This window comes from Undibacterium sp. FT79W, assembly GCF_014284215.1.
In the GTDB taxonomy this organism is placed as follows: domain Bacteria; phylum Pseudomonadota; class Gammaproteobacteria; order Burkholderiales; family Burkholderiaceae_D; genus Undibacterium; species Undibacterium aquatile.
Genome location: NZ_JACOGB010000001.1, coordinates 572603 through 630273 on the forward strand (window position 1 = coordinate 572603; position 57671 = coordinate 630273).

The window sequence follows — 57671 nt, forward strand, 5'->3', positions numbered from 1 at the left end:
CATCCTTGATGGGCGTGCCGACGATGTTACCGTGCGCATTCGCGGCGACCTCGCGCATTTCCCATTTTCAGCCAGTGAGCCTCATTCCAAAAACAAAGGTGAATTTCTGGTCAGGGGTAATCTGACTGGCGGCAAACTGGATTTCACTGCCGGTGAGCTGGCGGAAGGCGGCAAAGCGCCTTTATGGCCAGTGATAGACGATATCAAAGGGAATTTCATCTTTGAGCGCGCCAGAATGGAAATTAACGGCGATACGGCGAAAACCCTGGGCGCTGATCTGCGTAAAGTCAAAGCGGTGATTCCCGATTTATTAAGTGCGGGATCTGTCCTGAATATCGATGGCAACGCCAGCGGTCAATTGCAAACCATGCTGGCTTACGTCAGCGCCAGTCCTGTCGATGGCTGGCTCGGGCATTTTCTGGCGGAATCGAAAGCCAGCGCGGCGGCTGGTCTGACTTTAAAGCTGCAATTGCCGTTGCGACATATGATCGACGCAAAAGTCAACGGTGTGCTGCAGTTTGCCAATAATGACGTAGTGCTGCAACCCGGCATTCCGCTGGTGACCGGCGTCAACGGCAAGCTGGAATTTAATGAGCGCGGCGTTAATCTCGGAACGCTGAAGGGAACTGCGCTGGGTGGACCAATTGTGATTAGCGGTGGCTCGCAAAAAGATAACAGTATCCGCGTCCGGCTTGATGGCAGCGTCACTGGTGATGGTTTGCGGCAGATGCTGCCAGCAGCAAATCGCGAGCAAATCAAGATTGACGGTACCAGCCGCTACATCGCAACGATCGCCGTGAAAAAGCAATTACCGGAAATCGTGATTGAATCCAACTTACAGGGAATGGCGCTCAATTTTCCTGCACCGTTGAAAAAAGGCGCGACTGAAGCAATGCCCTTGCGCATCGAACTGGTGCCGCAGATAAACACTGACAGCAGTGTTCTGCAGGATGAATTGCGCATTCATCTTGGCAATGCAGTGCATGCAAAATACGTACGTCAGAAAAACGCAGATAAGCAGGCGAGCTGGCAGCTTCTGCGTGGCGGCATCGGTGTGAATGTGCCTGCGCCTGAGCCTTTGCGCGGAGTGGCGGTCAATATTGAATCGAATGTACTGCATGTCGATGAGTGGCGCAGCGTCTTGAACACAAGTTCTGCTGGCGCGGCAATGGCGAATAACAATACGGCGACTTCTGCGCTGAACGGCGCTGCTGGCAAAGTGGTGCAGGGTGTCACCGCTTTAAATATTGCACCGTACCTGGATGTCAGCACCCTGGCATTAAAAACCGGTCAGTTGCATATCATGGGTAAGCAACTGGATCATGTCGTGATGGGAGTTTCTCATCATAATGATCTCTGGCAGGCGAATATCGATGCCAATCAGATTTCCGGTCATATCAGCTGGAATGACGGCAGCGCAAAAGCTGGCGCTGCGGTAGCCGGACCGGGCAGCGTGACGGCCCGTTTAAGCAAGCTGATTATCCAGCAATCGGCGGCAAGCGATGCTGGTGATTTGTTCGATGAAAAACGTAGCAGTACCCAGATACCGGGGCTCGATATCGTTGCGGATAATGTTGAGTTATTCAACAAGAAGCTGGGCAGATTAGAGTTGCAAGCCAGTAATCAGATGAGTGGCGCTTCCAGTGAATGGCTGCTCAGTAAGGTACTGTTGAAAAATCCGGATGCGGAGCTCAGGGCGACTGGACGCTGGGGGAGTCGCACTGGGAATAGCACCGGGAATAGCGTGACCCAACTCAATTACATGCTTGATATTGCGAACGCCGGTCAATTGCTGGACAGACTTGGGTTTGCCAATGTCGTACGCGGTGGACGTGGACGACTGGATGGCGATGTGAAATGGAATGGCTTGCCATATGCGATGGACATTCCCAGCATGAGCGGCAAGGTGCAGCTCGATCTGGCCGCCGGGCAGTTTTTAAAAGTCGATCCAGGCGCTGCGAAGTTACTCGGTGTGCTGAGTATGCAGTCGTTGCCGCGACGCCTGACTCTGGATTTCCGGGATATATTTTCTGAAGGATTCGCTTTTGATGCGATTACCGGCAGCGCACAAATTCTGCAGGGTGTGGCACGTACCGATAATCTGAAAATGCGCGGAGTGAATGCGACCGTGGTGATGGCTGGCAACGCTGATATCGTGAATGAATCTCAGCAATTGCATGTTCTGGTTATTCCTGTTATCAATGCGGGTGCGGCATCGGTTGTGTATGGGCTGGCGGTCAATCCCGTTATCGGCTTAGGTACTTTCCTGGCGCAATTATTCTTACGTGAACCGCTGGCAAAGGCTTTCACCTTCGAATATATGGTGAGCGGCCCGTGGAAAGATCCTCTGGTGAAAAAAATTGAACGTCAGGAAAATCAGGACGTTGCAGGTGAGCATCGCGTGCAAGATGCCAAGAAAGGTGAATGATGAAAGTTGCAGCTATACAGATGGTTTCTTCCAATGTGTTGGCCGACAATATGGCAACGGCAAAACGCCTGTTGATCGCAGCGGCAGGCGAGGGGGCCGGATTATTGTTGTTACCGGAATACTGGCCTTTAATGGGTTTGCAGGATACCGACAAACTGGCGATCGCCGAACCGGCCGGTCGCGGCATTATGCAGGAATTTTTAGCGGAGATGGCGCGTTCGTTGAGGGTCTGGATCATCGGCGGCACAATTCCGTTGCAGTCGGCTGAAGCTGGCAAAGTCATGAATACGACACTGGTATTTGACCCGCAGGGCGTGCAGCGCGTCCGCTACGACAAAATCCACTTATTTGGTTTTTCTAAAGGCGAGGAGTCTTACGAAGAGGCGCGTACCATTACTGCCGGCGAACAGGTAACCACCTTTGAAACTGAGGCCGGCCGGGTAGGCCTGTCTATTTGCTATGACTTACGCTTTCCGGAATTATTCCGCGCGATGGGGCCTTGTTCCCTGATCGTTGTTCCTGCTGCTTTTACTTACACCACAGGTCAGGCGCACTGGGAAATTCTGTTGCGAGCCAGAGCGATAGAGAATCAGTGTTATGTTCTGGCATCGGGGCAGGGCGGCAAACATCTGAACGGGCGCCGCACCTGGGGACATAGTATGCTGATTGACCCCTGGGGGAAGATCGTCGCAGAATTGCCCGAAGGTGAGGGCTTTGTCAGCGGCGAAATAGATGCTGAACTGTTACAGCAGATCCGCACCAGCCTGCCTGCGTTGCAACATCGGAAATTATAGTTGCCCTCCAGCTTACCTCTCAGGGCGATTCAACTTCAAGTGTAAGTTATCAGCATACTGTTGTCGTCGCTGAGTTGTTTTACAATGCATATATTGCATTCTTTTGTATTGGTTAATCTACTTTATGAGTTCTTCAAATTCAGCCTTGAACCACCTTGCTATTGCTCGCGACATTTTATTGACGCCATTTGGTCTGGACGACCATAAATTGTCGAAAGTGCTTGGTTCTATGTTCACTCACCGTGTGGACTATGCTGATCTGTATTTTCAGTTCACTCGCAGCGAAGGCTGGAGTCTTGAGGAAGGTATAGTCAAAACCGGCAGTTTTTCGATTGATCAGGGTGTTGGTGTTCGCGCTGTTTCAGGTGATAAGACCGCCTTTGCTTACTCCGATGAAATTTCTGAAAAAGCTTTGTCTGATGCTGCCAAAGCAACCAGAACGATTGCAGTTCAGGGCGCTGGCAAAATTAAAGTGGCTTCCGCTTTACACGGAATTCTGGGGCGGGATTTATATTTGCGTGATGATCCTCTGCATTCTCTGGATGCCAACGAGAAAGTGCGTTTGCTTGAGCGTATAGAAAAAATTGCGCGGGCAAAAGATCCGCGCATCGTACAGGTGATGGCATCGCTGGCTGGCGAGTATGACGTTATTCTGGTTGCCCGCAGTGATGGTGCGCTGGCGGCAGATATACGCCCTCTGGTACGCGTTTCTCTGACCGTGATTGCTGAGCAGAATGGTCGTCGTGAGATGGGTTCCAGCGGTGGCGGTGGTCGTTATGATTACTCTTATTTTTCCGATGTATTGCTTGAACAGTATGCAGATGAAGCCGTGAAATCGGCTCTGGTGAATCTGGATGCCCGCCCTGCACCAGCGGGACCGATGACGGTCGTACTTGGGCCAGGCTGGCCTGGTGTGCTGCTGCACGAAGCGATAGGGCACGGTCTGGAAGGTGACTTCAATCGCAAAGGATCCAGTACGTTTTCTGGCCGTATCGGTGAACGTGTTGCGGCAAAAGGTGTGACTGTCGTTGATGACGGCACGATGCAACATCGCCGCGGTTCGCTCAATATTGACGATGAAGGTAATCCTACTCAATGCAGTACGCTGATTGAAGATGGCATACTGAAGGGATACATGCAGGACACGATGAACGCGCGTCTGATGAAAATGGCCGTCACTGGTAATGCCCGGCGTGAATCGTTCGCGCATTTACCTATGCCGCGCATGACCAACACCTATATGCTGGCCGGAGATAAAGATCCGGCGGAGATTCTCGCTTCTGTGAAAAACGGCTTATATGCAGTGAATTTTGGCGGTGGTCAGGTTGATATCACCAATGGCAAATTTGTGTTCTCTGCCAGCGAAGCCTACATGATAGAAAACGGTAAGCTTAGTTATCCGGTCAAAGGCGCAACCCTGATCGGTAACGGACCTGAAGTACTTAACCATGTGTCTATGATAGGTAATGATTTACGCCTAGATTCCGGTATTGGTGTTTGCGGCAAGGAAGGACAGAGTTTGCCGGTTGGTGTTGGTCAGCCGAGTCTGCGTATTGATGGCCTGACCGTCGGTGGGACTGCGTAATTTTGCGATCGGTTTTCTGGTTTTGATTGAGGACAACGCCCCATGTTTGTGATTGCTGTCGTGTCAGCAAAAGGTGGCGTAGGAAAGACTACGCTGTCAGCCAACCTTGCGGTTGGTATTGCGCAGCGTGGTCACCCCACTCTGGTGGTTGATCTCGATCCGCAGAATGCGCTGCAATGGCATCTCGGCGGGCTGGATCAGAACGAATGCAAGGGGATCAGTGCATTGACCGGTACACGCACCAGACTTGCAGGTGTGACACATGCCAGCCCTTATCATGTTTATTTTTCTCCTTATGGACGTGGCGGAGAGGTGCAGCGTCAGCGTTTTGAGAGCATTTTGGAAAAACAAGATGATTGGCTACGCGGTAAGTTACAAAAAGCGAATTTGTCAGAAAACGCGATTGTGTTGTTGGATACCCCACCTGGGCCTTCTGTATATCTGAAGCAGGCAATTCATGCCGCAGATTATGTTCTTGCCGTGGTGCTGGCTGACGCGGCGTCGTACTCGACCTTGCCAGAAATGGAAGAACTGATCTCTGCGTATGGGCCACCAAGCGCGCAGGTGACAGGATCCGCCTATGTGATTAATCAATCGGCAAAGCGGCAATTGGCGCAAGATGTATTGGCACTGTTTCACACACAATTAGGTGAGCGTATGGTGCCTTGGGTCATACCGGAAGACGCTGAGGTTGAAGAGGCTTTGGCCTACGAGTGTCCACTACTGCATTATCGCCCGGATAATCCGGCCACAAAGAAAATACAGTCTGTCGTCGATTGGCTGCTTTTGCATGCCCCAAAATCTCATTGAATGAAAAAATTTCCTCCTCTTTTTTCCTCTGCTTGAGTTGACGGTTGGGCGACCTCCGCCCTGTATCTGTAGATCTGCCCCACGAAAAACCTTTTGCGTTTGCCAGCTTATATGGATAGTTACTCCATATAAGCGAGCTATCAGAAAATAAAAATCAATTAATTGCTAATGTAATAATGTTTTTTATCATGTGTCATGGTCAAATGTCGGGTAATTGTAAGCAAATGAAATGACTATTTACTTCTGATGGATTCTGATCTAACGCAAACTAATGTTTTTGCTTTGAAACTTATTGAGAAAAAATGACTCTGCATTGATGTCTGGATATTCCTAATTATAAATTGTTGACATTTGTTTACTGTGTATCGCTAGACGATCAATTCTGCAGGGTGTTAAAGTTTCAGGCGATGAATCTGGCTTTGTTGCAGACGCCGGGTGCAGAAAGAACAGCAAAATAATGAATGGAAGTGTTTAGTATGTTGAAGAAAAATCTGCAGTATTACGAGTCTCAACAGTGCTCGAATCAATGGAGAACATTTCTTGCTGCGTTTTCTGCTGAGTTTGCATCTAAAGGCGAGGTGTCTGATTTGCGGGCGTTTATGTATCAGATGGGGCGGACCATGGCAGCCGCTTTTCCGGCGCTCAACGGCAGTAGTTTGCAAGTACTTGAGGATGGTATTAATTCTCACTGGTCGCAAATCGATTGGGGCTGGGTGGAACTGATAGAGCAAGCAGAGAGTCTCGTTGTTGAGCACCATGCTTCTCCGTTGAAAGTGGCTTTTGGTGAGGATGCGCTGGTATGGTCGTCCGCGCTACTCGAAGGTGTTTATGCACAATTGTTTGATAATCTTGGAATGGACAAATCACTTTGCTTAACGCAGCGCGGTGATGCTTTGGAAGATGGTCAGTTGTTTGTTTTTGAACTAAAGAAACAGCTCAATGAGCCGACATATTTCACGCGTCGTTGATTGTCGGATAAAGATGTATTAAGTATTGAAAAGGGCTGTAAAGATTATGGATGATGACGTTAAAAATCTTTTTCAAAAGTTTGGGCAACCAGCGACAGCATACCAAGAGATAAATCGAGACGTTGAGAGTGAGCAGGCTAAAAAGCGCTGGCCGCTTTTACGTGATGTCAGGGTGCATGCAATTCCTGACAACTCGATGCCCGAAGACATGGAACCGCTCCCGGTGCCGCAAGCCTCGCCATCAATAAGGCCAGAAATTATGCCCGGAATTGATCGTAAGCCAGTGTTAAAAGAAAGTATTGGTAGCAGTTCTCATGGAGCGAATGATATTTTCGGCAGAAAACAAGACCTTACATCGACAGAGTCGGTCGTTGCTGTTCCTGAAAAGATCAATGGCTCTGCAAGCTTATTCAGATCTGAGCCTCAGCAAAAAGCCACTTTATTCCAGACGGATGAGCAACTGCAACAAAACAGCAGTTTGTTTCGCCGTTTGCCTGCGGATGCAGTGAGCGCGCAAGGGAACGGGTCGGGCTCTCAGGAAAAAGTAGCAGTTTTACCTGTTCATGCAGATAAACATCAAGCTGTCTCTGACATTTTTAAACGACTGGCTAAGCAGCCGGAGCCAGCTAAAACCGTCGATACGCCAGTGAATTCCTTTTTCAAAAAAATCTTCAAATCATGAGGATAGTTGCAGTCATTTCTCCCAAAGGAGGGGTAGGAAAGACAACGGTCACGGCGAACCTCGCGGCATCGCTTGCGCGCATGGGCGCTAAGGTAGTTGTGTTAGATTTGGATCCGCAGAATGCGCTGAGATTGCATTTCGGAATACCTTACGAGGATGCTTCCGGAATCGCGATCCGTAATCTGGCAGATGATCGCTGGTCGCACGTGTTGTACCAAAGTACTTATGGCGTTGACTTCTTACCATATGGAACGGTGGAAGAAGATCAGCGGGCGATATTTGAAGATGCGGTCAGGGAAAATCCGGATTGGTTGCTTTCTCATTTGCAGAATTTATTTCTGGAACCGGAGACCGTCGTTTTAATTGATACGCCGCCGGGTCCAAGCATTTATTTGCAGCAAGTGCTCAGTGTCGCGCATATCGGGCTGGTTGTGTTGAAGCCTGACGCTGCTTCATATTCGACTATCCCTTCGATTGAGTCCTTGATTCAATATTACACCGCAGGAAGAAAAGACTTTCTCGGCTACTGTTACGTCTTGAATCAAATGGATGCCTCAAGACAATTATGCCGTGATGTCCATGGCATGCTGCGGACAACGCTGGGAGACAAATTTGTTCCTTCCACGATACATAAGGATGAAGCCGTGAGCGAGGCGCTGGCGTGCCAGATGCCGGTTTCTTACTACGCACAACACAGTTCAGCGACACATGATGTGCAGCAACTTGCTGTATGGTTGCAGGAAAATTTTGGACTGATTGATTAATGCGCTCAATACTGAACTCCAGATATTTATACGGCCGGCTCAATGAGTTTGGGCGATTGATGGTTAATTGGTCCGGGTGGAATTCGAAGTTGCCCCGCGTGTTGGCGTTGATTGTTGCCGCCGTGCTGTTCTGGATTTCGATCAGTATTCCAATGGAATTGCCGTATCAGACTTTTTTCTCGGCAGTGATATTTTCTACCGCGATGTATTTACGCCGGTACACAGGAACGCTGATTTCACTGATCATGGTGATGTTTTCGGTTAGCGCAACCAGCCGTTATATTTACTGGAGGGTCAATTACACGATAGATACTGAAAATCTGGTCGATTTGTTTTTTGCGCTGGTACTGATTCTGGCAGAAATTTACGCGTGGCTGGTGTTGCTGTTGGGATATCTGCAAACTGCCTGGCCTCTGAGGCGTAAACCTGTCATCTTACCGACCGATACATCAAGCTGGCCGGTTGTCGATCTGTTTATTCCGACATATAACGAAGATTTGGCTGTCGTCAAACCGACCGTCATGGCGGCGATGGGCATAGACTGGCCAAAAGATAAATTGAATATCATTATTCTGGACGATGGGCGGCGTCCGGAATTTGCTGAGTTCGCTGAGACGATTGGTGTCCAGTGTTTTACGCGCTCCGATAATAACCACGCCAAAGCAGGCAACATTAACGCCGCTCTGAAGCGCACCACGGGTGAATTTGTCGCGATTTTTGACTGCGATCACATGCCGACCCGTTCGTTTTTGCAATACACGATGGGATGGTTTCTGGTCGATCCGAAACTGGCGATGATACAGACGCCCCATCATTTTTTGTCACCCGACCCGTTCGAGAGAAATCTGCATACGTTCCGACATGTACCCAACGAAGGCGAGCTGTTTTACGGCTTGATTCAGGATGGAAATGATTTATGGAACGCGACTTTCTTTTGTGGTTCGTGCGCAATTTTGCGGCGTACTTATCTGGAAGAGATTGGTGGTATCGCCGTTGAAACCGTGACTGAAGATGCGCACACTGCATTAAAAATGCAGCGGCTTGGATATAACACGGCGTATCTGGCACTGCCACAAGCGGCGGGGCTGGCAACCGAAAGTTTGTCTGCACACGTCGGACAGCGTATCCGCTGGGCGCGTGGAATGGCGCAGATTTTCAGGGTCGACAATCCTTTGTTCGGCAAGGGGCTGACTTTTGGTCAGCGACTTTGCTACAGCAATGCGATGCTACATTTCTTTTACGGTCTGCCGCGCATGGTTTTCCTGTTGGCTCCCATCTCGTATCTGTTTTTTGAAGTTCACATCATCAAGGCATCAGCGATTTCTATTGCAGCATATTCGTTGCCACATTTGCTGCACGCCAACTTGACCAACTCCCGTATTCAGGGCGCTCACCGGCATTCATTCTGGGCTGAGGTCTATGAGGCAACGCTTGCCTGGTATATTTTCCGGCCAACGATGGTGGCGCTGATTAATCCGAAATTAGGTAAGTTCAACGTAACCGCCAAAGGTGGTTTAGTTGAAGAGGAACACTTTGACTGGGTGATTTCCAAACCCTATCTGGTGATGCTAGCCTTGAATATTTTAGGTTTCATCGTCGGTATCGGACGGGCTATCTGGTGGAATAGCTATGAGCTCGACACAGTTTTGCTGAACATGTTATGGACGATTTATAACCTGATTATCCTTGGCGCGACTCTCGCTGTGGCAACCGAGTCCAAGCAAGTCCGCCGATCTCATCGTGTGCGAGCAGTATTGAGCGCCACATTGCGTTTGCCAAACGGACACTCCTTTGTCTGTCAGACTGAAGATTTCTCTATGGGCGGTATGTCGCTCAAAGTACCCGAAGGCTTCAAAATGGAGAAAGGCGAAGAGGCGATGATTTCGCTGTATGGCACGAATGGCGAATGTTTGTTTCCATCGAAAGTCATTTTTGCAAAAGAGAATTTGCTGAGTCTGCAATTTCTGAATCTGAACTTGCAGCAACAGATGGATCTGATCAGTTGCACCATCGGCAGGGCAGACGTCTGGTTGAATTGGTCTGAGGAGCGAGATCTGGATCATCCGCTGAATGGCTTAAAAGAAATTGCCTTTCATAGCTTCCGCGGGTTTATCCAGTTTGGAGCCGGGTTGAAACAGTATTTCGGAAAAAAAAGCGCTTAGCACATGAATACACTTACTGAAGCGAACATTGTGAAAAACATGAAATCAACATTGCCTTGGAAAAAAACTGTCAAAACCACGCTTGCCCTGGCAATTGCATTTGGCATGAGTGTGACGGCGCACGATGACGTTTTTGCGAAATCGAAGCGCGCAAAATCTGCTGAAGCGCAAACGGAAGAAACGGAAAAAACACTGACAAGTGATGCCTCTGCCGTTGCGTCAACACCAGTTCCTGGCCAAAAAGTGTATACCATCAGCCTCAAGCAGATGGGGCAGGGCTCGAATATCGAATTGCGTGGTGTTGAAGGTGAGCGTACTTTTCCTTTCACAGTCCGCAGCGACGAAGTGATAACTTCGGCAAAAATACGTTATGGCATTGCGTATTCGCCAGCGCTGTTGCCGGATTTATCCCATATCAAAGTTTCGGTTAACAATGAGCTGGTCAGCGTTGTGCCCCTGCCGAAAGATAATCCTAAGGGGATCGTCCGCGAAGATAATATCGATCCACGTTTTTTTGCAGACTTTAATCAGCTCAGTTTCAAACTGATAGGGCATTACACCAGAGAATGTGAAGACCCATATCATTCCAGTTTGTGGGCGAAAATCAGTAATACGACGCAATTGGAGCTGACCGTCAGCACAATCGATCTGGCGAATGATCTGGCGCTGTTGCCTGGGCCATTCTTTGACAAGCGCGATTCCAAATTGCTGGAGTTGCCGTTTGTGTTGCCCAATGGGGCATCATTGGAATTGTTGCGCAATGCCGGTGTTGTGGCTTCCTGGTTTGGTCAGTTGGCGTCCTATCGCGGTGCTCGTTTTCCGGTCGCTGATGGCATGCCTAAATCGCATGCGATCGTATTTGCAACGACAAAGGAAGCACCTGCCGGTGTGCAACTACCTGTGATCAATGGTCCGACCTTGATGGTGGTACCAAATCCGCAAAACCCGAAAACAAAGTTGTTGTTAGTTTTAGGACGTGACAATGCGGAGCTGAAAATTGCGACGCAAGCGTTGACACTGGGACAAACGGCATTGGCAGGTCAGACGGCGATTATCCGTAATTTCAAAGAGCCGGCAATTCGCAAAGCTTATGATGCACCTAAATGGCTGCCAACTTCGCGGCCGGTTAAATTCGGCGAGCTGACCCCGCTGCAAAGTTTGCAGGTGAATGGCCTGACGCCCGATCTGATCCGGATTAACATGCGAGTGGCACCTGACTTGTTCACCTGGCAGACCGAGGGCGTTCCTATGGATCTGCGCTATCGCTTCACACCCAGACCAACGATAGACAAGTCGACGTTAAATATCGGTATTAATGATGGTTTTGTCCGCGCATTGTCTTTGTCTGGTACAGAACCGGAAAAAGGCAAGATCAAAGAATCTGTGATGCTTTTCTTTAAGTCGGGCTTACGTTACGCTCAGGAGGAGATACAAGTACCGACATTCAGAATCGGCGCTGAAAACCAACTGCAATTTCATTTCTTCTATGACTATCCTAAGCAAGGTGCTTGTAAAGATGTGTATCTGGATAACGTGCGGTCTACGATAGACCCAGATTCGACCATAGATTTTTCACACATGCCGCATTACGCGACATACCCCAACCTTGCTTACATTGCGAATGCCGGCTTCCCGTTTACCAAATTGGCAGATTTATCTGAAACGGCTGTCATTCTCCCTGAGCGCGCCAGTAATCAGGAGCTGGAAGTCTTTTTCAATCTGATGGGGCGTATGGGGGAATCAACCGGCTATCCGGTCACTAACAATACCGTGATCTACGGTAGCGATGTCGAAAAACACAGCAATAAAGATTTGCTCGTGATTGCAACTAACGGTAACCAGCCTCTGCTGAAACAATGGTCAAAATATATGCCACTGACCATTGATGAAACAGGGAATCGTTTGCAATTGCCGACCGGATTTTTGCGTGTTCTGGCGCGCTGGGCTGGTAAAGATCTGGATGAACTCGAGCGTAAATCCGGCGAAATGTTAGCCAGCACCGGAAGTGCATTTGGCACCGTTATGCAGTTTGAATCGCCATTGTCTGGCGGTCACAGCGTCGTCGTCGTGACTTCTGGCAGTCCCCGTGGCTTACTGGATGTGACAGATGGTTTGAATAAAGCCGATCTTCGCAGCCAATTCCAGGGCGATCTGGTGTTGATTAAAGGTGATAAGGTCATCAATGCATTGATCGGTAACACCTATTATTCCGGTCATCTGCCTTTATGGACCTGGCTGAAGTGGAATCTCTCAACAAAACCTGTCTTGCTGATTGCTTTCCTGATGTTGGCGTCATTGATTGCCGCCGCTTTACTGTTCCGTTATTTACGGAAAAAGGCAGCCCAGCGCTTGAAGGCGAATGAGCCCAAAGATCAACATTGATACATCAAAAATAACTGAATAAAAGAGTAAATTTACGCAGGCAGACCACATTGTTGTGGTCTGCCTGTTTATAATTTAATGCCAGTTTTAAAGCAGATTTCAAAATCTCCAATTGAGGTAGAGATCGCTTCATCAAAGTGTTGAATAGGGGATGGTAATGGTTTTCAAAAGAAAAGCGATGGCGTTGGCGCTTTTAGCGATGTGTGTCGAATGCAGCACTGCTTTTGCAAACTCTCCTCTGACCCAGAAATTAGTTGAGCAGGCACATTTTTGGGAGCAGCGCGGTCGTGACGATAATGCGGCGGATGCCTGGCGTAAGGTGCTGAAAGTCGATGCGAATAATATTGAGGCATTGGTCGCGCTGGGTATATTCGACGCTCACAGCGGCAATGCTGATTTAGCGAAAAATCACCTTGATAAGCTAAAAGAAATCAAAGCAGGCAGTGCGCAAATTCGTCTGGTAGAAAAAGCGATCAGTCTCGGTACTGCCGGGGGCAAGTCTCAGCTTGAAAATGCCAGAAGACTGGCGCAGCAAGGCGATACCGAAGCCGCGGCGGACAGTTATCGCATGATCGGCGATGCGTCCCGCCTGAAAGGTGATGCGGCGCTTGAATATTATCAGGTGCTGGCCGGTACTAAATCTGGTTATGCCGAGGCAAAACGCGGCCTTGAAAAACTGGCGAAAGAAAATCCCTCCAACCATAAATATGCTTTGGCTTATGCGCAAACGCTGACATACCGCGATGCCAGCAGACCGGAAGGCCTAGCCTTGCTGGAGAGTCTGACCAGTAAAGCTGACGTATCCAGGCAGGCGGAAGAGGCATGGCGTCAGGCATTAACCTGGATGGGGCTGCAAAGCAGCAACAGTAAATATTTCCGGAACTATCTGGAAAAACACCCGCAGGATAAAACCATACAAGACAAACTTGCGAGCGTGAATCGTCCGGTCAGGAATGATGCGCCGGAAGAGCGCCGTCCCGTGAATAAGCCCAAGCCTGAGAGTCCTTTAGCAAAAGGATCTGCAATCGGCTTTAAAGCACTGGATGCCAATGATGTGCCGACGGCAGAGAAAGAATTCCAGTCACTGATCAAATCTCATCCTAAAGATCCTGTTGGTTATGGTGGCATGGGGCTGGTCAAAATGCGTCAGGAAGAATTTATTGAAGCACGTAAATTCCTGCAAAAAGCTTTGGATCTTTCATCCGCAAAAGCGAAATCGAATTGGAAGCAAGCATTTGATGGTGCCAATTATTGGGCACTGATCGAAGATGCACGCACTGCTTTTGAAGATGCTGACAGCGTAAAAGGGATCGCCTTATTGCGTAAAGCGGTTGAGATCAATGGCACCGAGCCATCCGGACTTTTACAACTCGCCGATGCGTTGCAGGCTGAAAATGATATGGCTGGCGCAGAAGAAAACTTTAAGCGTGTTTTTAATGCAGATAAAAAAGAAATGCGCGCGCTCGATGGCCTGATCGGGATTTATGTTTTGCAGAAGCGGCTCAGTGATCTGGAGGCGCTCGGCGAATATTTATTGCCTCGTCACCTCGCGATCGTCGCGAATCTGAAGTCTGAACAAATGGCGGCTCAGGCCAAGCAACTTGAAGCAGCAGGCGATATCGTCGGCGCGCAAAGGGTGTTGGAAGACGCGATTCTGATCAAGCCGGAAGATGCCTGGTTAAGAATGTCGCTGGCCAAAATTTATCTGAAACGGAACATGGCACCGCAGGCGCAGGCATTGTTAGATGCGCTGACCAATGTTGAAAAGCCCGATGCAGAGGCGCTTTATGTCAGCGCCTTGCTCAGTCAGATGCAGCAGCTCTGGTGGGAGGGTTTGCAAACATTGGAGCGAGTCCCTGCCAACGCGCGCAAACCAGAAATGTTTGCCTTGCAAAAGCAATTATGGATACGCGTCCAGCTTGACCGTATCGATCTTCTGAACAAACGTGGGTATGTCGATCAGGTCAGGGAAATCCTGGCACAGATTGAAGCTGCCGCAGGAACAGATAACGAGTACATCGGCACTCTTGCGGCCTTGTACATCAAGTTAGGCGATACCGAACGCGGTTTTGCCATGATACGGCAGGCGGTACAAAATACGCAGCAACCTTCCGCCAGCCTTTTGCTGCAATACGCCAGCACCTTGATGCAGGCGAATCAGGAAGCCGAGCTGGAAGCCGTCATGCGTAAGGTGGCAGCGATGCCGAAATTGCAGGAGGATGAAATTAAATCCTTTAAGCAATTACAAAAGGCATTGTCCATGCGTTACTCCGAGCGCGCCAGAGAAGCAAAAGACTACGCGGCGGCTTACGCTTATATCCAGCCTTATCTGATAGAGACGCCGGACGATAATTTATTGCTGCTGACCCTGGCGCGTATTTATTCGTCTGCCGGTGACAGCGAACCGGCAAAAGAGTTGTACACCAAAGTACTGGAAACGGATCCGGATAATCCTGAGGTCTTACAAGGACTGGTCTTTGCGGCGATACAGATCAAAGATTTCAGTGGCGCTGAAAATTACCTTGATAAATTAATGCGCATGCAGCCAGAGAATCCGCGCTTTATTGCGCTGGCGGGGAATGTCGCACGGGCACAGGGGCATAACGGCAAAGCCTTAGGCTATTTCAAAAAAGCACTGGCACTGGAACAGGCACAGCGCCCATTGTCCGGCGCAGGTGTCGATGGTTTGCGTCTGGTCACACCAGGTTCGGTTGCTAACAACCTCAACAATTTCAAAGTCAATCCTTTTGCTGAACGTAAGGCTGACGCTGTTCCGGCGGTGACGCAAGTCGCAGCACCTGCGTCAGTGAGTGCGCCAGCGACGCCCACGCCACCGGTATTGAAAGAGGTGCCACAACTTGCACCGCAATATGCTGCCGCGGCGAAGCCTGCAAGCACGACATCCGCAGCGGTCGCGCCAGTCTCTGCAACACCGCTGGTTACGAATGGAGTTACCCCTGGTTCGACAAGTACATCAGGTACAACAAATACGACAGCTATACCCGCCGCTGTCAGTAACTCAACTGGCGTGGCTGTTGCTGGCAATGCCGGCAGCAAAACAGTGAACGCGCCAGCATTGCTCAGCGTGCCTGTTGCGCCACCAGTATCTCAGGGTTCTGCTGTGATTCGCAGTAACCCTTTACCACTAGCGAAGCCTGTAGCAGGAAATGCAGTCAGCGGAGCCGAGGTAAAAAAAGTCTCACCGCTATCATCTGCCAAGTCAACGGCACCTGTCAGCGCGGAAGAGGCCGCACTGATCAAAGAGATTGATGCGCTCAATGAATTAAATCGCTCCGAAGTCACCGCCGGATTTGCTGCCCGCGCACGCAGCGGACAAAGCGGTTTATCGCAGTTGAAGGATCTGGAAACACCGATAGAAGCACATATCACTACCTTGGGTTATGGCCAGTTTGGCCTGAAGGTGATTCCGGTTGTGATTGATGCCGGTACTTTACAGTTGAACGATGCGAATATCGCAGGTCAGTTCGGGCGTAATACGATACTCAATGAACAAGCTAAATTTGCCAAAGTCGCTTTTTCAACGCAGGCCAGAACGCGCGGCTTATCAGAGGCGTCTTCGATAGAGCAGGTGGCGAGAGGAGTTGCGCTGAATCTGAGTTATGAATTAGCCGGCGTGAAGCTCGATGTCGGTTCCAGTCCGTTGAACTTCCCTATCCAGAATGTTGTCGGCGGGCTGCGCTGGAGCACGCAGTCGGACGGTCTGAATTTCAGTGCAGAAGTGTCCCGTCGTTCTGTGACGGATAGTTATCTGTCGTATGCGGGAGCAAAAGACAGTTTGTATGGGCTGAACTGGGGTGGCGTCACCAGAAACGGCTTGCGTCTGGATGCGTCCTACGATGGCGAGGATGGAGGTGTTTACGGAGCGCTTGGCCTGTATGGCATCAATGGTAAAAACGTCGTTAAAAACACGATGGTCGATGCGGGTGCCGGTATTTACTGGCGCGCTTACAAGACCAAAGATACCACAGTCACAACGGGGCTCGGCCTGAATTCGAGTTTCTATAAAAAGAATCTGCGTTACTTCACTTACGGTCACGGCGGGTATTTCAGCCCGCAATCTTACGTCGCTCTGAATGTGCCGCTGGAAATCAGCGGACGTTATGGCAAGTTGTCGTATCAGGCCGGTGCTTCGGTTGGTGTCCAGCATTTCCGCGAAGATGCGGCGCCGTACTACCCGCTGATCAGCGCAGACCAGACCGAACTGGAATTATTTGCTGCTGCAAATCCTGCGTTGAATATTGCCAGCAGCTATGCCGGGCAGTCGCATACCGGATTGCAATACAAAATTTCAGGCGCATTAGAGTATTTGCTGTCGCCGCATTTCACTTTGGGAGGCAGGTTGTCTGCGGATAATTCCGGCGACTTTACCGACGCCAGCGGCATGCTGTATATCCGTTACACGTTCGAGCCACGGCGAGGCCAGGTCTCGTTCCCGCCGATTGCACCTAAGCCTTACTATCTGGGAAATTGACCGATGAAAACTATCATGAATACCTTGATCGTCGCGTCGGCAACGCTGCTGTTATCAACCCAGGTAAGCGCTGCGGATTTACAGGCAGAAGGGCGGGTACATCTGGCGGAAGGGGATGCCGCTGCAGCCAGTAAAAAATTTGCTGAAGCGGCGAAAGTAAATCCATTTGATGCATCCGCATTAAATAATCAGGCGGTGTCTCTTGCTGCGCAAGGCGATTATGAAAACGCGCTGAATTTGCTGGAGCGCGCCGTCCGGCTTAATCCTGAGCGTCGTGATATTGCGACCAATCTGACCAGCATGCGGCAATGGATGGGGCGCAACGTACCGCAAGTGAAATTGAAAGAGCAGAGCAAACCCATCATGAATGTGTATCCTGAAGGTGATATTCCACCGGAACCACCAGCGCTCTGGAAAAAATAAATACGAATTGGCGGGATTTGGCTTGCCAATTGCTGATTTTTGATGCAATATCAATGCCGAACTTTTTAAGTTTTATCAAAATTTAATATAGCGATTCAAGCTAAACGCCTAATTTATGAAACTTGCGCACTTCTTTTTCTTTTTTTACTTTAGCTATTCCAAGCCACAGGCGGTCGGAAGAAGGTAAGCGCACAAAGAAAAAAAGCTCAACCAGATTTCTGAAAAAACCGCCAGTCATGGCGGTTTTTTTTTGCCACGAATTCAACCATTTGCACTTATTTATACTTGAAAGACACAGGAGAGAACATGCACCGTACCGATGATTTACGCATACGCGAAATGAAAGAACTGGTTCCACCTTCACATTTGATCCGTGAGTTTGCCTGTTCTGTCAAAGCCTCTGAAACTGCTGCGCACGCACGCACCGCCTTGCACGATATTCTGCATGGCAAAGATGATCGCCTGATGGTGGTGATAGGTCCTTGCTCGATTCACGATACCAAAGCTGCGATGGAATACGCACGTCGTCTGGCGGAACAGCGCACGCGTTTTGCCGGTGAGTTAGAAATTGTCATGCGCGTGTATTTCGAAAAACCGCGCACCACCGTCGGCTGGAAGGGCTTGATTAACGATCCCTACATGGATAACAGCTTCCGTATCAATGACGGCCTGCGTATCGCGCGTGAACTGCTACTGAACATCAATGAACTCGGCTTGCCTGCCGGTACTGAATTTCTCGATGTGATCAGCCCGCAGTATATTGCTGACCTGATCAGTTGGGGGGCCATCGGCGCCCGCACCACAGAATCGCAAGTTCACCGTGAACTGGCGTCTGGCTTGTCTTGCCCGGTCGGCTTTAAGAATGGCACCGATGGTAATGTAAAAATTGCGGTCGATGCGATCAAGGCCTCATCGCAGTCACATCACTTTTTATCCGTGACAAAAGGCGGTCATTCAGCGATTGTTTCGACCAATGGTAACGAAGATTGTCACATTATTCTGCGTGGCGGAAAAACGCCGAATTACGATGCAGCGAGTGTCGATGCGGCCTGCAAGGATATTGCGAAAGCCGGTCTGGCTGCGCGCCTGATGATCGATGCATCGCACGCCAACAGCTCGAAAAATCCGGCGAACCAGATTCCGGTCTGTGCGGATATCGGCGCTCAGCTTGCTGCTGGTGACACCCGTATTGTCGGCGTGATGGTTGAGTCACATCTGGTGGCCGGACGTCAGGATCTGGTTCCGGGTCAGGAGCTGGTGTATGGTCAGTCTGTGACCGACGGTTGTATCGACTGGGATTCCAGTGTCAAGGTATTGGAGGGTCTGGCAGCGGCGGTCAGACAGCGTCGCGTCGTTGAGGCGCAACCAGCGTAAGTGCTGCCTTATTGGTGTCTGTGACCCTGATCAGAAACGTTTGCTCAGGGTCATCTGATCGCCTTCGCGACGCATTTCCATGCGGTTCAGAAACGACATGCCCAGCAAAGGCATCGTCAGGCCTGCTTCGATGACGGACGCATCCACCTGATGTAATTCGATGTCACCGATCTTGATCGTATCGAGCTTGATCAGATACGTATTGACGACGCCACCAGCCGTATTGGCCCGTCCCATGCGACCCGCTTTGTAATTCAGACCGATGCGCGTTGCATCGGCGGCTGGCAAGGCGATCAGGCTGGCACCGGTATCGACCATCATATTCACACTGACGCCGTTGATCATGGCGGGGGCCATAAAATGCCCGCGATCACCCGCTTTCAGAACCACGCTGTTACCGCTGCTGGCGGCCGAGCGGTGCACGGTTTGCCCCATCACCAGCACGTAGCGTTTGCCGTTGCTGACGATGGTGGCGGATTCGCGATCTGCATCGACCAGTTTGGTGTCGCTGCTCAGCGCGCTGCCTACCGCATAAGCCTTGGGCGGCGCGCCATCGACAACCAGTATCGCCTTACCCGGGAATAAACCGACCACGCCGACATCCGTAGCGAAGGACGTCAGTGAACACAATAAAAGAGGCAGCAGGGCAAAGCGTTTCATGGTGACTTTCGGTGTGAGGTCGGAAGACGGAACGAAGCGGATATCATGGGGCATCGTGCAATATGGCTCAAGATTGCGCGATATTGCACAATAGCCGCAGCACAAATCAGTCGCGGAAATTATTAAATTCCAGCGGCAAATCTTTGATGTCCTTGCGCAGCAAAGCCATTGCTGCTTGCAGATCATCGCGCTTCGCGCCCTGAACACGCACCGCATCGCCTTGTATGCTGGCTTGCACTTTCATTTTGCTGTCTTTCAGCACTTTGACGATTTTCTTTGCGTCTTCGGTCTCAATGCCATTTTTGACCTTGATGACTTGCTTGACCTTGTCGCCGCCGATTTTTTCAACTTTACCGAAATCCAGGAAACGCACATCGACTTTACGTTTTCCCATGGTTTGCGTCAGCTCAGTAATAATCTGATCCAGATGGAATTCTGTATCGCCAAAAATCACGACTTCGCGCTCTTTATCTTTGAGTTCGATTTTGGCGCTGGTGCCTTTCATGTCGAAGCGATTGGTGATGACTTTGTTCGATTGCGTGACCGCATTCTTCACTTCTTCCATGTTTGCTTCAGAGACGGTATCAAATGAGGGCATAGTGCTTCCTTGGTGAAATAAATAAACGTGCGCCATTTTATCAAATGCGCGGCTGTCACAAAGCGCAGCAGCTATAATTTGCACCCTATGACGACGAATCTCTCTTTTTCCCGCGATGTTTCGCTGCAACCGTACAATACTTTTGGTATTGCGGCGCAGGCGAATTACTTTTTATCCGTGACCGATATAGACCAGTTAAAGGCGTTGCGCGACGACCCTGTGCTCACTGCAATGCCGCGTCTGATCTTAGGTGGCGGCAGTAATCTGGTGTTGTCGGATCAGGTTGATGCGCTGGTGCTGAAGATGGATTTACTCGGCAAATCCATCGTCGGTGAAGATGCTGAATTTGTTTATGTGCAGGCGCAGGCCGGTGAAAACTGGCACGCTTTCGTGCAATGGACGCTGGCGCTGGGCCTGGGCGGGCTGGAAAATTTATCCCTGATTCCCGGCACGGTTGGCGCGGCACCGATACAGAATATCGGCGCGTATGGCATGGAAGTGCAGGATGCTTTGTTTCAGCTAGAAGCATTTGATTTTGCCACTGGCGAGATGCTGGTGCTGGATAAGGCTGCGTGCCAGTTTGCCTACCGCGACAGTATTTTCAAACATGCGCTGAAAGACCGCGTGGCGATTACCAGCGTGCAGTTTGCGTTGCCCAAGCAATGGCAGCCTAAACTTGGTTACGCCGATGTCGCCAGATATCTGCAATTGCAAGCGATCAGCGCGCCTTCGCCACGCGCAATCAGCGATGCGATTATCGCGATACGTCAGGCGAAATTGCCCGATCCGCAGGTGATTGGCAATGCCGGCAGTTTTTTCAAAAATCCGCTGGTGAGCGCGGCACAGCGCGATGCGCTATTGCTGAACTATCCTGATCTGGTCAGTTATCCGCAAGCGTCAGGCGAGTACAAACTGGCGGCAGGCTGGCTGATAGAGCGTTGCGGCTGGAAAGGAAAAAATCTGGGACGTGCCGGTGTCTATGAAAAGCAGGCCTTGGTGCTGGTGAACCGGGGCGGTGCAAGCGGTGCAGAAGTGCGCGCGCTGGCACAGGCGTTGCAGGCGGATGTGCTGGCGAAGTTTGCGGTCACGCTGGAAATTGAGCCGGTGTTTGTCTGATTTCTGTCTGACGGCAGCAGCACAGAACGGTGTCGGCTAAGCTCAAGATGCCGTTCATTTCCGCACCGGTTTCAGCACACCTTTCAACGCGGATTTCAACATCCATTTCAGCGCAGATCAAGCAGGCTGAAAATCTGATGCATTCGCCGTATTTTTTGTCGAAATACGGATACTCCCCCTCTTTTTTAATGAAATCGCCTTTATCTCAGCATAAATAAAGGGCTTCAAAATATACTGGGGGGAGAATATTTAAGGCCTTTTGGAGCATCTTTGGCCGTATTTTGGCACTATCGGGCAAATTCAAAACCATGCTGACCGCAAAGTCTCATGTGCTGACACGGTTCAACGATCGCAACCCATGCTTTTTAAATCCTTGTCGGCGTTGCCCGCATTGCCGGCCTGACGCAGGCTGACCAGCGCTTCACGTACCTTATCGCACATCGCTTTTTTACGCGCCGCTTCGCCATTGTCAGGCGCACTTGCAGGTGCGGCTTTTTCGTTGGCAGCAGGTGCCGAGGCCGACGTTGGTGTCGCTGGCGCTGCAGGTTTGGCGGCATTCATTGCACGCTGTTTTTCATCCATGCATTCTTTTTCAACCGCCGCCCGTACATCCGCAGCATTGCCACGTTGCGCGTAAATTTCATTGATCAGTTTCTTGCGCTCTTCGGTGCCGGCTTCAGACAAAACACGCTCTTGCGTCGCACCGGCTTCACGCATCCAGATAATTTTTTTAGCATCTTCACCACGCAAGCGACACGACGCATCGACCACCGGTTTATTCGTATTGTCTGTGGTGGCGAGCTTGCCTAAGATCTGCTCTTTCTGGCCTTTGTCGCAGGGTTTGTCCTGATATGAATTGCCGCAGCGATACAGGGTTTGCGCCTGCGCACCCGTTGTCATACTGAGAACCAGCAGCAAGCTGCCGAGCACGGTTGAGGCTGAGAATAGTTCGCGTCGTGTCTTCATAGTGACTCCTGTAGTCCAAATGCAGAGAGGTGCCATCCGTGCACCTCTCTTTGCTTTACTGCGGTTGGATTCAGCCTTTACTTCTGGCTTCGATGGTTTCCCATTTATCCAGCGCTGTCAGCAATTCCTCATCGATCTCGGCAAAACGCGCATTCAATTTATTTGCTTCGTCCGGTCCATTTTTATACAAGTCAGCATCGGCGAGTTGCGCGGTAATCGCGGCTTGCTCTGCTTCCAGTTGCGCGATCAGCTTAGGTAATTCTTCTAACTCGCGTTGCTCTTTGTAGCTGAGCTTTTTGGCTTTCGCGGCGGCGGGTACATTTGCGGTCGCTGCTGTATTGGCGACATTGGCGGTTGGTTTGCTGTCCGCTTTCGCCGCGGATTTGGCGACGGAATTGCTGTAACGTTCCCAGTCGCTGTAACCGCCGATATATTCGCGCCACTGGCCTTCACCTTCAGAAACGATCACTTGCGTGACGACGTTGTCGAGGAAAGTCCGGTCATGGCTGACCAGGAACACGGTGCCGGTATATTCTTCGAGCAATTCTTCGAGCAATTCCAGCGTGTCGATATCAAGATCATTCGTCGGTTCATCGAGCACCAGCACGTTCGCTGGTTTGGCGAACAGACGTGCCAGCAACAGGCGGTTGCGTTCGCCGCCGGATAAAGATTTGACCGGTGAACGGGCGCGTTCCGGTGCAAACAGGAAATCGCCCAGATATGACATCACATGCTTGCGCTGGCCGTTGATTTCAACAAAATCACTGCCCGGCGCAATCGTTTCTGCCAGGCTCATTTCATCGTTTAACTGCGCGCGCATCTGATCGAAATACGCGATCTGCAATTTGCTGCCTTGCTTGATGGTGCCGCTATCCGGTGTTTCCTGACCGAGTATCAGTTTCAGCAAGGTGGTTTTACCGGCGCCGTTCTGACCGATCAGACCGATCTTATCGCCGCGCATGATGATGCTGGAAAAATCTCTGACGATGACTTTCTCGCCAAACGATTTGCTGACGTTTTCCAGCTCGGCGACGATCTTGCCGGAACGCTCGCCCGTGGTGACATCGAGCTTGACCTGGCCTTGCAATTCACGTCGCGCGCTGCGTGCCAGACGCAATTGTTCCAGACGTTTGACGCGACCTTCATCGCGCACGCGGCGCGCTTTCACACCTTTGCGTATCCAGATTTCTTCCTGCGCTAAAAATTTATCAAACTTGGCATTTTCGACTTCTTCATTTTCCAGCTGCTCTGCTTTGCGGGTCTGATAAGTGGTGAAATTGCCGGGATATGAAGTCAGCTTGCCGCGATCGAGTTCAACGATGCGGGTCGCCACGTTGTCAAGGAAACTACGGTCATGCGTGATGAACAGCACGCTGCCTTTGAAATCTTTCAGCAAACCTTCGAGCCACTGAATCGAGGAAAAATCCAGATGATTGGTCGGTTCATCGAGCAACAATACATCCGGCGCACTGACCAGCGCGCAGGCCAGCGCCACCCGCTTTTTCATCCCGCCTGACAATGTACCCATAATCGCGTCTTTACCGAGATTGAGTTTATCCAGCGTGGTTTCGACTTTATTGCCGAGGCTCCAGGCATCGGCGGCATCCAGCTTGACCTGGATATCATGCATGCGCTCCATCAGCGCGTCATCATTATCGCCACCGAATTGGCCGGTCAGGCTTTCATATTCTTGCAACAGCGCAGGCAATTCACCGAGGCCGGATGCCACTGCGTCAAACACGCTGATGTTCTGGTCAAATTGCGGTTCCTGTTCCACATACGCGATTTTCAGACCTTGTTGCTGCACCAGCAGGCCATCATCGATTTTTGAAGTGCGGGCGATAATTTTCAGCAAAGAAGATTTGCCGGTGCCGTTACGGCCGATCAGACCGACGCGCTCGCCGGTTTCAAGAGAAAACTCTGCATGATCGAGCAGAGCAACGTGACCGAATGCCAATTGGGCATCGCTTAATGAGATAACTGCCATAAATACCTGTGAGATCAGTACGGCAGATCATGCCGGACTACATTGGAGAAAACCCGTATTGTACGACAGGCAGCGCAGCGCTTAGCGATCTTGATTCGTCTTTGACTGAAGCTTGATACGGCCTTGATTGATTGTTAGGGGCTGCTCAGGTAAGATGGCGGGCTTGCTGAACTGCGCCTGTCGCTGTTCACACCGTGTCTCGCCGTAGTTCAATGGATAGAACGTATGCCTCCTAAGCGTAAGATACAGGTTCGATTCCTGTCGGCGGGACCAGTCCTGGCACATCTCATTCCTCAACGTAATCAACGTAATCAAAGTAATCAAAGTAATCAAAGTAATCAAAGTAATCAAAGTAATCAAAGTAATCAACGTACTTTTCCCTCTGTTGTAGTGATTAGCGGTCAGCGTTGATCGCCAATGATGCGCTGCTGATTCGTTAAATATTATTTCCTACTGGCAATCAGCCATTGCTGCGGATGAATATCCTATAGAATCAAACGATTGCATCCATAAACATAAAAACAATGCAACGCTGATTTTTAATCATCTGTCAAATTTAGCGATGTTATTCCGGTGGCTTTTTTCAGCTTATTTTTCGCTTTTAGCGGCATGCGCATTTTCAGCCACGAGCGTGCCGGCCAGAGCGTTCCTTCACGTTCCCAGCGCAGTGGGCTGATTCAGCCATCATCACTGAGTATCAAACATAAAGAGCACCGTCATGAACCAGTCCAGTATCTCTCGCCAGAATGCCTTGATCGAAGCGCTCAACCGTGTGCAGGCGATTATCGAATTTGACCTGCAAGGCAATATCCTGCATGCGAATGAATTATTTCTCTCAACGATGGGCTACACGCGTGACGAAGTGGTCGGCCAGCATCATAAGATTTTTTGCGAACCGGCTTATGTCAACGGCATAGGATATAGCCAGTTCTGGAGTAAGTTAGCCAAGGGCGAAACGTATTCGGGTGAATTTCATCGCTACGGTAAAGACGGCAAAACAGTCTGGTTACATGCGTCTTACAACCCCATCATGGGCGACGATGGCAAGCCAGCACGCATCGTCAAATTTGCGACCGACATCACCGCTGAAAAATTACGACGCGCGAACGATGAGGGAAAAATCAATGCGATAGACCGCGCGCAGGCGGTTGTTGAATTTTCTCTTGATGGCAGAGTGTCGGCGGCGAATCAGAATTTTCTGCAGATTTTCGGCTACAACATCGAACAGATAACGGGGCAGCATCATCGCCTGTTTTGCACGCAGGACGAAGCGCGTTCTGTCGAATATCTGAATTTCTGGGAACGCCTCGGGCGCGGAGAATTTGATGCCGGTGTGTATCGACGGCTCGATGTGCATGGCAAGGATGTCTGGATACAGGCGTCCTACAACCCGGTGTTTGATCCGGATGGCAAGCCCTACAAGATCGTGAAGTTTGCGACCGATATAACAGAGCTGCGTACCAGGCAGGCAGAATCTGAGGGCAAGCAAAATGCGATTTCCCGTTCGCAAGCGGTGATTGAATTCGATTTACAGGGAAATATCCTGACGGCGAATGCTAATTTTTTGCGTACTTTCGGCTTTACCGAACAGGAAATCATCGGCCAGCACCATAAAATTTTTTGTGAAGCCGCACTGGTCAAGTCGTTGGAATACCGGCATTTCTGGGCGGATCTGGCGGATGGACAGTTTAAAAGCGGACGCTATAAACGGATAGGAAAACACGACGCAGAAGTCTGGATACAGGCAACCTACAATCCTATCCTTGATCTGGAAGGCAAGCCGTACAAGGTCGTGAAATATGCGGTGGATATTACCGAGCAGGTGGATAGAGAAAACCTGATTTCAGAAAAAGTCGAATCGATCACGCGCATACTTGATGAACTGTCCGCATCAATCGACAGTATTTCCAAAAGTTCTGAACACTCGAATGATCTGGCGCAGAAAACGCAGCAACATGCGGCCGACGGCAGCGGCGTGCTGAAGCGTTCGCAAGAAGCGATACAGGCGATACAGAAATCGTCAAACGACATCAACGAAATTATCAACACAATTGCCGATATCGCCAGCCAGACCAATTTGCTGGCGTTTAATGCGGCGATCGAAGCCGCACGCGCTGGCGAGCAAGGGCTGGGCTTTTCCGTGGTGGCTGACGAAGTACGTAAGCTGGCAGAGAAATCGACGCTGGCAGCACGCGAGATCGCCAAGCTGATCACGCAAACCGTGACGCGGGTGGATGAGGGCGGACGCTTGTCGGAACAGGTCGGCGATTCGTTTGCGCGGATTCTCGATTCCATGAATAACACCACACAATCGATCGCCGCTATTTACGGCGCGACCAGCGAGCAGGCGGATGCGACCCGCAACGTCGTGAACTTGCTCAACGAATTGAATCAATCGACGGAGCGCCTGTGACCCTTGCCGCAACATCGGTAGCGTTGAACGGCGCGCATCGCAACGACAGCAGCCTGAGCATGACATTCTGCCGGCTTGGTGACCTGCGTTTTGCGGTGCCACTGAACGATGTCGTGCAGGCGATCCGGCAGCCGCAACTGACGCTGTTGCCACGTCGCGATCAGGCGATTGCCGGTGTGTTTGTGTATAGACAGCAGAGCATCCCATTGCTCGATTTGCGGCGTTGGTTACCGTGGCCGGACGAACGCGACGAGTTGCCGGGACAGATATTGTTATTGAAGCAGAATGCGCATCTGGTCGGTGTGGCGATTGATCAGGTTGAAGGTTTGCAGCGCGTCCCTGGCAGTCAGATTCAGCGCGTGGTTCAGCGTGAGGATGAGGAAGAATTGTTTCATTCCACCGTCAGTATTGCCGCTGGTGAACAAGAGTCGCAGGCTCTGGGTCTGCTTGATGTTGATGCACTGATCCGGCTGTCACAGGTATGGAGTGCGGCGGATGAGGAGTTCGCGACTTCCAGCGCAGCGGCCGATAGCGAATTGGCCGCAACTGCTGCCGTTGACGCAGGCTCAGCCTCAGCCAGCACAGTGCCGCATGCATTGTTTGAGCTTGCCGGACAGGTGCTGGCGATTCCCGCTGCCGATGTTGCCGCTGTGATTTCCATGCCCGTCGTTACCACGATATTAGGACGCCATCCGGCGTGGCTGGGCATGACCATCTGGCGCGAACGTGATGTGCCGGTGTTGCGCACGATGGCGGCATTAGGCTTACCACCGCAAGCAGCGGACGAATCTGCACACGACACGACGGCATCAGCGCAAGAAAACTTGCTGGTGATACTGGGCAGTGAGGGGCGTTATGCGGGCTTACCGGTGCAGGTCGCCCGCGCGGTGACGCCACTCGATACCAGCGCAGCGCAAACGGCTGCCAGTGCTGGTTTACCTGTCAACACCGTATTACGCGGCGTGTTGCATCTGAATGCGGCGGAACGCTTATTGCTGGTCGATGGCGCTGAACTGGTGAATACATGTTCCCTGAGTGCGCTGAGCCAGAAAGCAGAGAGTGCCAGACAAGACCAGCAAAACCAGCAACCAGATCAACAGAGTCAGACGGACCTGGATGCTGCGTTACAAGCGCATGTGGTGGTGCAGGGCGGACGTGCCTGGGCGGTCGGCATGCGCTGGCTGGAGGCCATCGTTTATTTTCCGGCTCAGCTTGATACAAATACTGCGGGACACCCGGCGCAGTTGGGTAACTTTATCTGGAATCAGCAGACCCTGGCCTTGTGGGATTTGCGTATGCTGAGCAATCAGACGCCAACGCCGGATAGCCCGGAACGCCGCGTGCTGATCATGCGTATCGACGGCATGCTGATCGGGCTTGCAGTTGAACAGTTGCTGATACTGTTACCCGCCAGAAGCGGCAAAATTGCGGCATTTGGGCGGCGTCAAAGTGGCGTCACTCAGATCATCACCGTCCGCGATCAGGATCAGGAAAAAACTTACAGCATTCTGAATCCGGCAGAATATTTACCTTTGCAGCAGGCGCTGGCATCCTGAACGCTGACGCAAAATCGCTGCCACGTCGTTTTCCATGCCCCGTCTGATGGCAACTATTTTGCCTCTGCCCTCATCCTTTATTTACTGAAAATAGGGGGAGTATCTGCGATTTCATGCTGATTGTCGGCATGAAATAAAGGGTGTAAAAAATACTCCCCCCAGTATATTTTCATTAAAAAACCTCAATTCAGCGATCTCAAGGGCCTTACCGGCGCGGTGTTAATCCGGCGATCTGGCATCGATGTTTGAGTCAAATCACAACGCAGTCCATTGCTGCTCGACCAGCAGGCTGTCGCCGGAATAAATCCTGCCGGTGAACATTGCGCCGCGCTGTACTGGTCCCACACCTTTTGGTGTGCCCGTCATCAGGATGTCGCCATCATTGAGGCTCATAAAACTCTGTATCGATGCCAGCAATTGCAGCGGCTTGAACAGCATCAGCGGTGTGCCGCCCTGTTGTGCGAGCTGCCCGTTCATCAGCAGCTCCAGTCGTAAAGCGTCCAGATTGCCGTCAAAGCGCACGAAGCGGCTGAACACTGCCGAGCCATCAAATGCTTTTGCCCGTTCCCACGGTAAGCCTTGTTTTTTCAGGCTGGTCTGCACCGCGCGGCGGGTCAGATCGAGGCCGAAGCCGACCGCATCGATCTTGCCATTGTGCAGCAGAAAGCTGATTTCACCTTCGTAATGAATATCGTCGCCATCCGAGCGCAGGTCATCAGACAGAGCCGAATTTGGTTTGACAAAAATCACGGGTTCCGTCGGGACTTCATTATCGAGTTCGGCGATGTGCTCGACATAATTGCGGCCGGCGCAGACGATTTTGGATGGCACGATGGCCTGATTTTCGCGTATTACGGTATGCATGTTGACTCCTGAATTTCTGTCGTCAAAGCGAGCAGTTTAATTGATGCAAGAAACTTTCTCAGCGTTGCGCCAATGCGAGTTTGGCTGCGAGTAAGGCAAACACAGTCGCTGCGCTGCGATTGAGCCAGCGCTGTGCTTGTGCCGAGCGGCGCAAACGCTGACCAACACTTGCGGCGAACCAGGCGATGCCGCCAAAGGTGATCAGCGTCGCGACGATGAAAATAGCGCCAAGCTGAAAAAACTGCGGCGCTATCGCACCACGTTCCGCCGATACAAACTGCGGCAGCAACGCGAGGAAAAATAACACGACTTTAGGATTCGTCAGGTTCATGATAATGCCGCGCAAATACAATTGTGCCGGACGCATGACTGGCGCGCTGTTGCCTGCCGTATCGCCGACCGGAGCATGAAATGCGCCCCACGCCAGATACGCAAGATAAGCTGCACCGACGAATTTGAGAACAAGAAATGCGGTTGCCGAGGCGGCAAACAGAGCGGCCAACCCCATCGCAATGGCGCAGGTGTGGACGATGATGCCGCTACTGAGACCGAAGACGACCAGCATGCCTGCTTTGCGTCCCTGCGTTGCCGATTGCATCAGCACGAACAGGTTATCGGGGCCGGGCGTCAGTCCCAGCAAAATTGAAATACCAAAGAAAGTCAGTGCGGTTTGTAAAGTCAGCATGGCATCGTCCGGAAAAAGTACACAGGCAAATCAACATTATCTGCGATTTGCCTTCAACCGGGTATCTGATGTCATGCAGAAATTACAGAGAGTGGCGGCGTCTTTCCGGATGAGTCAGGACACGACCACTGGTGACTGGATCGACATCATTGGCCTGCAGGTATTCCAGTGCGCAACTGGTGCCGTGGCTTTGTTGCAGGCGGATTGCTGTTTCTACATACGCTGCAGTGCGCAGATCGTGGCGCTGAGCGTCAATATTGTCGATACCGGTCAGCGGTGTGGCAGACGCGGGGAAATCAGGAATAGAGGTAATACCGTGGCGGTGCATGTCAGACTCCATAATCAATCCAGCCGCGACATCGTTCTTATGCCCTCTTACTGTTACGGACATTCATCATGCAACTGGTGATGGTAATAAGATTGCTGTAACGGGATGGATATTCAATAAGTGGGTATCCGGGAAACACGCTCACATTATAAATCCATCAAGGGCAGAAAGATTGCGCGGCATCAACATCCCGGCAAGCCGCTGCGAGAGAGGGGGGTAGCCAGGATGTTATGACTTGATTCTTGAGTCAGGTTTGACAGGCACTCATGCTTACAGCGCCGTACGCAGGGCGAACAATTCCGGAAACAGCACCACATCCAACATTTTGCGCAGATAGCTGACGCCAGCCGTGCCGCCGGTGCCGGTTTTGAAGCCGATAATGCGTTCTACCGTTGTCACATGACGGAAGCGCCAGATGCGGAATGCGGTTTCCATATCGACCAGCTTTTCTGCCAGCTCATATAAAGACCAGTGCTGTTCCGGCGCACGATAGACTTGCAGCCATGCCTCTTTGACGGATTCGTTGGATGTCGTCGATTGTGTCCAGTCGGCTTGCAAGCGCTCAGCATCAATCACCAGACCCTGACGTGCCATCAGCATGATTGCTTCATCGTAAATCGATGGCGTGTGCAGCGCATCGCTCAGCGTGGCATGGATCGCCGGTTTGCTTTCATGCACGCTCAGTAAAGCCGCATTCTTATTGCCGAGCAGGTATTCCAGTTCGCGGTACTGATGCGATTGAAAGCCGGATGACGCACCAAGGTAAGGGCGGATCGCCGTGTATTCACTCGGCGTCATCGTTGCCAGTACATCCCAGGCATGTACCAGCTGATCCATGATGCGGGCGACGCGTGACAGCATTTTGAATGCGGGCGGCAAATCATTATTGCGTATCTGTACCCGCACCGCATGCAGCTCGTGCAGCATCAGCTTGATCCAGAGTTCGCTGGTCTGGTGTTGGACGATAAACAGCATTTCATTATGATTCGGCGAGCGCGGATGTTGCGCCGTCAGTATCTGATCCAGCCCCAGATAGTCGCCGTAACTCATGTCATTCGAAAAATCCATTTGTGCGCCATGCCATGACATCGGGCATTTGCCTGCGCTGGTATTGTCGTTACTCATTGTGTTCCTCTTTTTTATCGTTGCTGTTGCCTGGTCTGCTGACTTGTCTGCCCAGTTGTCTTTATCACCGCTGTGATCAGGTCACGGCATGGCGTTTGGCATGCAGATCGTAATCTTCGCGATCAAGGATGTCGCGCAAGCTGGCAACGGCGTCCCACACATCGACATAACGCACGTACAAAGGTGTGAAGCCAAAACGCATGATGCCCGGCTCGCGGTAGTCGCCGATCACACCGCGTTCTATCAAGGCCTGGATAATCGCGTAAGCATGCGGATGATGGAAACTGGCCTGGCTGCCGCGCTGCTGATGAGAACGCGGCGTGACCAGTTCCAGCGGATGTGCGGCGCACTGGCTTTCAACCAAGGCGATAAATAAATCGGTCAGCGCCAGCGATTTTTCGCGTATCGCCTGCATCGTGGTTTTGCCGAAGATATCGAGACCACAGCCGACCAGCGCCAGCGAGACCATAGGCTGCGTACCGCACAGCGCGCGGCGGATACTGGCCGTTGGTTCAAAATGTGGCTGCATTGCGAACGGGCGTGCATGTCCCCACCAGCCCGACAGCGGATGCTGAAATGCGGCCTGATGGCGTTGCGGTACCCAGATGAAAGCCGGGGCACCGGGGCCGCCGTTCAGATATTTATAAGTGCAGCCAACCGCGAAATCGGCCTGAGCTGCATTCAGTTCCACAGGCACCGCACCGGCAGAATGCGCCAGATCCCATAAGGCCAGCGCGCCATGCTGATGTATCAGGGCGGTCACCGCGCGCATGTCGTGCAGATAGCCGGTGCGGTAATTCACATGCGTCAGCATCACCAGCGCGGTTTTTTCATTGATCACCGCAGGCAATTCATCGGGGGAATCTATTAGTTGTATCTGATAGCCGCGATCCAGCCAGCGGGTGATACCCTCGGCCATGTAAATATCGGTGGGGAAATTACTGCGCTCGGTGATGATGACTTTGCGTTGCGCGTCGCCAGACTGCATTTGCAACGCGGCGCTGATGGCTTTGAACAGATTAATGGAAGTCGAATCGGTGACGACCACTTCTTCCGGCTGCGCACCGATCAGCGGTGCGAGCTGATTTCCCAGCGTGGACGGCAGATCGAACCAGCCCGCTTTATTCCAGCTTTTGATCAGATCGGTGCCCCATTCTTGCGCGATCACTTCCTGCGCTCTTTGCAGCGATGCTTTCGGGCGCGCGCCGAGAGAATTTCCATCGAGGTAAATAACGCAGTCCGGCAAAAGAAATTCATCGCGTAAAGCGGCCAGCGGATCTTGTCGATCAAGTTGCTCGCAGGCTGCGCGGCTGTGGGCTAGGGTCATGTTCATCTCCTGGAAATAATAGTGAGCGTGTTGATGCGTTCGTGTTTTTTGCGTTGCTTATTGCGTCGATTATTGTGTTGATTTATCGCAGCGCCCTGAGTACCGCCCGCACCGGGCTGGCATCGAGTCCCGCGAGTTTTAAGGGCAGGCAGATCAGTTCATAATCGCCTTCCGGCACTTCATCGAGAACAATGCCTTCCAAAATCGCCATCTGATGCTGTTTCATGCGCAGATGCGCATCCAGCGTTTTGGATTCCTGCGGGTCGAAAGACGGGCTGTCGATGCCGATCAGCCTGACGCCATGCTGCGCTAGCAGATCGATGGTTGCCGGGGCAATGCTGGGAAAATCCGCATCCCATTGCATCTGCGGTGCTTGCAGATAGGTGCGGAACAGCACGCGTGGCGGCAGATTGTGCAGATAGTCGCTGACGTGTTCCGGTAAAACCTGCGCCACGCCCAGACTATGAATCACGCGGCAGGCACCGATATAGGTCTCAAGCGCGACCTGATCAATGGATTTACCGTCAACATCGTAATGCGAAGGCGCATCGCAGTGCGCGCCGGTGTGGGTGGACATCGTGATCTTGCTGACTTTGACTGGACAGCCGTCGGCAATTTGCCAGGTGGTTTCAGCGCTGTAAGCACTGTCGCCCGGCCAGACCGGAATGCCCGGTTGTATCGCCGGTGTGATGTCCCATAAGCGGGGCATTTCAGGCAGCTTAGACAGATCAGACATAGCAAACTCCTCAACAGAACAGGCAGAGATTTTATGCCGGATTGCCTGAATAATTGTTGCAAATCACAATATCAAAAACGGTGTCGCTAGAATATACTGCGAATAAATGAAGATTATTTGATGAAAATTGCGAATGTGCGTTTGTGCGTCGCGCAAATACACCAGAAAACAGGAAAATCATGCAACTCGACGCGACCGATCTGAAAATTCTCGATTACCTGCAAAGCGATGGCCGTATCAGCAACCAGGAGTTGGCGGATAAAGTGTTTCTGTCGCCCTCATCCTGCCTGCGGCGGGTGCGTATGCTGGAAGAGGCTGGCGTCATTCATCACTATTGCGCCGTGATCGACACCGAAAAAGTCGGGCTGGAGGTGGATGCGTTTGTACAGGTGACGATGCGGCGCGATGTCGAACAATGGCATGAGAGTTTTTCGCAAGCCTTGCAGCAGTGGCCGGAAGTAACCGGTTCCTACATCATCACCGGCGACGCCAATTACCTGCTGCGCGTGCGCGCCCGCAATCTGAAACACTATTCCAGCTTCGTTCTGGAACGCCTCTACAAAACCACAGGCGTGCTGGATATCCGCTCGAACATCGTTTTGCAGACGCTGAAAGATACGCAGCAGATTGACACTGCTTTGCTCGCAGAATAAGCCAATTTCAGGGGAGTATCTTTGATTTTCGCCTTATTCTCAGTATAAACAAAGGGCTTTTAAATATACTCCCGGGAGTATATTTTTGCCTCCGGAAGCTGTTTGACAGGCTTATTTACTCTGTAACAGCGCTTTCAGTATTCCTGCTGCCGGGCCTTGATTGTTCCAGGTCTGGGTCAGATCAAGGTCGCCGTTGGTGCTGACCAGAATCAGGATGTGACCGTTTTGGATATCGAGCAAATTCAGTATCCGCACCCCGGCGATCCAGCCCTGACGTTCGACAATGGTGGTGGGTTTGCGCTCATCAGCGCCTTTGAACGGATAGACCCAGACGCCGAGTGCACCGCCGGTGGCATTCGGCTTCAGCATGTCAGCACGGGCGGCGGGCGACAGCAGTTTGCCCGCAATGAAGGCGCGGTCAAAGGCGAGTAAGTCTTGCAAGCTGCCATACGACGAGCCTGCCGCGCCGTAACTGGCGAAATTCACTTCCGGTTCGGCTTTCCCACCCAGTGTGCCGTGCACGTGGGCCGGGTTGTCCGGCATCGCGGCGTTGTACATGCCGGCGCTTTTCATACCTGAAGGCTGGAACAGGCGTTTTTGGAGTAATTGGGAAAAAGGCTGACCGCTGATTTTTTCCAGCAAGGCACCGAGCACAAGATAATCGCAGTTGTTGTAATCAAACGTGCTGCCGGGCGCACTCTTCATTGGTCCTGCGCAGATGCCGCTCGCGAAGGCCTGCATGTTGTCGCCCTGATTGGCATTGCGCATGTGAAACGTAGGCTCGGCGTTTTCATTGTACAGGCCGGAATAATGCGTCAACAGTTGCCGCAGCGTGATCTGGCGCGCCTGCGGATTCGGATAATCAGGCCAATACTTTCCCAGCGGCTGATCGAGTTGCAAACGTCCGGCATCCACTTCCTGCAGTATCAGTATCGCGGTCATTTGCTTGGTGATCGAGGCGAAACGGAAAGGGCGTTGCAGATCAGCAAAGTCGGTGCTGTTTTTTTGCAGCAAAATTTTATCGCCGCGCGCTGCCAGTATCGCACCGCGGAAACCGCTGGCAAACAACTGGCTGGCGGCGGTTTCCAGCGCATCAGGCTGTTTTGCCGCGACATTCTGGGCGGATAGAGAACTCAACAGACTCAGAACGATGAGGGCGCTGCTGCGCAGGAAGTGACTAAGGTGACAGAGGCGGGGCATAGCTCTACTCCGGGAACAGATCAGAATCCGCAGTGTAACAAATCACGGTAAAAACGGAAGATTGTGCAGTGCAGGATAGGTGTCGCGATATAATGCCGCACCATGAATTTACTCAAAACTCTTGCTTCTATCAGCGGCATGACGATGTTGTCGCGTATTACAGGCCTGGCGCGCGACATTCTGATTAACAGCCAGTTCGGTGCGAATGCACTGTCCGATGCATTCAATATCGCGTTCCGTATTCCGAATCTTTTACGCCGTTTATTTGCCGAAGGCGCGTTTGCGCAAGCCTTTGTGCCGATTCTGGCCGAATATAAAGTCAGACAGGGCGAAGAAGCGACGAAGGCGTTGGTCGATCATGTCGCGACCTTGCTGACCTGGGCTTTGCTGCTGACCTGCGCGGCTGGTATTGTCGGTGCGCCGGTGATTTTATATGTGGCGGCGAACGGTTTGCTTGACCGGCCGGATGTATTTAATGCCAGCGTGGTGATGACGCGCATCATGTTCCCTTACATCGGTTTCATGTCGATGGTGGCGCTGGCTGGCGGTATTTTAAATACCTGGCGCGAATTCAAAATACCGGCTTTTACGCCGGTGATTTATAACCTGACCTCGATTGCAGGCTCTTTGTGGCTGTCACGTTTTCTTGAGCAACCGATCTATGCGCTGGCGATTGCGGTGTTCGTCGGCGGCGTGCTGCAAATGGCGATCCAGGTACCGGCCTTGGTCAAAATCGGTATGTTGCCACGCATAGGCTGGCGGCCGCATACCGCATGGCAGGACGAAGGCGTGCGCCGCATTGTGCGCAATATGCTGCCAGCAATATTGGCCGTCTCGGCGTCGCAGATCAGTATTCTGATCAACACCAGTCTGGCCTCCAAAATGGTTGCTGGCAGCACCAGCTGGCTGGCCAGCGCAGATCGTTTAATGGAATTTCCAACCGCGTTGCTCGGTGTGGCCTTAGGCACAATCTTGTTGCCGGGCTTGTCGAAGGCCAATGCCGATGGCGATACCACCGAGTATTCAGCGTTGCTCGATTGGGGCTTACGTTTGACTTTCCTGCTGGCGATGCCTGCCGCCGTGGCGCTGGCGACGATACCCGAAGCGTTGACCGCCACCTTGTTCCATCATGGTAAATTTGACGATCATGCGGTGCAGATGACGTCGCATGCCCTGATTTCTTATGGCATCGGTCTGATTGGTCTGATCGTGGTGAAAATTCTGGCACCGGGCTTTTACGCACGGCAGGATATACGCACGCCAGTCAAAATCGCGCTGACCGTGATGATCGCAACGCAATTGCTGAATCTGGTGTTTGTGCCTTTGTTCGCGCATGCCGGTCTGGCTTTATCGGTCGGGCTCGGCGCTTGTGTTAATGCGCTGTTGCTGTTTATCGGCTTGCGTCGCCGCGGTATTTTCCATCCCAAAAAAGGCTGGCTGATGTTCCTGATCAAACTGGTTGCGGCATTAATGCTGATGGCGGCGGTGTCGTCATGGATGTCGGATCAGATACACTGGCTGGCAATGAAACAGACGCCGCTATTGCGCGCAGGTGCTTTGTTCGTACTGATCCTGGTATCGGCCACCGCGTATTTCGGTGCGCTGGCGGTGATGGGCTTTCGCCCGAAAGATTTCCGGAAAACAGCGAAGGTCTGATGTTGGTGATCGTAATAAAAAAAGGGATGCCGTGGCATCCCTTTTTTTATTGATTCAGCGCTGTATCGATCAGATGAAATGGCAAACGTAATCGAGGGTTTCCAGCGTTTCGATTTCGAAGCTGGAATTGGCTGGCACCTGAAATTGCTGGCCGCCTTCATATACTGACCATTCGCTGTCGCCTTTGACGCGGATGCGGCATTTGCCTGCGTTCAGTTCCATGATTTCAGCCGCGCCTGTATTGAATATCAGGCTGGATGGGAAAATCACGCCTATGGTTTTTTTTGTGCCGTCAGCCAGCAATACTGTGTGTGAAACACATTTGCCGTCGAAGTAAATATTCGCTTTTTTTACGACACTGACCTGGTCGAATTGAGTTGTCATGTTGTTCTGTTCCAAAAAAACAGCCCGCATAAAAAGCGGGCTGAGTTGCATTGATAAAAGCGGGTGTATTTCCTGATTACTGACCGCGTTTTGCGCGGGCATTTGCTGCAATACGCATACGCAATGCGTTGAGCTTGATGAAGCCACCAGCATCCGCCTGGTTGTAAGCGCCGCCGTCTTCATCAAAAGTAGCAATGTTCATGTCGAACAGAGAATCTGTTTTGGAATCACGCGATACGGTGATCACATTGCCTTTGTACAGCTTGACGCGTACCCAGCCGTTGACCGTTTGTTGCGTCTGGTCGATCAGCGTTTGCAGAGCGATACGCTCTGGTGCCCACCAGTAGCCGTTGTAAATCATGCTGGCGTAACGTGGCATCAGATCATCTTTCAGATGCGCGACTTCGCGATCCAGTGTGATCGATTCTATCGCACGATGCGCACGCAGCATGATGGTGCCGCCTGGCGTTTCGTAGCAACCACGGGATTTCATACCGACATAACGGTTTTCCACCAGATCGAGACGGCCGATACCGTGTTTGCCGCCGAGACGGTTTAATTCGGTCAGAACCGCCGCAGGTGACAGGCGTTTGCCATTCAGGGCGACGATGTCGCCGCGTTCAAATTCGATGTCCAGATATTCCGGTGCATCTGGTGCTGCTTCCGGGCTTACTGTCCAGCGCCACATCGATTCTTCGGCTTCAGCACTTGGGTTTTCAAGGTGGCGACCTTCAAAACTGATGTGCAGCAGATTCGCATCCATCGAATACGGTGCGCCGCCGTTTTTATGTTTCTGGTCGATTTCTATGCCTGCGTCTTCTGCATATTTCATCAGTTTTTCGCGGGACAATAAATCCCATTCGCGCCATGGTGCAATGATCTTCACGCCCGGCATCAGCGCATAAGCACCGAGTTCGAAACGCACCTGATCATTACCTTTGCCAGTCGCACCGTGCGAGATCGCATCGGCACCGGTTTCTTTAGCGATTTCGATCAGGCGTTTGGCGATCAGCGGACGGGCAATCGATGTGCCGAGCAGATATTCACCTTCGTAAATCGTGTTGGCGCGGAACATAGGGAAAACGAAATCGCGCACGAATTCTTCACGCACGTCGTCGATATAAATGTTTTCAGGCTTGATGCCGAATTTAATGGCTTTGGCACGTGCCGGCTCCAGCTCTTCACCCTGGCCCAGATCGGCAGTGAAGGTCACGATTTCGCATTGATAATTGTCTTGCAGCCATTTCAGAATGACTGAGGTATCCAGACCGCCGGAATAGGCGAGGACGACTTTTTTAATATCGCTCATAGTGTGCTTTCAAAATGTCTATTTAAAACGGTGTGTGCTTGATCCGGCTTAGCTGATTTCGCCAACAACCAGATATTCTAATAAAGCTTTTTGTACGTGCAGACGGTTTTCTGCTTCATCCCAGACCACAGACTGCGGGCCATCGATCACGCCAGCTGATACTTCTTCGCCGCGATGAGCCGGCAGGCAATGCATGAACAGCGCATCCGCATTGGCGCGCGCCATTTTTTCTTCATCCACAATCCAGCCGTCAAATGCTTGCAGACGCGCCTGATTTTCGGCTTCGTAACCCATGCTGGTCCAGACATCGGTATTCACCAGATCGACTCCGGCACAGGCATCAGATGGATTGTCGAACAAGGTGTACTGCGATGGATCTGCACTGACCAGCGACATATCCATGTCGTAGCCTTTGGGTGTCGAAATATGCAGATGGAAATTGAATATCTGGGCGGCTTGCAGCCACGAATACAGCATGTTGTTCGCGTCACCTATCCATGCGACTTTTTTGCCCGTGATAGAACCGCGATGTTCGATGTAGGTGAACACGTCGGCCAGTACCTGGCAAGGATGGTGCTGGTTGGTTAAACCGTTGATGACAGGCACGCGCGAATTGGCCGCAAATTTTTCTATCATCTCTTGTTCGAATGTGCGGATCATGATGATGTCGCACATACGGGACATGACCTGACCTGCGTCTTCGACAGGTTCGCCGCGACCAAGCTGACTGTCACGCGTATTCAGATAAATTGCCGCGCCGCCGAGCTGATGCATGCCAGCTTCAAATGACAGACGGGTACGGGTGGAATTTTTCTCGAAAACCATCACCAGCGTTCTGTCGAGCAGAGGGTGATAGGTCTGATAAGCTTTGAACCGTTGTTTGATGATGCGCGCACGTTGCATCACATATTCAAATTCGGTCAGCGTGAAATCGGAAAATTGCAGGAAGTGTTTGATAGCCATAAATAAAACCGGCAGCAAGTGAAGCTTGCCGCCGCCTGTTATAACTGCTTCATTATAAAGGATTAAAGCGGCTTTCCCATATTAAATTCAGAAGATGGCGGGTTTGAAAATTAATTTGTGGGCGCTTTTGACATTTATTTGCGAAAAATCAGCTTTGTTGTTGCGATATTGAAATGTTGTTTGATTGTGTACGGAATTGTTAATTTTCGTGAATTAGTAAAAAAAAGTAACTCTACTTGATAATCTTATTGTTCTGACATCATTGGTTCTCGGTAAGCTATTTATAATGCCTCTGATTGTAGAATTTGTTTCTTCAGAGAATTCGTCGTTAATCTGACTGGCATTCGAGCTGGCAGATTATTTGTATTGAACAACATTTACCCGGATTACTTATTATGAGTGCACTTTTAGCCGGACTGACCGTCCTGATTATTGGCGATAGCCATATGTCCACACCTGATTATCTGATCACGACTTTGCACGATGATCTGATGAATAAAGGTGCCGTCGTCTATTCTTTCGGTGCCTGCGGCGTCGCCGCCGGTGACTGGATGGTAAAGAGCCAGTCTTCTTGCGGCGGTGCTGTTCGTCTGAAAGATGGTCCGGTCGAAGTGAAAACCGGGCAGGATGCAATGACGCGCCCGTTCAATGAACTGGTCAAAACCTACAAACCAAATCTGGTGGTTGTGGTGAATGGCGATACGATGGCGTCGTATTCTCAGCCAGAACTGCAAAAAAACTGGGTCTGGCAGCAGGTTTCCCGTCTGACCAAAGGCGTCAAAAATAACAATGTGAGTTGCGTCTGGGTTGGCCCGGCCTGGGGTACTGAAGGCGGTAAATTCAATAAAACCTATGCCCGCGCCAAAGAAATGTCTGGTTATCTGTCTGAGATCGTGGCGCCATGCACTTATATCGATTCACTCAGCCTGTCTAAACCTGGCGAATGGGGCACGATTGATGGCCAGCATTTTGACGGTGCTGGCTATAAATCCTGGGGTAGTGCGATTGGTAATGCGATCGCCACACCTGCGATTCTGAATTCAATCAAACGTTAATATCCAGATTGTCCGGCCGTGCGCCACCAGATTTTATCTGTGGCGCACGGGTGTTTTTGGCTGGCATGATGCCTAGTTGTATTGTCGGCTTTGTCTTTGACCGCATAGACTGATTCATCAAAATGAAAAAAATTATCCTTACTTGCCTGGCTTCCGTCTTGTCTCTGAGCGCTTACGCAGATAATCCTTTGTATGAAACTGGCCCTGGTCAGGATTCATCCTTCGTGCGCTTTCTGAATGCCAGCAGCGATAAGGCGCTTGTCGTCAATGGCGCCGCTAAAGTGAGTCTGGATGTTAAAAATGAGAGCCGTGTTTCGCGGTTTTATCCGGTCAAGGCCGGCGATAAACTGAAGGCCAGTGTGCAAGTCGGTGCCGCTAAAACCAATGTAGAAGTTGTGGCGAAGCCGGGTGAATTTATTACTGTCACCATTCTGAATAAAGGAACGGCGCTTGAAAGTATGCTGGTGCGCGAAGCGCCAACGGATTTTAATGCCATGCGTTCTTCTATTTCTCTGATGAATGTCGATAGCAGTTGCGCTGCCGCCTCGCTGACGGGTGGTGCCAAGGCTGCGACGATTTTTGAAGGCGTTAAACCAGCCACAACACAACGCCGTCTGGTGAACCCCGTGGCGCTGACAGTGCAGGCGAATTGTGGCACTGACGCTGCAGGTGCAGCGGTCGATATGTCGCAATTGCAAGCGGGTGAACGCTACAGCATTATCGTAATTCCTGCGAAAAAAGGTCGTCAGACTTTTTTTGTACGCGATTCCACTTCCTGATCTGAATCAGGACTTTTCTCATGGTATTCGCTTCTCTTGAGTTTCTGACGCTATTTCTGCCTCTGTTTTTTGCGCTGTATCTGGTCACACCGCAGCAGTATCGCAATCACACATTGTTGTTTGGCAGTTGGCTGTTTTATGCATGGTGGACGCCTAAATTTCTGCTGTTGATTATTGCGCTGACCATCCTTGCATGGGGTGCTGCGATCCTGATTGACCGAACCAATGATGAACGCCTGAAAACACGGCTGATGGCGGCCACCATAGTGTTGAATCTGGCGTCGCTGGTCTGGTACAAATACACCAACATGGTGGTGTCGTCGCTGAACACCATACTCACGGGGCGGCAGATGCCCGTCATACCGTGGGAAAACCTGATGCTGCCGATAGGCTTGTCGTTCACGGTATTACATGCGATTTCGTACATCGTGGATGTGCGTCGCAAGACCGTACCAGCACAGTACAGCTTTATTTCTTTCAGTGCGTATATGGCGATGTTCCCGCATCTGATTGCTGGCCCTATCGTCCGTTATAAAGTGATCGACAAAGAACTGCGCGAACGTGTTTTTTCATTTGAAAAATTCATGCTTGGTGCACGTCGTTTCATGATTGGTTTTTCGATGAAGGTCTTGATTGCCGATACGCTGGCACCGGTGGTGGCACTGGCGTTTGGCTTGAAAAATCCCGGATTTGGCGATGCCTGGGTTGGCTGTGTCGCCTATACGTTTCAGCTGTATTTTGATTTCGCCGGTTATAGCGCAATGGCGATTGGCCTTGGCCTGATGCTGGGTTTTCATTTTGAGGAAAATTTCAATAACCCGTATCTTGCGGTGTCGATACAGGATTTCTGGCGGCGCTGGCACATGACCTTGTCGTCATGGTTACGGGATTATCTTTACATCAGCCTCGGCGGTAATCGTCAGGGAAAAATCCGCACCTATGTGAATCTGATGCTGACGATGGCAATCGGTGGTTTATGGCATGGCGGTGATAACTGGAATTATCTGATCTGGGGCATCATTCACGGTAGCGCGCTGTGCTGCGATCGCGCCTTTACTCAACGTGGCTGGTCTATGCCCAATTTCGCTTCGCGCAGCCTGACTTTGTTGGCGGTGATGTTTTCCTGGACGATCTTCCGTGCCGCAGGTTTCGACAATGCGCTCGACATGTGGGCGGGACAACTTGGTTTAAACGGTATGAGTATCGGTGATGAAATTATTCTGGCTTTGCGTCCCGGTATTTTGCTGACCTTTGTGATCGGTCTGATTTGCGTGGTTTATCCTGCGACCCGGATAGCGAAACAGGGCGGTCTCGGTATTATGAGCTGGAGTATGGTCTGGCCTGTACTTACCTTTGCTTATGCAGTGATCGTACTGGCAGGGCAAAAGGCAATTCCATTTTTGTACTTCCAGTTTTAAGAGGAAAACATGAGCGAATCTTTTTCCTTTGATGCAAAAAAAGCCGGAGCGTGGCGCTATGTGCCGGCGTTGTCGTTTGCCGCGATACTTGCTGCTGGCCTGGTTGCGACGGTATCGTCTTTGCAAGAAGTGCCACTGCAGAAGTGGCGAGAGATGGGGGACGTGCAGAAGATTGTTCAGGGTGAAGCGACGCGGATGTTTACGACGCAGCTCAATGAACATTTTTCATGGAGTAAAACATTTGCCAAATTTGAGCGGGCGGTTCGATGGAATCTTGCGCGCGATGCAGGCCCGAATGTGCGTGTCGGTTGTGACGGTTGGTTTTTTTTACAGGAAGAGCTGACGACATTTGACGGCGGCGCACAGAATGCAAATGCGCGCGCATACATGGTCGGACAGATTGCGCAGAGCCTGAAAAAGCAAGGCGTGCAATTGGTGGTGGCGGTCGTTCCGGATAAGTCACGGGTGGAACAGCAGCATCTGTGTGGCCTGCACCGGCCAGCGGGCTTTGCCCAACGTGGCGATGACTGGATTAAGGCTTTACGTGCAAAACAGGTTGAGGTGATCGATCTGTATCCTGCACTGAGCAGTTTCAGTGGTGAGCGTTATTACCGGACCGATTCGCACTGGAGTGAGGCAGGTGCGAATGCAGCGGCGGCAGCGATTGCCAGGCATTTGCAAAGTGCTGGCCTGGTTGATAAGTTCAATGCGGAGCTTCCTGCAGGTGCGGTGAAAACCGTGATCGCAGAGCGTATGGGGGATTTATTCCGCGTCGCCAATCTGGATGGATTACCGGCTGCTTTACGTCCCGCAATTGAAAGGACCGCGACCAGTACCGTGGCACCAGTCGCGAATAACAGCGACGATTTGTTTGGTGACGGCGGATTGCCTGCGGTAGCTTTAATCGGCACCTCATTCAGCTTGCGCGGTAATTTTGTGCCGTTTCTGAGTCAGCATCTGGCGGCACCGGTAGCGAATCTGGCCAAAGATGGCGGTGATTTTGACGGTTCTGCCTCAGCCTATCTGCACAGCAAAGCATTGCAGCAGGAACCGCCAAAAGTCGTAGTGTGGGAGATTCCAGAACGCATGTTGCAAAAGCCGTTCAAACCCTCAGAGCGTGCCTGGTTGGAAAGCCTGAAACAAGGAAAGCTGTAATTCAACGCTGAAAATTCAATGGAAAAGTCAGCGTAAAAATTCAGCAATCCGTAGCGATCAGTAACCGACCGTTTGTGCGGATTCATGCACGAGTTGTTCAAACAGCTCGTGCCGCATAGCGGCGATACTGCCATCTTTTACTGCGGCCAGAATCGCGCAGCCAGGCTCGGCATGGTGGTGGCAATTGTAGAATTTGCAGTGCCCCAGATGCGGTAAAAATTCCGGGAATGCCCGTTCCAGCATGCCTTCACTCAGATGATGCAGACCAAATTCCTGAAAGCCCGGCGAATCGATCACATACGAGTTTTCGTCCATCTGATACAGGCGGGTGAATGTGGTGGTGTGCTTGCCGGTATCCAGCGCTGCCGAAATTTCACGGGTAGCGATTTCCGCATCGGGAATCAGCAGATTGATCAGTGAGGATTTCCCCATGCCTGACTGGCCTATCAATATCGTGCTTTGACCGCGCATCAAATTTTCCATCGTAATCCGCGTGCCTTCAGGATCGGCTTTGGCCGAAACCTCATGCACCGGGTAGCCTAGCTTCGCATACAAGCCGACGCGTTCACGCGCTTTCGGCAGTGAGTCGGTAACATCGACTTTGTTCAGTATCAGATGCGGCTTGATGCCGGAAGATTCTGCCGCAACCAGTGCCCGCGAAACCAGATCGTCAGTAAAGCTGGGCTCTGTTGCCACCACAATCAACAGTTGCGTGAGATTCGCTGCCAGCATTTTTGACTTGTACTGATCTGAGCGGTACAGCAAGGTTTTACGCGGCGTAATGGCTTCGATCACGCCCTGATTTTTCGATGTCAGCGCGAATTCAACCACGTCACCAACAGAGACATCGCTTTTCTTGCCACGTGTGACGCAATGCAGTTTTTGTACTTCGCCGTTGATCGTCGCCTGTATCAGATAATGACGGCCATGTGCAGCGATAACCAGACCTTGTAGATGTGCCATCAGGAAAAACTTTGCTCAAAAATGGCGTCGATTTTAGCGGCACAGATGAAGTCGTTTTCCGAAATGCCGCCTTTGCCGCCGTTCACCGTATGCGTGTCAAAGCGGATCACACAGCGGTTGTAAGTGACGACCAGTTCCGGATGATGGTCTTCTGCATGAATCACATACGCAATCGCGTTGATGAACGACAGTGTTTCGTAATAATTTTTGAACTGATAAGTTTTGGCGATACGCGCGCCATCGACCTCCCAGCCCGGCGTGGCAGCCAGATAAGCAGGTAATTCCGATTCCGGTAATCCGGTGAAGGTTTCCTGTGATTTTTTAGCGAGCAGATCGGCGGTTTTAATCATGGTTGTTCCTGAGGTTATTCCTGACGTTATTTCTCACGTTATGTCTGACTTTATTTCTGAAATTACGCGGCTGACGACGCCGCCAGCAATTTGTTAATCCGTACCGTCGCTGGTGGATGCGAATCATAAAAAGCAGAATGCAGCGGATCAGGCGTCAGGGTAGACGCATTGTCTTCATACAGTTTCACCAGCGCTGCCACCAGATCATTGGCATCCGTATGTTTGGCGGCGAAGGCATCAGCCTCAAATTCATGTTTGCGCGAGCTGATCGAAGTCAGCGGCGAAAACAGGAAGGTAAACACAGGCACGCTCAGCATAAATAAAATCAAGGCCATCGCGTCATTTTTTGCCAGCAGCATAGGTTCAACACCAAGCCCTGTATAAAACCAGATCTGCTCTTTCAGATAGCCCAGCAAGCCCAGGAAAACCAGTGACATGCCAAAGATCACGACCATGCGTTTGACGATATGTTTTAGTTTGAAGTGACCGAGTTCATGCGCCAGTACCGCTTCAATTTCAGCCGGAGCCAGACGCGACAACAAAGTATCAAAAAAGACGATGCGTTTTGATGCGCCAAACCCTGAGAAATACGCATTGCCGTGGGCGCTGCGTTTAGAACCGTCCATCACGAACAGGCCTTTCGATGCAAAACCGACGCGCTGCATCAGCCCTTCGATACGCGCACGCAGACTATCATCTTCCAGCGGGGTGAATTTATTGAACAGCGGCGCGATCACGCTGGGGTAAATCAGCATCATCAATAACTGAAAACCGCTCCAGAATAACCACGCATACAGCCACCACAACGCACCGGATTTATCCATCAGCGTCAGCACCACCCAGATCAGGGGCAGGCCAATCACCGCGCCCAGCAGCGTGCTTTTTATCAGGTCGCCGAAGAACAGACCCGACGTCATTTTGTTAAAGCCAAATTTCTGTTCAAGCACGAATTGCGAGTAATACGAAAACGGCAGTTCCAGCAAACTGCTGACGACGGCAAATGCGGCGATCAGACTGATCTGATACCACATACCCGGGCCGGTGATTTTCACCAGTGTGACAGACAGCCACTGCAAGCCGCCAAACAAGGTGAAGGCTATCAGCACCAGCGCATTGAATATCAGCAGCACCAGCCCGAGCTTGGTCTTCGCAATGGTGTAGTCGGCGGCTTTCTGATGTGCTGCCAGCGGGATTTTTTCGGCAAATTGCGCAGGCACCTGAGAACGGTGTTGCAGTATGTGGCGAATGTGGCGCGAGCCCAGCCAGAACTGCACCAGCAGCGTGACCAGCAGAAAGGAAATGAAGAAAACCGAAAAGGCGACTGAAATCATGGGAAAATGTGACATTCGTAAAAAAGCTAAGGAAGAATTATGTCACAAGCGACCGACATTCAAGCAAACACACCGCCTGTACGCCCAAATGAAATGAATCTGATCTGGGTGGACATGGAAATGACCGGCCTTGACCCTGATAATGACCGTATTATCGAAGTGGCTGTGGTAGTCACGGATTCGCAATTGAATGTGCTGGCAGAAGGCCCTGTATTTGCCATCCATCAGTCGGATGAAACGCTGAACAAAATGGACGCCTGGAATAAAGGCACACATGGCCGCTCCGGCCTGATCGATAAAGTCAAAGCATCGACGTTCAGCGAAGCCGATGCTGAAGAAGCATTGATCGCGTTTCTGAAACCGTATGTGCCAGCCGGTAAATCGCCGATGTGCGGTAACTCGATTTGTCAGGATCGCCGTTTCATGGCGCGCGGCATGCCTAAGCTGGAAGCCTTCTTCCACTACCGCAATCTGGATGTGTCGACGCTGAAAGAACTCTGCCGCCGCTGGAAACCAGAATTATCGACAGGCTTTAAAAAACATCAGAAACACACCGCGCTGGCCGACATCGTTGAATCCATCGAGGAACTCAAGTATTACCGTCAGCATTTCATCAAGGAATAATCCGCCTGGTGTTAAAAAGCACCGCATGCTTTGAGCGATCGATGAGCAGATCACATGTCTGAATCTGAAATCATGTTGGCGTTAAAGCTCTGGCAATCATAAGAAAGCAGCGATAAAAAAAGCTATTCCATTTTAATTGGGAGTAGCTTTTTTATATTTTTAGTGTCGCGTAAGGGTAGATGTTGAGTTGTGCAAATATAGATCAAAAATGCTTACCGGAGCGTTGACCGCCTAACGAAACCTAATGCGCCGCTGTCCTCATTCTTTTGTTTCCGGACAGGTTCAATATATTAGGTGGGTATATGAATTTCCCATTTTTTCATTTGGGGAATAAAGCAGCTTCCGCATAATCCCTGTTTCGCTGAAATGATCAATGTTAGGCGGTGCTTTTTGTACTATTGCTGGTACGGCGACCAGCGCGAGCTCATAAAATCTCAACAGAGTGCGTTTTTCATGTGGTTTCGATAATCAGGCTAAAACCCGTGATTGCTTTTAAAAAAAGGCAATTAATTTATAGCTGAAATTGTCTTTACGATATTGCCGTCTTCATCCATCATCCTGATTTCTGATTTTCCTTGTGCAGTAACAAGCAATAACATTCTTGTTCGGCCTTTAGCGTCTTTCAAGCTAAGTGCAGAGCCCTTGTCTGCTGTTGTTCCCATATAAATTCTGTTCTCGGCCAAACGCCCTTCAGTAGACAATCTCTCCCAGTACGCGTTACTTTCGTCTCGTGTTAACTTATCGGACTCACTTTTAAATCGCCGAATGTCAGTCATAGAAGTAACTTTATAATTAGGAACATCATTAATGCTAATCCCGCTTATTGAGTTATTTTCATCACTTTTGTGTTCAAGTTGTAACGTTTGGTCTTGTCGATATCTATCGAAAGTAAAAGATAGCCCCGCATTGATTTTTCCATCCTTCGATTCACTACCTTTTTGAATCAGGCCTCCATTCTCGTTTCCATTTTCATCTAAAAAGAGAATGCCCGCAAAAGAGGCTCTATCAGGACGCAAAGTTTCTTTATTCATTTCAAAATCACCTGGGAAGCGTGCTTTACTTGAGATAATCATTCGTTTTGTACCGTCAGGTTCAACAACATTGATCCTCCCTACAGAAATCTCATCAAATTCGACATACTTCGATGGGATTTTTGCTCCCGTTAACGCAACCACAACTACAATCGCGGTGATTACAGTTGTTCCTCCAGCAATAAAAGAACCTATTTTGGACGTCATTCCACTCTTTCAAAATTGACTTTCAGTAAATTCTAAATATTAATTAAAAAATTACCTCTGATATTTATGATCACATCAATGGGGTTTCATTTTATTGAACTTGAAATCGTTGACTAATTTATCCATTATTTAATTAATGCACACTTTATTCTTATTTTTTAATAAGGCAATTTAGAAGCGCATCGATCTGGCGCGACGCGCTTTCTGCTTTCTGGCTTATACGCCCAGAAGTTCTACTTCAAAAATCAAAGTTGCATTCGGTGGAATCACACCGCCGGCGCCGCGTGGGCCGTAGCCGAGGCTGGAGGGGATAGTCAGGATGCGGGTGCCGCCGATTTTCATGCCTTGTACGCCTTCATCCCAGCCTTTGATCACGTGGCCAGCACCGAGTGGGAAGGAGAACGGATCATTGCGGTCTTTGCTGGAATCAAATTTCGCGCCGACGCTGCCGTCGGCATTTTGCAGCCAGCCTGTGTAATGAACGACAACGTGATTGCCTGCTTGCGCTTCTGCGCCTTCACCGACGATTTTATCTTCGTATTGCAAACCGCTGACGGTAGTAATTGTGCTCATGGTTTCCCCTTCATTTGTCAAAAAGTGGCGCAATTGTAGAGCAAAAACAGATCAGGGCGCTGGAATCTGCCCGGGCGATGGCCTTTTCTTCGCGGAGCGGTGTTTCCTGAGTGAAAGTTGTCGCCTTGATTTTTCTCAATATCGGCTGAAAAGTAAAAAAACAGCAAGCTTGATCTAAGCCGTTGGCGACTATGCACGGTAAAATGCAGACTTATTTCATTTATTGGCGGTCTTCTTTCATGCGTAGTCGTTCTTTGTTGGCATCTCTGTTTTTTGGTTTATTGATTCCCGCCGTTGTACCGGCAGCACAGTCAAACGTTGTGGTCGTGCTGAATTCGCGTGATGCGACGGTCAGTCTGCTGGATCAGCAGACGTACAAAGAAATCAGTACTTTTCCTATCGGTAAAGAACCACATCATCTGATGGCGACGCCGGATAATAAATCTCTGATTGTGGCGAATGCGATTGGTGATGAGCTGGTGTTTCTTGATCCTAAGAGTGGCCAGATTCAGCGTCGTATCAAGGATATTGCTGATCCGTATCAGATCGGTTTTTCACCGGATCAGAAATGGTTCGTCTCAAATTCACTGCGCCTTGATCGCGTCGATTTTTATAAATTCGATGGTCAGGATCTGAAGCTGGTGAACCGTGTTCCGCTGGCGAAATTACCTAGCCACATGGCATTTGATGCCGCCAGCACGACCGTGTTCATTACTCAGCAGGGTAGTGATCAGGTGTCGGCAATTGATCTGGCGACGCAGAAAGTGAAATGGACGATTCCTGTCGGTAAGCTGCCAGCGGGTATCGTGATGACGCCGGATGATAAATATCTGCTGGTCGGCATCATGGGCAAAGATTACGTCGAAGTGATTGACTGGCGCACACAAAAAACCGTCAAGCGTATCAAGGCCGGTGTCGGCACCCATAATTTCCGTGCGCTGGGCGATAAACGTCATGTGTTTGTGTCGAACCGCACCTCGAATGAAATCAATATCCTCGATCAGCAAACACTGGAAATGGTTGGCAGTATCCCTGTTCCCGGCGGCCCTGATTGCATGGAAGTCAGTGAAGATGGTAAGACTTTGTGGGCGACTCTGCGCTGGATTAAAAAAGTGGCGGTCGTTGATATTCCTTCCAGAAAAGTCATCAAGCTGATTCCGGTCGGCCGCTCCCCACATGGCGTTTTCTTTGCCAATCGTGCCGGCAACATCTAAGCACCATCCTTACCTTGCAGCCGCACTGGCAGCGTTGATTCTGCCGGTGCAGATCAGCGCTGTCGCTGCGACCGCTGCCGCTCATTCTGCCGCATGTAAGGGAACGATTTATCTGACGTTTGATACCGGCAGCCAGTCGCAGGCGGAATTGATTGCGGCAACCCTGCGTCGCCATCAGATCAAGGCCACCTTTTTTCTGGCGAACGAAAAAACGGTGCGTGACGATTATTCTCTCGATCCATCGTGGGCTCCGTATTGGAAAACGCTGGCAAATGAAGGCCATGCGTTTGGGTCGCACACTTTTGATCACGTTTATGTGATTGGTGATTTGCCTGATGGACGGATTGAAGTACGTCCCCAGTTCGGTGCTGATGCAGGAAAAAAACTAGCGTGGACGCCGCAACAATATTGCAGCGAATTGCGCCGTGTGAACCAGCGTTTTCTGCAACTGACCGGTAAACAACTTGATCCCTACTGGCGCGCTCCTGGCGGTAAGCTGACACCGAATTTATTGAAAGCGGGCGAAGCTTGCGGTTACCATCATGTGGCATGGGCACCTGCCGGTTTTTCCGGCGATGAATTATCCAGCGAAAAATTCAGTAATGCGCTGCTGTTAAAACGCGCACTGGATCATTTGCGGGATGGCGATATTTTCATGGCGCACCTCGGCATCTGGTCGCGCAAGCAGGCCTGGGCACCGGAAAATCTGGAACCCTTGATTACCGGGCTTGAGCAAAAATCCTTTTGTTTTGCTACGCTACGCGAGCATCCTTCCTATTCCACTGGCAAATAATGAATTTCATTGCTTACTTCTCAGATTTACTGACCAACCTGCAATCCTGGATTTTTCAAGCCATCGTGCAGCCGACGATGTTTTATGTCGGGCTGGGTGAATATGTGGAAGATTCATTTGAGGGTGTTGAGTGGTTTATTTTCGGCGTATTACAACTGATTATTTTGTTCCTGATCTTGCGCCCGTTGGAGTCCTGGATACCGGTACATAAGATCACCGACCGTTACGCCCGCTGGAACGATTTTATTTATACCGCCTTGCATCGCCTGGGCGCGTTTTCGATGGTGGTGTTTTTTCTGCTGACTCCGGTATTTGATTATCTGACAGCGGTCTTGCATTTACAGGGCGTCAACCCTTTTAATCTGGAAAATCTGTGGTCAGGTTTCTTGCAATATCCGGCCTTGCTGTTTATTGCTTACCTGTTTGTGTTGGATTTTTTTGATTACTGGTATCACCGTGCCAGCCATCAGTTCAACTGGTGGTGGGGTTTGCACAGTCTGCATCACAGCCAGCGCAATATGAATCTGTGGAGTGATAACCGTAATCATTTGCTGGATGATTTCCTGCGTGATATTTACATGGGCATGATTGCGATTGTGATAGGCGTGGAGCCGGGGCAGTATGTGATGCTGGTGATGGCATCGCAGATGTTGCAGAGCCTGCAGCATGCGAATGTGCGTCTGCATTTCGGCCGGTTCGGTGATTATTTACTGGTGTCGCCACGCTATCACCGCATGCATCACGCGATTGGTCTGGGGCATGAAACGCAAGGCAAAGGCACCTTGGGCGGGCATAATTTTGCCGTGTTATTTCCGCTATGGGATGTGCTGTTTGGCACGGCTTTATTCAGTCAAGAATATGCCGAGACCGGCATTCGTGATCAGTTGCCTGCACCGGAAGGATGTTCCCGCGACTATGGTCGTGGATTCTGGGCGCAGCAATGGCTGGGACTCAAACGCATGACCGGTATGGAAAAGGAAACGCACTCATGAATATTGCTGCGGTGGGTATCGCATGGGGGAGAGCGGTTGCGGCGCAATTACACTTTCGCATGTTGTTACTGACGTTCATTCCATTTCTGGCTGCGCTGTTGATCTGGAGCGTCGCCATGTGGTTTGGTCTGCAGGCGCTGATCGATTATCTGCAACTATGGTTTGCCGATCACAACAGTTTTCAGACCGCTGGTGACATCCTGGGAATGATAGGCTTGTTCACATTGAAAGCGATGGTGGTGCCGCTGGTGGCGATGTGGCTGTTGTTACCGCTGATGGTATTTACCGCTTTATTGTGCATAGGCTTGTTTGCGATGCCTGCGATCAGCAAACATGTTGGGTCCCGCCATTATCCGCAACTGGAACAACGCCACGGTGGTTCTTTGCTCGGCAGCATAGGGTATTCCCTCAGTTCATTTGTGATTTTTGCAGTTGTCTGGCTGCTGACGTTGCCGCTGACTTTATTTCCACCTGTGAGTCTGGTCTTGCAACCCTTGTTATGGGGTTGGCTCACTTATCGCGTGATCGTCTATGATGCGCTGGCTGAACACGCGGATGCTGATGAGCGCCGCGCTCTGGTGAAACAGCATCGCTGGTCTTTATTATTCATGGGAACGATTGCGGGTATATTCGGTGCCGCGCCGGGTTTGTTGTGGCTGGGCGGTGTGATGGCGGTGATGTTCTTGCCGGTGATCGCTGGATTTGCGATCTGGCTGTATGTGCTGGTATTTGTTTTTTCCGGTCTGTGGTTCCAGCACTATTGTCTGGCGGCGCTGGCACAACAGCGGGCAGCAGCGTCGTCTGCTCTTGTACAATAAGCGCATCACGAATTCCAACAAAGGAACGCATATGGCTATCGGTCTGATCATCATCGGTGACGAAATTCTTTCAGGGAAACGCCAGGATAAGCACTTGCCGCAAGTGATCGCCGCATTGAATGCGCGCGGTCTGCAACTGGATTGGGCTGAGTACGTCGGTGATAACCGCGAACGGATTACGGCAACCCTGCAACGCAGTTTTGCCAGCGGCGATATCGTTTTTTCGACCGGCGGCATCGGTGCCACACCGGATGATCACACCCGTCAATGTGCTGCCGCAGCACTGAATCTGCCGCTGGAATTACATACTGAAGCGAAGACACTGATACAGCAACGGGTACTGGAAATGGCGGCGGAGGCCGGTAAGACCGTGGATCTTAACAGCCCCGATCATTTGCAGCGCCTCAAAATGGGCGAGTTTCCGCAAGGCGCGGCGCTGATTCCGAATCCTTACAACAAAATTCCTGGCTTTGCGATACGTCAGCATTATTTCGTTCCGGGCTTTCCGGTGATGGCCTGGCCGATGATAGAGTGGGTGCTGGACACGCATTATTCCCATCTGTTTCATCAACAGGCAAGAGCAGAAAAAGCCGTGTTGGTATACGAGGCAATAGAGTCTGTACTGACGCCATTAATGGAGGCTTTGGAAGCGGAATTTCCGCTGATTAAAGTCTTCAGTCTGCCCAGCGTTGGCACAGAGACGCAGCGCCGACATATCGAGCTGGGCGTCAAAGGTGATCCTGCACAGGTGGAAGCCGCATTTAAGAAAATGCTCACAGGCCTCGATCATTTTCAATCTGAATATGTGCCGGTACCGCTGAGTTCCGACGCCTGATGCAAAAGATCAAGTTCACCCTATTTTCGCTGCGCGACCTGATCATCGCGTTTGGTCCGGTGACGCTGATGGTGCTGATCGTTTGCGGCCTCGGGTTCTGGCTGGTGGATCCGGCGCCGCCGCGCATTATCGACATTTCTACTGGTCCGGAAAATAGTGCATACGAACGTTTTGCCAAGTTATATGCTGCGGAGCTGGCAAAAAACCAGATTCAACTACGCTTTAAAACTTCACAGGGCTCACAGGAAAATTTGCAACGCATCAGCGACCCTGATTCGGAAATCGAAGTCGGCTTTGTGCGAAGTGGTTCAACTGACCGCACGGAAGCGGCAGAAAAAGGACTGGTCTCGCTCGGCAGTTTGTTTTACGAACCAATCTGGATTTTTTACCGCGATAAAAAAGAAATGACGACCATCAGCCAGTTCAGAGGGCGACGCATTAATGTTGGCCCTGACGGCACCGGTGTTGGCCGTATTTTCGAGCAGATTTTATCGGTGAATAACATGAGTGCTGATGATGTCAGTTTCCAGCATCTCGATGACACGCCTGCGACAGTGGCATTTCTGGCGGGGCAGTTAGATGTGCTGGTATTCAGCACCGCCAGCGATGCGCCGCTGGTGCAGATGCTGCTGCAGACTCCCGGCGTGCGCTTATTTGATTTTGTGCAGGCGGAAGCCTATACCCGCCGTTTTCCTTATCTGTCGCAAGTGACTTTGCCGCGCGGCATTGTCGATATAGGTTTGGATTTGCCTGCCCGCGATTATCACCTGATCTCACCGACGGCAACGCTGGTGGCGCACGAAAGTCTGCATCCTGCATTGACCGGTCTGTTGTTGCAGGCCGCAGCTAAAATTCACAGTCGCGCCGACTGGCTGAGCAAGCAGGGCGAATTTCCCTCCGATCGTTACACCGAAATTCCGGTATCGGGTGAGGCTGAAAAATTCTATAAGAACGGTGCGCCGGTGCTCCAACGTTATCTGACTTTCTGGGTCGCAAATTTTATCGAGCGCATGTGGGTGGTCATCGTTGCGCTGGGGGCTTTGTTTTTACCCTTGTCAAAAATTATTCCCCCTTTATACGTCTGGCGTATCCGTTCCAGAATTTATCGCTGGTATGGTCAGTTACGTACGGTCGAGCAGATCATCGATAACCTGAGCAGCTCAGATAAAAAAGCGACGCTGGAAAAGCAATTGAATTATCTTGATGAAATCGAAGACAAGGTGAACCGCATCAGCGTTCCCTTGTCGTATGCAGAAGAATTATATGGTCTGCGCAGTCATATCCAGTTCGTACGAACCCGGGTGCAATCTTTGTTGAAAAGCAGATAAATCCAGCGCGCCATCTATCAGATTAGAAGAGCAGTGGCCTGTACCCCAGCTGCCAGCAAATCTAATGCCTGTCGCAATGTGTTGTCGTTGATGTCCAGCATCTGATCGCCGACATACCATTCAAACATGCAACAACCTGGCAGTGCGGTAGGTATTGCATTATTGAATAACCAGATACCGTGTTCGGCAGCGACGCGGTTGCGCAACTGTATGGCGGACTCTTTGTCAGTCGGCAAATGCAGATGCAGCATATTGCATTGTGGTGTTGCAGGATTCGTTATGAATGCCGGATAGTCTTTTAATACTTCATAGATTTCTCTGGTGCGCTGAAAATACGCCGGCATCGCCGCAAGACGCTGATCAAATTGCATCGCGGCGGCAACGACATATGGTGTGCGCCGGAACACATTGCCACCTTGCCTGTGCATCCATACTCTGGCCTTCGCGATGAAATCGGTACGTCCGGCAAGCATGGCGCCGGCAAATCCGCCTATGCCTTTGTAGAAAGAAACGTAAACACTATCAAAGCCTGCGGCGATGTCATTCAAGGGTTTATTGAACCCGCAGGCAGCTTCCCATAACCTTGCGCCATCCATGTGCAGATGAATGTCTTGCTGACGGCAATAGGTTTTTATCGCATTCAGTTCGTCCCAGCCCGGTAATTGCCCGCCTATTTCACGCATAGGTAATTCGTACTGCGCAGCGGCGATGTGCTCGGGCTGGGTTTGCAGGTCTTGCAATGTCCATGGACGGTGTTGGTTACCGATGTTCAATGCGGTGAAATAATTTAGAGCCTGAAAGTTACTCCGTTCATGCAGCAGCAGGTGTGAGGTCGGATGCTGCGCCACCAGTGAACTGCCACGCTCTTCGCAGGCTAGTTTTAATGCAATCACCTGCGCCATGGTGCCGCTGATGCAAAATACCGCAGATTCCATCCCCAGCAGATCTGCAATTTTTTTCTCAAATGACTGCAGAAAGTCGCCCTCACCATACACATCATGTTCAATGTTATTCGCCTCGCACCAGCTCGCCATCTGCGAAAAACTTTGTGCCGGGGTGAGTGCTTTATGACCGGGCAGGATGGTATGACAGGTGTTTTTCAGGGCGAGAGTATCGGTGTTATTCACATTTTTCTCCGGTCGGTTTTCTGCTTAGTTTTTTGCTGAGGTATCGTTCAGTACGTCGCTGACGAGACGAAGTATGCCGCGGGTTTTTGTAAAACTGAATGTAAGCTAAAATCGTTGCCTCACTCAACTTTGCAGAAGCCCTGAACATGAGCACGACGCCTACGCTTGCACCGCAGTTCTTAACTCCCTATGAAACCGGTAATCAGAATCAGACAGCCAATTGGGATGAGTGCATACAATTCTATCAGCGACTTGCTGTTGAATTTCCCCGTACCTTACAGTTTTTTGAGATAGGCAGATCCGATGCAGGAAGACCTATTCATGCGGGTATTGTCACTGCAGATGGTGTGTTTGATCGTAAACAATTACAAAGTGAAGGCCGCCCCGTCTTTTTTAATAACAATGGTATTCATCCCGGAGAGCCGGAAGGAATTGACGGTTGTATGGCGCTGGTGCGTGACTTTTGTCTGCAGCCAGAGCGCCTGGCGGCATTAGGCCGAACGGTGTTTTTGTTTATCCCGGTATATAACGTTGATGGCTGCGTCAATCGTCAGAACACCTCGCGGGTGAATCAGGATGGTCCGGAAATGTTCGGCTTTCGTGGTAACAGCCTGCATCTCGATCTGAACCGTGATTTCATTAAATGCGATAGTCTGAATGCGCAGGCCTTTAACCGTTTCTTCAGTGCCTGGAGCCCGGATGTGATGGTCGATACGCATACGTCGAACGGCGCAGATTACCAGTACACCATGACGCTGATACAGACCCAGGCAGATAAGCTGGGCAAGGGGCTTGGCGACTATCTGCGCGATACGATGTTACCTGCAATTTATACGCAGATGAATGAACGTGGCTGGCCGACTTGCCCGTATGTGAATCCTGTGAAAGATATTCCGGATCACGGGATTGAAGATTTTCTGGAAACACCGCGTTTTTCCACAGGCTACGCCGCGTTGCATCACACGATAGGTTTTATGCCTGAAACGCACATGCTCAAGCCATTTGCTGACCGCTACGCATCTATGCGGACACTGGTCGAAACTGTGCTGGACTTCACCATTGCGAATGCGGCACAGATACAAACGCTGAGGGCGCAGGCAAGACAGGCTGCCGCAACCAGTACGCACGCCGTCGTCAGCTGGAAAGTCGATCAAAGCCGTCCATCCAGCTTCCTGTTCAAAGGATACCAGGCAGTGTATCGCCCCAGCGTGATCGGTCATTACACTCGCTTAGCCTATGACTGTAGTCAGCCCTGGGAAAAACCGATTCCTTACTTCAATCACTTTGTCAGCGATGTGACTGTTACGCAGCCCAAAGCCTACCTGATTCCGCAAGCCTGGCGCGCCGTGATCGAGCGCCTGCAATGGAATGGTGTGCAGATGCAGCGGCTCACAGAAGCACAGGTGATGAATGTGCAGACTTATCGTATTCAGTCTGTGCAATCACGTGAGCACGCATACGAAGGGCATCTGTTCCATGATCAGCTTGTGCTCGACACCCAGAATGAAGCGAGACGCGCAGAGGCAGGAGACTACCTGATTACCTTGGATCAAAAACAAGCGCGTTATGTGCTGGAAACGCTGGAGCCACAGGCGCATGACAGCTTCTTCCGCTGGGGATTTTTCAACAGTGTACTGGAGAAAAAAGAAGCCTATTCCGATTATGTCTTCGAGGATACCGCAGCAGAA

At 50.9% G+C, this 57671-nt stretch carries 50 protein-coding genes and 1 tRNA gene (2 of these 51 running past the window's edge); 30 read left to right on the forward strand and 21 right to left on the reverse strand.

Annotated elements, in window-relative coordinates:
- From H8K38_RS02485 to H8K38_RS02535, 11 genes are all read left to right on the forward strand, one after another.
- Positions 1-2428 carry the 3' portion of a YhdP family protein gene (locus H8K38_RS02485; RefSeq protein WP_186883182.1) on the forward strand. The gene continues 1841 nt to the left of window position 1, outside the view, so 2428 of the gene's 4269 nt are visible here — the last part of the coding sequence; its start codon lies beyond the left edge, outside the window; the stop codon is at positions 2426-2428.
- Complete coding sequence (locus H8K38_RS02490) at positions 2425-3222, forward strand: carbon-nitrogen hydrolase family protein (RefSeq protein WP_186883183.1); 798 nt, start codon at positions 2425-2427, stop codon at positions 3220-3222. The genes H8K38_RS02485 and H8K38_RS02490 overlap by 4 nt, the downstream gene beginning before the upstream one ends.
- A 124-nt stretch (positions 3223-3346) precedes the next feature.
- Entirely contained in the window at positions 3347-4807 is a 1461-nt protein-coding gene (gene tldD, locus H8K38_RS02495) for a metalloprotease TldD (protein WP_186883184.1), read from the forward strand.
- A gap of 42 nt (positions 4808-4849) precedes the next feature.
- Positions 4850-5617, forward strand: a complete 768-nt coding sequence (gene bcsQ / locus H8K38_RS02500; RefSeq protein WP_186883185.1) for a cellulose biosynthesis protein BcsQ — start codon at positions 4850-4852, stop codon at positions 5615-5617.
- Positions 5618-6093: 476 nt separating this feature from the next.
- On the forward strand, positions 6094-6585 hold the full coding sequence (locus tag H8K38_RS02505) for a cellulose biosynthesis protein BcsD (RefSeq protein ID WP_186883186.1): 492 nt from the start codon (positions 6094-6096) through the stop codon (positions 6583-6585).
- 46 nt (positions 6586-6631) lie between these two features.
- Positions 6632-7267, forward strand: coding sequence for a cellulose biosynthesis protein BcsP (gene bcsP, locus H8K38_RS02510; protein ID WP_186883187.1), 636 nt, complete (start codon positions 6632-6634; stop codon positions 7265-7267).
- The gene (gene bcsQ, locus H8K38_RS02515; RefSeq protein WP_186883188.1) at positions 7264-8031 is read left to right on the forward strand and encodes a cellulose biosynthesis protein BcsQ; all 768 of its coding nucleotides are present in this window, start codon (positions 7264-7266) and stop codon (positions 8029-8031) included. Before bcsP ends, bcsQ (H8K38_RS02515) begins: the two co-directional genes overlap by 4 nt.
- Before the next feature lie 59 nt (positions 8032-8090).
- Positions 8091-10193, forward strand: coding sequence for a UDP-forming cellulose synthase catalytic subunit (bcsA, locus tag H8K38_RS02520; protein WP_255422793.1), 2103 nt, complete (start codon positions 8091-8093; stop codon positions 10191-10193).
- Positions 10194-10196: 3 nt separating this feature from the next.
- Positions 10197-12575 (forward strand): cellulose biosynthesis cyclic di-GMP-binding regulatory protein BcsB, encoded by a 2379-nt coding sequence (gene bcsB, locus H8K38_RS02525; protein ID WP_186883190.1) that lies wholly within the window; start codon positions 10197-10199, stop codon positions 12573-12575.
- A gap of 157 nt (positions 12576-12732) precedes the next feature.
- The gene (locus H8K38_RS02530) at positions 12733-17067 is read left to right on the forward strand and encodes a cellulose synthase subunit BcsC-related outer membrane protein (protein ID WP_186883191.1); all 4335 of its coding nucleotides are present in this window, start codon (positions 12733-12735) and stop codon (positions 17065-17067) included.
- Positions 17068-17070: 3 nt separating this feature from the next.
- Positions 17071-17490 carry a tetratricopeptide repeat protein gene (locus H8K38_RS02535; RefSeq protein ID WP_186883192.1) on the forward strand — a complete coding sequence of 140 codons (420 nt, stop codon included), beginning with the start codon at positions 17071-17073 and terminating at the stop codon, positions 17488-17490.
- Between the two features lie 100 nt (positions 17491-17590).
- Here H8K38_RS02535 and H8K38_RS02540 read toward each other — a convergent pair whose 3' ends face one another.
- Positions 17591-17728 carry a hypothetical protein gene (locus H8K38_RS02540; protein WP_186883193.1) on the reverse strand — a complete coding sequence of 46 codons (138 nt, stop codon included), beginning with the start codon at positions 17726-17728 and terminating at the stop codon, positions 17591-17593.
- A gap of 68 nt (positions 17729-17796) precedes the next feature.
- Here H8K38_RS02540 and aroG point away from each other — a divergent pair, with 68 nt between their 5' ends.
- The gene (aroG, locus tag H8K38_RS02545) at positions 17797-18864 is read left to right on the forward strand and encodes a 3-deoxy-7-phosphoheptulonate synthase AroG (protein ID WP_186883194.1); all 1068 of its coding nucleotides are present in this window, start codon (positions 17797-17799) and stop codon (positions 18862-18864) included.
- 30 nt (positions 18865-18894) lie between these two features.
- Here aroG and H8K38_RS02550 read toward each other — a convergent pair whose 3' ends face one another.
- Both H8K38_RS02550 and H8K38_RS02555 read right to left on the reverse strand, forming a co-directional pair.
- Positions 18895-19578 carry a TIGR02281 family clan AA aspartic protease gene (locus H8K38_RS02550; RefSeq protein WP_255422794.1) on the reverse strand — a complete coding sequence of 228 codons (684 nt, stop codon included), beginning with the start codon at positions 19576-19578 and terminating at the stop codon, positions 18895-18897.
- 52 nt (positions 19579-19630) lie between these two features.
- Positions 19631-20122, reverse strand: a complete 492-nt coding sequence (locus H8K38_RS02555) for a YajQ family cyclic di-GMP-binding protein (protein WP_186883195.1) — start codon at positions 20120-20122, stop codon at positions 19631-19633.
- A gap of 87 nt (positions 20123-20209) precedes the next feature.
- Here H8K38_RS02555 and murB point away from each other — a divergent pair, with 87 nt between their 5' ends.
- Positions 20210-21238 (forward strand): UDP-N-acetylmuramate dehydrogenase, encoded by a 1029-nt coding sequence (gene murB / locus H8K38_RS02560; protein WP_186883196.1) that lies wholly within the window; start codon positions 20210-20212, stop codon positions 21236-21238.
- A gap of 342 nt (positions 21239-21580) precedes the next feature.
- Here murB and H8K38_RS02565 read toward each other — a convergent pair whose 3' ends face one another.
- Positions 21581-22204 (reverse strand): hypothetical protein, encoded by a 624-nt coding sequence (locus H8K38_RS02565; RefSeq protein WP_186883197.1) that lies wholly within the window; start codon positions 22202-22204, stop codon positions 21581-21583.
- 70 nt (positions 22205-22274) lie between these two features.
- Positions 22275-24191 (reverse strand): ATP-binding cassette domain-containing protein, encoded by a 1917-nt coding sequence (locus tag H8K38_RS02570; RefSeq protein ID WP_186883198.1) that lies wholly within the window; start codon positions 24189-24191, stop codon positions 22275-22277.
- Between the two features lie 198 nt (positions 24192-24389).
- On the opposite strand from H8K38_RS02570, the gene H8K38_RS02575 reads away from it, so the two are divergent.
- From H8K38_RS02575 to H8K38_RS02585, 3 genes are all read left to right on the forward strand, one after another.
- A tRNA-Arg gene (locus H8K38_RS02575) sits at positions 24390-24464 on the forward strand.
- A 445-nt stretch (positions 24465-24909) separates the two neighbouring features.
- Positions 24910-26604, forward strand: a complete 1695-nt coding sequence (locus tag H8K38_RS02580) for a PAS domain S-box protein (protein WP_186883199.1) — start codon at positions 24910-24912, stop codon at positions 26602-26604.
- Complete coding sequence (locus tag H8K38_RS02585) at positions 26601-28160, forward strand: chemotaxis protein CheW (RefSeq protein WP_186883200.1); 1560 nt, start codon at positions 26601-26603, stop codon at positions 28158-28160. The genes H8K38_RS02580 and H8K38_RS02585 overlap by 4 nt, the downstream gene beginning before the upstream one ends.
- 255 nt (positions 28161-28415) lie before the next feature.
- Here the strand turns inward: H8K38_RS02585 and H8K38_RS02590 are convergent, their stop codons facing one another.
- The 6 genes from H8K38_RS02590 to kynB form a co-directional block, all read right to left on the reverse strand.
- Entirely contained in the window at positions 28416-29024 is a 609-nt protein-coding gene (locus H8K38_RS02590) for a fumarylacetoacetate hydrolase family protein (RefSeq protein ID WP_186883201.1), read from the reverse strand.
- 58 nt (positions 29025-29082) lie between these two features.
- Positions 29083-29709 (reverse strand): LysE family translocator, encoded by a 627-nt coding sequence (locus H8K38_RS02595; RefSeq protein WP_186883202.1) that lies wholly within the window; start codon positions 29707-29709, stop codon positions 29083-29085.
- An 82-nt stretch (positions 29710-29791) separates the two neighbouring features.
- Positions 29792-30049 carry a hypothetical protein gene (locus H8K38_RS02600; protein ID WP_186883203.1) on the reverse strand — a complete coding sequence of 86 codons (258 nt, stop codon included), beginning with the start codon at positions 30047-30049 and terminating at the stop codon, positions 29792-29794.
- Between the two features lie 258 nt (positions 30050-30307).
- Positions 30308-31162 carry a tryptophan 2,3-dioxygenase gene (gene kynA, locus H8K38_RS02605; RefSeq protein ID WP_186883204.1) on the reverse strand — a complete coding sequence of 285 codons (855 nt, stop codon included), beginning with the start codon at positions 31160-31162 and terminating at the stop codon, positions 30308-30310.
- Between the two features lie 76 nt (positions 31163-31238).
- Positions 31239-32489 carry a kynureninase gene (gene kynU / locus H8K38_RS02610; protein ID WP_186883205.1) on the reverse strand — a complete coding sequence of 417 codons (1251 nt, stop codon included), beginning with the start codon at positions 32487-32489 and terminating at the stop codon, positions 31239-31241.
- An 82-nt stretch (positions 32490-32571) separates the two neighbouring features.
- A complete protein-coding gene (gene kynB / locus H8K38_RS02615; protein WP_186883360.1) occupies positions 32572-33198 on the reverse strand; it encodes an arylformamidase in 627 nt (208 codons plus the stop codon).
- Between the two features lie 206 nt (positions 33199-33404).
- Here kynB and H8K38_RS02620 point away from each other — a divergent pair, with 206 nt between their 5' ends.
- Positions 33405-33878: an Lrp/AsnC family transcriptional regulator gene (locus tag H8K38_RS02620; protein WP_186883206.1), complete on the forward strand. Its 474-nt coding sequence runs from the start codon at positions 33405-33407 to the stop codon at positions 33876-33878.
- Between the two features lie 111 nt (positions 33879-33989).
- Here the strand turns inward: H8K38_RS02620 and H8K38_RS02625 are convergent, their stop codons facing one another.
- Entirely contained in the window at positions 33990-35078 is a 1089-nt protein-coding gene (locus H8K38_RS02625) for a serine hydrolase (protein WP_186883207.1), read from the reverse strand.
- 102 nt (positions 35079-35180) lie between these two features.
- Here H8K38_RS02625 and murJ point away from each other — a divergent pair, with 102 nt between their 5' ends.
- On the forward strand, positions 35181-36734 hold the full coding sequence (murJ, locus tag H8K38_RS02630) for a murein biosynthesis integral membrane protein MurJ (RefSeq protein WP_186883208.1): 1554 nt from the start codon (positions 35181-35183) through the stop codon (positions 36732-36734).
- 69 nt (positions 36735-36803) lie between these two features.
- On the opposite strand, the gene H8K38_RS02635 is transcribed toward murJ, so the two are convergent.
- The 3 genes from H8K38_RS02635 to argF form a co-directional block, all read right to left on the reverse strand.
- Positions 36804-37118: a pyrimidine/purine nucleoside phosphorylase gene (locus H8K38_RS02635; RefSeq protein ID WP_186883209.1), complete on the reverse strand. Its 315-nt coding sequence runs from the start codon at positions 37116-37118 to the stop codon at positions 36804-36806.
- A 76-nt stretch (positions 37119-37194) separates the two neighbouring features.
- Positions 37195-38427 carry an argininosuccinate synthase gene (locus tag H8K38_RS02640; protein ID WP_186883210.1) on the reverse strand — a complete coding sequence of 411 codons (1233 nt, stop codon included), beginning with the start codon at positions 38425-38427 and terminating at the stop codon, positions 37195-37197.
- Positions 38428-38475: 48 nt separating this feature from the next.
- Complete coding sequence (argF, locus tag H8K38_RS02645) at positions 38476-39390, reverse strand: ornithine carbamoyltransferase (protein WP_186883211.1); 915 nt, start codon at positions 39388-39390, stop codon at positions 38476-38478.
- A gap of 395 nt (positions 39391-39785) precedes the next feature.
- On the opposite strand from argF, the gene H8K38_RS02650 reads away from it, so the two are divergent.
- The 4 genes from H8K38_RS02650 (at position 39786) to H8K38_RS02665 (ending at position 43797) form a co-directional block, all read left to right on the forward strand.
- Complete coding sequence (locus H8K38_RS02650) at positions 39786-40445, forward strand: SGNH/GDSL hydrolase family protein (protein WP_186883212.1); 660 nt, start codon at positions 39786-39788, stop codon at positions 40443-40445.
- Between the two features lie 122 nt (positions 40446-40567).
- A complete protein-coding gene (locus H8K38_RS02655) occupies positions 40568-41224 on the forward strand; it encodes an alginate O-acetyltransferase AlgF (protein ID WP_186883213.1) in 657 nt (218 codons plus the stop codon).
- 20 nt (positions 41225-41244) lie between these two features.
- A complete protein-coding gene (locus H8K38_RS02660; protein WP_186883214.1) occupies positions 41245-42642 on the forward strand; it encodes an MBOAT family protein in 1398 nt (465 codons plus the stop codon).
- A 9-nt stretch (positions 42643-42651) separates the two neighbouring features.
- Entirely contained in the window at positions 42652-43797 is a 1146-nt protein-coding gene (locus H8K38_RS02665) for a cell division protein FtsQ (RefSeq protein WP_186883215.1), read from the forward strand.
- A 57-nt stretch (positions 43798-43854) separates the two neighbouring features.
- On the opposite strand, the gene rsgA is transcribed toward H8K38_RS02665, so the two are convergent.
- The 3 genes from rsgA to H8K38_RS02680 form a co-directional block, all read right to left on the reverse strand.
- Complete coding sequence (gene rsgA / locus H8K38_RS02670) at positions 43855-44760, reverse strand: ribosome small subunit-dependent GTPase A (RefSeq protein WP_186883216.1); 906 nt, start codon at positions 44758-44760, stop codon at positions 43855-43857.
- Complete coding sequence (locus tag H8K38_RS02675) at positions 44760-45110, reverse strand: 4a-hydroxytetrahydrobiopterin dehydratase (RefSeq protein ID WP_186883217.1); 351 nt, start codon at positions 45108-45110, stop codon at positions 44760-44762. The genes rsgA and H8K38_RS02675 overlap by 1 nt, the downstream gene beginning before the upstream one ends.
- 62 nt (positions 45111-45172) lie before the next feature.
- Positions 45173-46441 carry a M48 family metallopeptidase gene (locus H8K38_RS02680; protein ID WP_186883218.1) on the reverse strand — a complete coding sequence of 423 codons (1269 nt, stop codon included), beginning with the start codon at positions 46439-46441 and terminating at the stop codon, positions 45173-45175.
- Between the two features lie 39 nt (positions 46442-46480).
- Here H8K38_RS02680 and orn point away from each other — a divergent pair, with 39 nt between their 5' ends.
- A complete protein-coding gene (orn, locus tag H8K38_RS02685; protein WP_186883219.1) occupies positions 46481-47065 on the forward strand; it encodes an oligoribonuclease in 585 nt (194 codons plus the stop codon).
- A gap of 506 nt (positions 47066-47571) precedes the next feature.
- Here orn and H8K38_RS02690 read toward each other — a convergent pair.
- Together H8K38_RS02690 and H8K38_RS02695 are read right to left on the reverse strand one after the other, a co-directional pair.
- A complete protein-coding gene (locus H8K38_RS02690) occupies positions 47572-48303 on the reverse strand; it encodes a hypothetical protein (protein ID WP_186883220.1) in 732 nt (243 codons plus the stop codon).
- Positions 48304-48519: 216 nt separating this feature from the next.
- Positions 48520-48876: an FKBP-type peptidyl-prolyl cis-trans isomerase gene (locus H8K38_RS02695; RefSeq protein WP_186883221.1), complete on the reverse strand. Its 357-nt coding sequence runs from the start codon at positions 48874-48876 to the stop codon at positions 48520-48522.
- Between the two features lie 239 nt (positions 48877-49115).
- Between H8K38_RS02695 and H8K38_RS02700 the strand changes: the two genes are divergently transcribed.
- Genes H8K38_RS02700 through H8K38_RS02725 form a run of 6 tightly spaced genes read left to right on the forward strand, consistent with a single transcriptional unit; the run spans position 49116 to position 54856 of the window.
- Entirely contained in the window at positions 49116-50090 is a 975-nt protein-coding gene (locus tag H8K38_RS02700; RefSeq protein ID WP_186896696.1) for a cytochrome D1 domain-containing protein, read from the forward strand.
- On the forward strand, positions 50053-50883 hold the full coding sequence (locus H8K38_RS02705) for a polysaccharide deacetylase family protein (RefSeq protein ID WP_186883223.1): 831 nt from the start codon (positions 50053-50055) through the stop codon (positions 50881-50883). Before H8K38_RS02700 ends, H8K38_RS02705 begins: the two co-directional genes overlap by 38 nt.
- On the forward strand, positions 50883-51875 hold the full coding sequence (locus H8K38_RS02710) for a sterol desaturase family protein (RefSeq protein WP_186883224.1): 993 nt from the start codon (positions 50883-50885) through the stop codon (positions 51873-51875). Before H8K38_RS02705 ends, H8K38_RS02710 begins: the two co-directional genes overlap by 1 nt.
- Complete coding sequence (locus H8K38_RS02715) at positions 51872-52693, forward strand: EI24 domain-containing protein (RefSeq protein WP_255422796.1); 822 nt, start codon at positions 51872-51874, stop codon at positions 52691-52693. Before H8K38_RS02710 ends, H8K38_RS02715 begins: the two co-directional genes overlap by 4 nt.
- A gap of 31 nt (positions 52694-52724) precedes the next feature.
- Positions 52725-53528 carry a molybdopterin-binding protein gene (locus H8K38_RS02720; protein ID WP_186883226.1) on the forward strand — a complete coding sequence of 268 codons (804 nt, stop codon included), beginning with the start codon at positions 52725-52727 and terminating at the stop codon, positions 53526-53528.
- A complete protein-coding gene (locus H8K38_RS02725; RefSeq protein WP_186883227.1) occupies positions 53528-54856 on the forward strand; it encodes a TAXI family TRAP transporter solute-binding subunit in 1329 nt (442 codons plus the stop codon). The genes H8K38_RS02720 and H8K38_RS02725 overlap by 1 nt, the downstream gene beginning before the upstream one ends.
- A 17-nt stretch (positions 54857-54873) precedes the next feature.
- On the opposite strand, the gene H8K38_RS02730 is transcribed toward H8K38_RS02725, so the two are convergent.
- Complete coding sequence (locus tag H8K38_RS02730) at positions 54874-55983, reverse strand: low specificity L-threonine aldolase (RefSeq protein ID WP_370587043.1); 1110 nt, start codon at positions 55981-55983, stop codon at positions 54874-54876.
- 146 nt (positions 55984-56129) lie between these two features.
- Between H8K38_RS02730 and H8K38_RS02735 the strand changes: the two genes are divergently transcribed.
- Positions 56130-57671, forward strand: the 5' portion of a protein-coding gene (locus H8K38_RS02735; RefSeq protein WP_186883228.1) for a M14 family zinc carboxypeptidase. 165 nt of this gene lie beyond the right edge of the window; the window shows 1542 of its 1707 coding nt (coding positions 1-1542); its start codon is at positions 56130-56132; its stop codon lies off the right edge, out of view.

What these genes read in the sequence shown, in the direction of transcription:
- H8K38_RS02490 (WP_186883183.1), top strand. Translation starts at nt 2,425, where the DNA reads ATGATGAAAGTTGCAGCTATACAGATGGTTTCTTCCAATGTGTTGGCC.
- tldD (WP_186883184.1), top strand. Translation starts at nt 3,347, where the DNA reads ATGAGTTCTTCAAATTCAGCCTTGAACCACCTTGCTATTGCTCGCGAC.
- bcsQ (WP_186883185.1), top strand. Translation starts at nt 4,850, where the DNA reads ATGTTTGTGATTGCTGTCGTGTCAGCAAAAGGTGGCGTAGGAAAGACT.
- H8K38_RS02505 (WP_186883186.1), top strand. Translation starts at nt 6,094, where the DNA reads ATGTTGAAGAAAAATCTGCAGTATTACGAGTCTCAACAGTGCTCGAAT.
- bcsP (WP_186883187.1), top strand. Translation starts at nt 6,632, where the DNA reads ATGGATGATGACGTTAAAAATCTTTTTCAAAAGTTTGGGCAACCAGCG.
- bcsQ (WP_186883188.1), top strand. Translation starts at nt 7,264, where the DNA reads ATGAGGATAGTTGCAGTCATTTCTCCCAAAGGAGGGGTAGGAAAGACA.
- bcsA (WP_255422793.1), top strand. Translation starts at nt 8,091, where the DNA reads ATGGTTAATTGGTCCGGGTGGAATTCGAAGTTGCCCCGCGTGTTGGCG.
- bcsB (WP_186883190.1), top strand. Translation starts at nt 10,197, where the DNA reads ATGAATACACTTACTGAAGCGAACATTGTGAAAAACATGAAATCAACA.
- H8K38_RS02530 (WP_186883191.1), top strand. Translation starts at nt 12,733, where the DNA reads ATGGTTTTCAAAAGAAAAGCGATGGCGTTGGCGCTTTTAGCGATGTGT.
- H8K38_RS02535 (WP_186883192.1), top strand. Translation starts at nt 17,071, where the DNA reads ATGAAAACTATCATGAATACCTTGATCGTCGCGTCGGCAACGCTGCTG.
- H8K38_RS02540 (WP_186883193.1), bottom strand. Translation starts at nt 17,728, where the DNA reads ATGACTGGCGGTTTTTTCAGAAATCTGGTTGAGCTTTTTTTCTTTGTG.
- aroG (WP_186883194.1), top strand. Translation starts at nt 17,797, where the DNA reads ATGCACCGTACCGATGATTTACGCATACGCGAAATGAAAGAACTGGTT.
- H8K38_RS02550 (WP_255422794.1), bottom strand. Translation starts at nt 19,578, where the DNA reads ATGCCCCATGATATCCGCTTCGTTCCGTCTTCCGACCTCACACCGAAA.
- H8K38_RS02555 (WP_186883195.1), bottom strand. Translation starts at nt 20,122, where the DNA reads ATGCCCTCATTTGATACCGTCTCTGAAGCAAACATGGAAGAAGTGAAG.
- murB (WP_186883196.1), top strand. Translation starts at nt 20,210, where the DNA reads ATGACGACGAATCTCTCTTTTTCCCGCGATGTTTCGCTGCAACCGTAC.
- H8K38_RS02565 (WP_186883197.1), bottom strand. Translation starts at nt 22,204, where the DNA reads ATGAAGACACGACGCGAACTATTCTCAGCCTCAACCGTGCTCGGCAGC.
- H8K38_RS02570 (WP_186883198.1), bottom strand. Translation starts at nt 24,191, where the DNA reads ATGGCAGTTATCTCATTAAGCGATGCCCAATTGGCATTCGGTCACGTT.
- H8K38_RS02580 (WP_186883199.1), top strand. Translation starts at nt 24,910, where the DNA reads ATGAACCAGTCCAGTATCTCTCGCCAGAATGCCTTGATCGAAGCGCTC.
- H8K38_RS02590 (WP_186883201.1), bottom strand. Translation starts at nt 29,024, where the DNA reads ATGCATACCGTAATACGCGAAAATCAGGCCATCGTGCCATCCAAAATC.
- H8K38_RS02595 (WP_186883202.1), bottom strand. Translation starts at nt 29,709, where the DNA reads ATGCTGACTTTACAAACCGCACTGACTTTCTTTGGTATTTCAATTTTG.
- H8K38_RS02600 (WP_186883203.1), bottom strand. Translation starts at nt 30,049, where the DNA reads ATGGAGTCTGACATGCACCGCCACGGTATTACCTCTATTCCTGATTTC.
- kynA (WP_186883204.1), bottom strand. Translation starts at nt 31,162, where the DNA reads ATGAGTAACGACAATACCAGCGCAGGCAAATGCCCGATGTCATGGCAT.
- kynU (WP_186883205.1), bottom strand. Translation starts at nt 32,489, where the DNA reads ATGACCCTAGCCCACAGCCGCGCAGCCTGCGAGCAACTTGATCGACAA.
- kynB (WP_186883360.1), bottom strand. Translation starts at nt 33,198, where the DNA reads ATGCCCCGCTTATGGGACATCACACCGGCGATACAACCGGGCATTCCG.
- H8K38_RS02620 (WP_186883206.1), top strand. Translation starts at nt 33,405, where the DNA reads ATGCAACTCGACGCGACCGATCTGAAAATTCTCGATTACCTGCAAAGC.
- H8K38_RS02625 (WP_186883207.1), bottom strand. Translation starts at nt 35,078, where the DNA reads ATGCCCCGCCTCTGTCACCTTAGTCACTTCCTGCGCAGCAGCGCCCTC.
- murJ (WP_186883208.1), top strand. Translation starts at nt 35,181, where the DNA reads ATGAATTTACTCAAAACTCTTGCTTCTATCAGCGGCATGACGATGTTG.
- H8K38_RS02635 (WP_186883209.1), bottom strand. Translation starts at nt 37,118, where the DNA reads ATGACAACTCAATTCGACCAGGTCAGTGTCGTAAAAAAAGCGAATATT.
- H8K38_RS02640 (WP_186883210.1), bottom strand. Translation starts at nt 38,427, where the DNA reads ATGAGCGATATTAAAAAAGTCGTCCTCGCCTATTCCGGCGGTCTGGAT.
- argF (WP_186883211.1), bottom strand. Translation starts at nt 39,390, where the DNA reads ATGGCTATCAAACACTTCCTGCAATTTTCCGATTTCACGCTGACCGAA.
- H8K38_RS02650 (WP_186883212.1), top strand. Translation starts at nt 39,786, where the DNA reads ATGAGTGCACTTTTAGCCGGACTGACCGTCCTGATTATTGGCGATAGC.
- H8K38_RS02655 (WP_186883213.1), top strand. Translation starts at nt 40,568, where the DNA reads ATGAAAAAAATTATCCTTACTTGCCTGGCTTCCGTCTTGTCTCTGAGC.
- H8K38_RS02660 (WP_186883214.1), top strand. Translation starts at nt 41,245, where the DNA reads ATGGTATTCGCTTCTCTTGAGTTTCTGACGCTATTTCTGCCTCTGTTT.
- H8K38_RS02665 (WP_186883215.1), top strand. Translation starts at nt 42,652, where the DNA reads ATGAGCGAATCTTTTTCCTTTGATGCAAAAAAAGCCGGAGCGTGGCGC.
- rsgA (WP_186883216.1), bottom strand. Translation starts at nt 44,760, where the DNA reads ATGGCACATCTACAAGGTCTGGTTATCGCTGCACATGGCCGTCATTAT.
- H8K38_RS02675 (WP_186883217.1), bottom strand. Translation starts at nt 45,110, where the DNA reads ATGATTAAAACCGCCGATCTGCTCGCTAAAAAATCACAGGAAACCTTC.
- H8K38_RS02680 (WP_186883218.1), bottom strand. Translation starts at nt 46,441, where the DNA reads ATGATTTCAGTCGCCTTTTCGGTTTTCTTCATTTCCTTTCTGCTGGTC.
- orn (WP_186883219.1), top strand. Translation starts at nt 46,481, where the DNA reads ATGTCACAAGCGACCGACATTCAAGCAAACACACCGCCTGTACGCCCA.
- H8K38_RS02690 (WP_186883220.1), bottom strand. Translation starts at nt 48,303, where the DNA reads ATGACGTCCAAAATAGGTTCTTTTATTGCTGGAGGAACAACTGTAATC.
- H8K38_RS02695 (WP_186883221.1), bottom strand. Translation starts at nt 48,876, where the DNA reads ATGAGCACAATTACTACCGTCAGCGGTTTGCAATACGAAGATAAAATC.
- H8K38_RS02700 (WP_186896696.1), top strand. Translation starts at nt 49,116, where the DNA reads ATGCGTAGTCGTTCTTTGTTGGCATCTCTGTTTTTTGGTTTATTGATT.
- H8K38_RS02705 (WP_186883223.1), top strand. Translation starts at nt 50,053, where the DNA reads ATGGCGTTTTCTTTGCCAATCGTGCCGGCAACATCTAAGCACCATCCT.
- H8K38_RS02710 (WP_186883224.1), top strand. Translation starts at nt 50,883, where the DNA reads ATGAATTTCATTGCTTACTTCTCAGATTTACTGACCAACCTGCAATCC.
- H8K38_RS02715 (WP_255422796.1), top strand. Translation starts at nt 51,872, where the DNA reads ATGAATATTGCTGCGGTGGGTATCGCATGGGGGAGAGCGGTTGCGGCG.
- H8K38_RS02720 (WP_186883226.1), top strand. Translation starts at nt 52,725, where the DNA reads ATGGCTATCGGTCTGATCATCATCGGTGACGAAATTCTTTCAGGGAAA.
- H8K38_RS02725 (WP_186883227.1), top strand. Translation starts at nt 53,528, where the DNA reads ATGCAAAAGATCAAGTTCACCCTATTTTCGCTGCGCGACCTGATCATC.